This window comes from uncultured Tateyamaria sp. (assembly GCF_947503415.1).
Lineage (GTDB): Bacteria > Pseudomonadota > Alphaproteobacteria > Rhodobacterales > Rhodobacteraceae > Tateyamaria.
The window spans coordinates 163,568-221,238 of sequence record NZ_CANNDS010000001.1 but is presented as its reverse complement, the minus strand read 5'-3'; the positions used below and the strand labels follow the sequence as shown (position 1 = coordinate 221,238).

Genomic DNA, 57,671 nt, shown 5'->3' with positions numbered 1-57,671 from the left:
GTTTGGTCCGACATAGATCATATCCACGCCCGGGACCGCCAGGATCGCATCTATGTTCTCAAGGGCTTCAGCCGTTTCGATCATCGGGACGGCGAGGATTTCTTCGTTTGCCGCATCGAAGTAGTCCGGACCACCATAAAGCTTACCGCGTGCCGGACCGAAAGATCTGTTCCCGACTGGCGGATAGCGACAGGCGGCTACGAAGTGCGCGGCCTGATCGGGAGTGGAGATCATCGGGCAGATCACGCCGTAGGCGCCTGCATCCAAGAGGTGCATGATCGCTTCGGCGTCATTTGAGGGCGCACGCACCAAAGGAACGGCGGGTGTCGCGGAGATGGCTTGCAGCATCGTCACAGCCGTCTCGAAGCCGATCATACCGTGTTGCAGATCGACCGTGACGCTATCGAACCCCTGATGGCCGGCGCCCTCCGCCAGATAGCTGGACGGGATGGAAAGCCATGCATTGGTGATGGCTTCACCATTGGCGAGCAGGCGTTTCAGTCTGTTTTCTCTCATGTCGCAGCCTTCCGCGTTCGTGGGGCGCTCTCAAGCCCGGCGGGTCAATGAATGCGCATTCATAACTGTTGAATGCGCATTCATGACGTGTATAGTTGAGTGAATACTTAGTCGCAATGGGAGGAACACATGCGCAAACGGACATTTTTGGCCTCTGTAGCCGTAGCTGCAGTAACCGCATTGATGCCAGTCGCTACATTCGCTGACGGACACCTCGAGAAGTACAACCTTCTGCCGGGAAAACCTTTTGACGGTGCCAAGCTGAACATTCTGAGCGTTGTGACTCCGCAATTCGACGGGCTGATGCTGCGAGACGACGAATTCACCGAGCTGACCGGTATTGAAACGGAATGGACGTTCATTCCTTTTGGCTCCCTACAGGAAAAGATCAACGCTGAGGGCGTGGCAGCGAACGGCACGTTTGATGTGGTCAACTATCTCGACAGCTGGGGGCCGCCGAACGCCCATTGGCTCAAACGCATTGACGAGTTGATGGCGCGCGACGGGATCAGCATGGACCGCTATCCGGCGGCTTTCGCCCGTTCTGCGCAGTTCGAAGGTGAAACGCTTGGCTTCCCGCTTCGTGCGCACCCACAGCTGATGTTCTATCGCAAGGATCTGATCCCTGAACCGCCGACATCCTGGGAAGACGTGGTGCGCATCGGCAAAGAGCTGAAGGAATCCAACCCCGACATCTCGCCACTGGCACTCTATTACAACAATGACGGCAACCGTCAGAACCTGTTCATCTGGATCAACTTCCTATGGGCTGCTGGTGCGGACATCTTCAACGAGGATGGCAGCGCTGCGTGGGCGTCCGAAGCGGGGATTCAGGCAACCAAGGACTACATCGGGTTGCACACCGAGCATGCTGTGACCAACCCCAACAGTGTAGCCTTCAATGAACAGGACGCACGGCAATCCTTCATGCAGGGCAACTCTGCTATGATGCCCGTGTGGTGGTGGGCATATTCAGGCTTCTACAACCCCGACAGCTCCACCCTGACAAAGGATCAGGTCGGCTTCACCGGGATGCCGTCGTACAATGGAACGACAAAAACCTACGCCATTTCCATGCCCTTCTCGATCTCGGAATACTCCGAAAATCAGGACGCGGCTTGGGAATTCCTGAAATGGTTGTCGAACCCGGAAATGGACAAGGCCAACGCAACCGAGCGCGAAGTGGGCGGCAAGAAGATCGTCAACAACGTGGTCACGCATATCTCGTCCCTGCAGGACCCGGACGTGAATGCGGCCAATGACGGTATCCAAGCCGCCGCGTGGGACAGCCTCAAGCAGTCTGACATCATGCCTCAGATCGCGGAATGGCCAGAGATCGGCGACATCCTGTCAGCGGCCATTGCCGAAGCGGCATCCGGTGGCGACGTGGCAGAGCTGATGACCGCCGCGGCGGAGCGTGCCGACAAGGTCCTGAAGCGCGCAGGCGTTCTGCAGTAAGCCAGCATAGACATGGGGCGCGCGAAGTGTTGCGCCCCATACTCTCCCGAACCGTCACCGCTTCGGGCAACAGGGATTGGGAGCGTCCCCATGCGCGACAACACACTCAAATACCTTCTTGTTCTGCCCGCCGTGATTGTCGTGTTTGCAACCGCGATCTGGCCATTGATCGAGGCGGCACGCCTGTCCTTCACCGTCGGGCGGCTCAACCGTCCGGGCTCGCTTGAGCGATATCTCGGCTGGGAAAACTACGTCTGGGCCATCCTGGAAGAACCCGCATTTTGGAACTCAGTCTGGGTCACGACAATCTACACGCTGCTGACAGTTGGCCTGACCACGGTTTTCGCCTTGGGATTGGCGATGCTGCTGGCCCCTGGCGGGCGACTGAGAAGTGCTGCACAGACGCTTCTGATCCTGCCTTTTGCTATGAGCCCTGCTCTGATCGGGGTTTCGTTTCGTTTCATGTTCAATCCGGAGTTTGGCCTGTTTGACGCATTCTTTGGCGTGATGATCCCGCCGCTGGCAGATGTCAGCTGGCTGGCTGATCCAAAGCTTGCCTTTGCGGTTGTGGTGATGGCCGATGTCTGGGGCTGGATCCCTTTCCTGACCCTCGTTCTGATCGGCGGGCTGGCCAGCGTGCCACGCGACACCGTTGAGGCCGCGCAGGTCGATGGAGCAAGTGGCTGGCGCGTCTTCAAGGATGTGACGCTGCCACAACTCGCGCCGGTTCTGGCGGTTGTCGTTATTCTGAAATCCATCTTCAGCCTCAAGACGTTCGATCAGGTGTTTATGCTGACCAACGGGGGGCCAGGCACCGCGACGCAGACGCTCAGCCACTACATTTATTTCAACGGCATGAAATACGGACAGATCGGATATTCCGCGTCCGTCGCATGGCTGATGGTGATCCCGATGATCTTCCTCACTTACGCCTACGCAAAATTCGTATTCCGGAAGGCAGACCAATGACAGGACGGCAGAAAAAGCAGATCTTCGGGGCCATTCAGACCGCTCTGATCCTGATTGCCATGTTCGTGATGCTGGTCCCGATTGTCTGGATCTTCCTCGCAGCATTCAAAAGCCATGTGGATGTCTACCAGCTGAAACTGTTCTTCACGCCCACGCTGGAAAATTTCGCCGTGGTGTTCGACGATCCGTATAGGCTGGGTGAGAAGCTTCTGAACTCCACGATTGTGGCCTTTGTCACGATTGTCTTTGCCATCCCGATTGCCACTCTGGCGGCCTATTCATTCAGTCGGTTCACCATGAAGGGCGAGACGATGATGCTGGTCACGATTCTCGCCACGCAATTCGTGCCTGCCGTGGTGATCATCCTGCCGTTCTTCGTCATGTTCCGCGATGTGGGACTGCTGGACACGCGCCTTGGCTTGATCCTTGTGAACCTTGCCATCGTGATGCCGTTCGCCATCTGGATGATCAAAGGGTTCATTGACGGCATCCCCATGGATACCGAGGAAGCGGCGATGGTCGATGGCTCGTCCCGCTTGCAGGTGATCCGCAACATCGTTTTGCCTATGGCCGCACCGGGCCTTCTGACCAGCGCGATATTCTGTTTCATCATTGCATGGAACGAGTTCCTCTTTGCGCTGATCCTGACCAACAAGAACGCAGTGACGCTGCCGATTGGACTGGCCCTGTTCAAGGGGGAGGAGGGCGACCTTTGGAACCTGCTCTCAGCCGCGGGGATCATCATCATGGCGCCTATGTTCGTCCTCGCCCTGATGATCCGCAAATACTTCGTACAAGGCATGACAATGGGAGCGGTGCGCTAAGATGGCTGAAATCAAACTCAGTAACCTGACCAAGCGTTGGGGCGATTTCGTCGGCGTCGATAACCAGTCTTTGCATATTAATGACAGGGAGTTTCTGGTGCTTTTGGGGCCATCCGGTTGCGGCAAGACCACCACGATGCGCATGATTGCAGGCTTGGAAGACCCGACCAGCGGTGAGATCTGGATCGGTGACCGGATGGTCAACGATGATCTGCCCAAGGACCGCGACGTGGCCATGGTGTTCCAGAACTACGGCCTTTACCCCCATATGACGATTTTTGACAACATCGCCTATCCGCTGCGCGTACGCGGCACACCCAAGGCAGATATCAAGCCGCGCGTAGAGAAAGCGGCCGAGCAGGTTGAACTGACCGAATTCCTGCATCGCAAGCCCAAGGCATTGTCAGGCGGGCAACGCCAACGCGTGGCATTGGCGCGCGCCATTGTCCGCACGCCCAAAGTCTTCCTGATGGACGAGCCGTTGTCGAACCTCGACGCGAAGCTGCGTGTAACCATGCGGGCCGAGTTGAAGCACTTGTCGCGCGCGTTGCAGATCACCACCGTTTACGTGACCCACGACCAGATCGAGGCGATGACTTTGGCGGATCGTGTGGCCGTTATGAAGAACGGCATCATCCAGCAGCTTGGCACGCCGGATGAGATTTACAACGACCCTGCGAACCTGTTTGTGGCGGGCTTTATCGGCTCACCTGCCATGAACCTGATCAACGGCTCCATTTCGGGCGGGATGTTCGTGACAACCGGTGGCACGCGACTGGTGCCGGTGAAAGCACTCGATCGCGCAAAGGCAGTTTTGGGCGTGCGTGCGGATGACATGGACGTTCATGAGGAAGGGCAGGGCGATATCGACGTCAAGATCTACGCCTTCGAGAACACGGGCGAAAGCACGCTGCTAACGGTTCAGTGGGGCGCGCAGCGTGTCATCGCGCGCGGAGATCGCCATTTGCGCAAAGATCAGGATGACGTTGTCGGGATCAGTCTTAATCAGGACCACCTCTATCTCTTCGATCCCGAGACCGAAAACAGGATCAGGATGTAGGCTATGGCGATTGAATATCTCAAATGCAGGAAACCCTTAGCTGATCACGCCAAAAACGATGCCAAGGTGCCCGAGGCCACCATCAATGACTTTGAAGCCTGGCGCTATGCAGCCATGCGCGAGTTGGTCAAAAAGTCCGACGGCTACGACCACGACAACTTTCGGCCGAGCAAGGCGGAAGTCATAGAGACCCTCGCTATGGCCAGCACCTCTAACTCAGAAGATGTCCGCTTCGCGCTTGCACATGCTCAAAGGTTTTTGAGTGTCATGCGGGGCAATTCAATATCCGCGTTCGGCATTACGGCGACATAGAAAGTGAAAGCACGACGCATGGGTTCGGCAAGGATTACGGCATATGATGTGGCCAAAGCGGCGGGTGTCAGCCAGCCGACGGTCAGCCGCGTCTTTTCCCGGTCGGCCTCCGTCGATCCCGCCAAGGCGGAACGTGTACGCGCCGTAGCCCGCGAGTTGGGATACATCCCCAATCTGGTCGCACGGTCGCTCAATTCCGGAAACTCGTTCCGGATCGGCATTGTGCTGGCATATCTCAAGAACGGCTTCTTCGGAGAAGCGCTGCAGGATCTCTCCAAGGCCCTCAACAAGCAGGGCTATTCCGTAACGGTCTATTTTGCGGGCAACAGTTCTGACGAGGTCGATGCCATCGTTGATGATCTTCTGGCTGATCAGGTGGACGGCATTGTTCTGGCGTCGATCAGCTTGTCCAACGCTCTTGTTTCAAGGGTTCGCAAATCGGGCATTCCTTGCGTGCTCTTCAACCGTGGCCAGTCCGACCCGGGGACCTCCATGGTCACGGCGTCGAATTTCGAGGGCGGCAAACAGGCAACCGAATTTCTTATCAAAGCCGGACACAAGCGCATCGCTCATTTGGCGGGGTGGCGCAAAGCCCTGAATGGTGTCGACCGCCGCGATGGCTTTTTGGCAGCTATGGAAAGTGCAGGGCTGAACCCGTTGGCCTGCGTGGATTGCCACTTCCGAAGAAATGTCGCGATGGAAGAAACGCGCAAGCTTTTCGCGCAAAACGAGGTGCCGGATGCCCTGTTTGTTGCGAACGATCACATGGCATTTGGCGTGTTGGAAGTCTTGCGCGAAGAACTGGGCCTGCGCGTGCCCGAGGATGTCTCGGTGATCGGCTATGACGACGCGCCGATGGCAAGCTGGAAAACCTTTGATCTGACAACCGTGCGTCAGCCATTGCGGCAGATGATCGACGCCACAGCGAACACACTGCTAAATGAGATAACCAACCCCTCATGTGCGCCCGAAAAGATCGAGATACCGGGTGAATTGATCGTGCGGGGCTCGGCCCGCATTCCAACCGGGACAGCCAGACCGAAAGCTCAAACGTAGGACCGACGAAATGGTACGAATTTCCCAAGCCGACGCAGAAGCACGGCACGTCAAGCGCAGCGATTATCAATCCTGCACCGTGGCCTTCATCGATTGCAAAAAGCCGGGATCGCATCTGAAGCAAAACTATTCGATCATCGGCCCCGGCGTGACATCCTCGACAGAGCAGGTCATCAACCTTCCCGAAGCACATGGCTTCAACATCGGCGCCGCCGCGATGCCGCCTGGCATCACAAACAATTTGCACATCCATTTCACCGCCGAAGTGTTCATGGTCTATGACGGGGAATATACCTTCCGTTGGGGACCAAATGGGGAAAACGAGTTCGTTGGGCGGCCCGGCGATATCTTGTCGGTGCCAACGTGGATTTACCGTGGATTTGTGAATTCCGGCGACAATGAAGGCTGGATTTTTACGACGCTTGGCGGTGACAACACGGGCGGTGTCATCTTCCACCCCGATATCATCCGTGAGGCCGCCGACTATGGCCTTTATCTGTCCAAGGACAATGTCCTGATCGATACGACCAACGGCGATCCGGTCCCCAGCAAAGACCAGTGTATTGATCCAATGTCTGCGCAGGACGTGGCAAAGTTGCGGGCCTATAGCCCCGAGGAAATGCGCAAGCGCGTCGTCACGGCAGATGATCGCGACTACCGCCCGGGATTTATTGATCTGGAACTGGATGGATGTGGCGCAGAGATTGCACCCGTCATCGGTCATGGAATTTCGCAAAACCGCGACCACACTGCCCGAATTAACAATCCGCACGGATTTTCGATGGAGTGGCTACGGGTGAAGCCCAGGCAGGGGGTTTCTCCCTTTACGCTCGACGAAAAGATGGTGGTCATTCCGCGTCAAAGCGGCGTCCAGATTTCTCTGAATGACAGTGGAGATGTATCGTTGGACCTCGGCGCGTGGGATACGCTCTCCATCCCTGGTGGTACGGTTCGGGCGCTCAAAAACGTCGGTGACGAGGTTGTTGAGCTGTTGGTCATTGTGTCAGGCGATCATCAGAAACGGCCGAAGTTTCGCAGCCATGTGATCGAGGCCGCTCATCGCGAAGGCTTTGTACTCGATGCGCAGGGCTATGTCGCCGAAGCGCATTTGATCCCGAATTACGGGATGGTGGCGGAATAGGGCCAGCGCCTCATGACATCGGAAGCTTCAGATGAATGGGTGCTTCTACCCGGCACGCTGTGCACGCCGGAGGTGTTCGCTCCGCTTCTTGATCATCTGGGCGTGGCAGAGGAAAAGCAACATTTTATCGAGGTTAACGCTCCGCATCTTCAAGACTATGACGGACCTCTGCGTGCAGCTGCGACAGGCGGACAGATTGTTTGCGGGTTCAGCCTCGGTGCAATGATACTGGCCCATAATCTCAATGCTTTGGACCGGGCAAAGGCAGTTATTCTGTTGGCCTGCAATCCGTTCCCGGACCCCAAGGGCAACCGGGCCAATCGCGAAGCCGTCCGCGACCGCATCCTCGCCGGAGAAGCGCGAGATTGGGTGGAGGAGAACTGGGCCTTGATGTCCAACGACCCGAGTGAGACGCTCAGGTCCTTCGTCGCTGATATGGCAAAGAACACTTCGCAATTCATCGCGGCGCAAACCGAACTGGCGGTTTCCCGACCCGGAGCGTCCGAGCAGCTTATGGCGACCAAGCTGCCATTGATTTTCGTAGCAGGTGATCGCGATCAATTAACCCCGCCCGATCCCCTTCGCCCGATTGTTCCAGCGTGCCAGAACGCGACGTTCGACGTGCTCGAGGGCCTTGGACATTTCGCGCTGCTTGAAGCGCCCGATCGCGTGGCTATGGCGATCTCACGCAGGCTCGAAGCCGTAGTGTCGAAATCGAATTCAGAAACCTGACTCCGCCCATGCTCATCCATTCCCGGCCCCCGGCTAACACGGATCGACTGGACCGACAGGCCGCGTGAAAGCCAATCCATCGAGGCGAGCAAGAGCACGGCTTGCTCCCATCGTCGTCTAAATTGGGTCGGGTCTGAAAGGCGCGCTGACCATTGAGAGCACGCGGTATCCCAAAGTGATTGACGGCTTGCCTGAGCGACCTCCGCGATCTCGCGCAAACCAGCCGCATCGTAGCCACGCCGGGCGAACACGGTGCGGGCGGCCTCGATGATCCGCGCCTTTGTTGCAGCGCGATCCTTGACGACACCGGCGATGATACATGCCCTTTTGTTTGGCATTTTCCTGGGGGGGCAGGGCGGATGGCTCACGTCAACGTGGCTGGGAGTTACACTTGTGCTCGTGCTGGGTCTTTCCGGGCTGCATGGCGCATTGGTGGACAAATTGCGCAGCGCCATATCGGAAAGCTCAAGCAATGCGACGTAAAGTGCCGGGGTTTTCCTACCGGCTGGCATGATGCTTTCGGCGTTGATTATCCTGCTTGTCGCCGTGAAACCCTGGTAGGTGATCCGCGTCCAGATAGGCAGGTCCGCTTCTTTAGTCCTTCAGGCACACAGAAAGAAGGTCCGGGCCGTTCCTTATCATCTCGACGGCATCTGCATGATCTGACAGTCTCGGGAAGACAACTTCTCGGAATTGATCGGCTGCCCAATGGACCCAATTCTCTTCATCGCATTTCTTACAACGTCGGTCGTTTTCCTTTTGGCCCCCGGGCCGTCTGTTGCGTTCGCGACGGCACAGGCGCTCCGCCACGGGCGGCGTGCGGCATTCATCGCGGTCGCAGGCGATGCACTTGGCACGATGGTCCACGTCACGGTGGCGGTCGCGGGACTGACGGCGCTGGTGGTCCTGTCAGAACTCGTTTTGCCCTTTTTGCAAATCGTCGGAGGTATCTTCATCCTCTTCATGGCGTGGCATGCGTTTAGAAGCATTGGGACATCGGGCAACGCGCCGCCTGTGCGCTCGGACCGAGCGACGTTCTGGGCCGGGTTTTTCGCCTGTGTGACGAACCCCAAGGCAATCGTCTTTTTCGTCGCCTTGTTTCCGGCATTCATGTCGCCGGAGCACAGCGTGCTGCTACAGGGCATCGTCTATGGAACAATCTTTATCGTGCTCGATGCGTGTTCGATTTTGACTTTTGCGCTGGTGACGACAGCGGCGGTCGGACGCGCAAAGTCCAAATGGTTGAATGCGGATGTCCTTAGCGGGCTTGGGCTCTCAGTTGTTGGGATCGCGATGATCATCAAAGGCTACCGGGCCATTCCGACGAATTAACGACGATGGCCGGGGATGGCCAAGGTCCAGTGCGAGCCTGACTTTCTGGATGCCGTGGGGTCCTCTAAGGAGACGGTTGTGCGCTTGGGCTATCGCGTCGGTGGCGGCCTGCGAATAGATGCAACTATGATGATTTTTCACTCCTTCAGAGGGTCGAGAGTCTCATGCATTCAGGGGTGTCAGGTTCCTTAAAACTGCATCTGCAAGGCCTCGGCGACGGGGTTCGCCGGGCTGTCGTCCGTTTCATCCGGGCGGTGTTCGTGTGTCCAGACCACTCCGATTGGAGCCGGAGCAAACGACACGGCACAAATGCGGCGCGTCGCGACGTGAGGCACCACAGCTCAACCGGCCAATAGGCTTTGCCGCGTCCACCACGCGACCGAGTGAGCTGATCTTCTGGAGATGCCGGATTTCGACAAATGTGCTTGCGTTGCGCACCTTGAGAAGATTGCCTTCAGCTCGGCCCACGTTAAGCGACATCGTTCCTGGGGCCTGTCGATATATGACGATATCATTGTTGTAAGCCTTGTGCAGCGCGTCTCGTAACGGGTGCGAGGCGCTCTTGGACCATTCATCGGTGGGGGACTGCGTGGTATCGGGCAGTTTTGTGGTATCCAATTTGCGCCGGGCAAGGCCAGCGGTGCCCTTTGGAACCCCAAGTTGAAGGTTTGCACCGTCTCGAAAGGCCGGGTTCACGTGCACAGGTTTTAAGTGCGGTCGAACCCGCCAGCCCGCATCAGCTATAGGCCGGCGTAGATCATCACCGCAGGCGGGATTTCCGATGCGATCGCCATCCTGAGAGCCGCGATTGACGGTGTCTGGGAGGAGGCGCACCGCCACCTACTAGCTGGCGGACTGCTCGTCTACGATTTCGCGCATGGCCTGAAGGAAGGCCGAGACTTCGGCAATCGTGTTGTAGTGGCACATCGACACCCGAACCGCCGACGCAAGGCCGAGCGGATTCAAGATGTTGCCGGAATAATGGTCCGCTTTGCGGGTGTGGGTGCGAATGCCACGCGTGCGCAGGGCTGTGACCAGATCAGGCGCATCCATTCCGTCAAGGGTGATGGACACCAGCCCCTCGCGGGCAGGGTTATCCTCGCCCCCGATGATGCCGACGCCGGGTAAATCCGCCAGCCCGGCCAGATTGCCGGTGCCGCGGATCATGGCTTTGGTCAGCGCCTGTTCATGATCGTGGATCGCCGCGCCCGCGGCCTCGATCCGGGCGCGGCGGTCTTGTGCATCGCTCACCTGTCCGCCCAACCAGTCGAAATAGCCCACCACATCCGACATCGTAGCGTAGGCCCCGGTGTCGCGCGTGCCCAATTCCCAATTGCCCTCAGGTCCGCCATCAAGGCTGTCGTGGGGCAGCGCGTTCAACCGCGGCGAGGTCCAAGCCACTCCGTAGCCGTGGCGTGAAAAGACCTTGTAGGGTGAAATCACGTAGCCATCGATGTCGTAGCCTTGAATGTCGATCAGACCGTGGCTGGCATGTTGAATGCCATCGACGATGATATAGGCGTCGGGTGCGACATCTCGGATTGCCTTGGCGATAGCCCCCACATCCACACCCATGCCCGTCACAGGCGATGTGTGCAGGATCGTGGCCACCCGAATGTCCGGGCGCAGATGCGGTATGTAATCCTCGGCTGTGACACAGCCCGTCGCATCGTTGTGTGCCACCTGGATATAGGGTTTTCCAGCGATCTTGGCCCAGCGGGTGCAGGCGCTGCGGGTCGCTGGATGCTCGAGCGTTGAGCCCAGGACCTCCCCGCCTTCGTCCGCCCCCAGAATGGCGTTCATGATCAAGCGGAACAGTAATTCGGTTCCACTTTCGCCGACAAAGATGTCGCCCTCCGGCGCGTTGAAGAACACACGCATGTCGTCCTTGGCTTGATGGATCAGCCGCACCAATTCATGCGCCATTTCATTGTCGCGCCCCTGATTGTCAGGGATCGCCGCAAATTGGTTTGATGTTTCCACAACGCTGTTGAGCGTCAGCGCACCACCCGCATTTTCGAAGAACACGCGCGGACCGGCGACGGGGCAGCTTTCCACATGCGCAAAACGGGCGCGAATGTCGGACATGAGAGAGGGGTTTTCGGTAATCATTCGTGTCTGCCTTTTTTAGACCGTCGCGGGGTTGGGACATGCACATTCGCATCAATGCCTTACGCACAATGGCTTCGGCCATTCTGGCCAATGCTATGTTAGTCGATTCACGGATGCCATCAACTTGAGGGTTGATAATTCCGGGGACGGAGTTGATCAGCCCAATGCTGGTCATTACGCTTCAGGAGGCGCGTTTCCATCGCGGGGGTGTGGATCTGCCGAAGGTCGTCCATGCGCTGCACTGTCGCTCCACAAACGTCGTGCAGCCCCAGTTGAACACCGCCTCCGTCTGCCGTCCCGCATCCTCAACCGACCAGGTCTCAATGACCACGCAGGCCATGGACCCGTCAGCGCTGGCCTGCCGCGCCATGTCGTCGTCTACCACGGCCAGTCCACACTCCAGCAAATGGCCGCCATGGGTGGGATAACCTCTCTTCGACAATCACAACAACGGTCGCTTTTGGCGTCAGCCGCCGCTCCCACACTAACTCTACTGCACCCGAGGGGCGATCACTGTCCCCACACTTCGAGTGATAGCCGAACGCGGTACACGGCCGCCGTTGTCACGATCACGGCGCCATCTTCGGGAAGTGTTTAAAGCCAATCCGCAGCGACACCAAACAGCGGGGCACCAACGAAGGCGCCCGACGCGCCATAAAGGGTTTCAATACCGCGGTTACCGATATCGAGGTTGTCCACCCGGTGTAGCAATTCGCAGTATTTCGTGTGATCGGTTATCCCTTCGCTCTAACAAGGGTTGCGTTGAGCCATGCCAGAACATTAAGCCGCTCGGCAATCATTCGCGCTGCACGATCAAGGGCGGCCTCAAAATCATACGGCCGCGTCTTCGGCAACAAGTGCGCGAACGGTGGGTTTTAAAAGGCTTTGGTAGAGCCGCGTGTTTTAGAGCCTCGGCTATCGAACAGTCGTCGTTGTGTCGCTCAACGCAAGGAGCGTGCATGTCCTAAATTGTAATCGGTGGTCCGACCGCATCTGCCGTCAGGCACTCAGCTTCCATTCCCGGTCAACTCGGACGATCTTGAGAGGCCACGTTTTTGGCGATTGCACGGATACTCCATTCGATGGCGTCGCGCATCGTGTCACCCAGAGCCTCGTCAAATGCGTTGGCCACGTCTGCGGCCGCGTCAGATTTAGACGGAACAATTTCCTCAAAGGACTTGGACGCGATGATGCGGTCTGAAAACGCATCGATGATCTTGATATTCAAACGCACATCGACCTGAAGCGCGGACGGTTCGACTGTCTGCGGCACGAACGCCTGAAACTCTCTGATGTCTGTCACGATCAGGTAGTCAGCGCGTAATCCGATTGCAGAGCTTCCGACAGCCGGAACCTTGCCAGAGTTTTCAAAGCTTTCGATCATGAGCGCCTGCACGATCAATGGGGCTCGATCGACCCAGCGTGCTTCTGGCAAGTACTGCACCTGCAACGGCGTCGGTTGAACGGCAATTTGATTTGTATCCACCAACGCCGTCGCAGTCGGCTGATCCACCACGATCTGGGACTTCAGCCTTGGCAAGGACGTGCTGAACGTACTTTTCGGACTGAGGGTGTAGAGGTCGGTTGGCGTTGCCACCTCGACCAGACTGGAAAGCCCGGCACATCCTGCAAGCAGGAAGGGCATGATCGCACCGGATATCCATTTAGCAATGCGCATGCTCATCGCCGAAAGTCCGAGTTCTGTGTGCCCAGCAAGAACCGTGCAGGGTCCCGTTCAATCCGGGTCACAAGGCGTTCGAGGTTCACGACCAATCCGCGGGCTTCTTCGGTAAAACGTACAAATTCCGGCAAGCCCAGACGCAAGAACTGTGCCACTTGCCGTTCGTTCCCGCTGACAACTGAATCCAGAGTGTCCGTGAAACTGGCGGCCGATTGCGATGCGGACAGGACCTCGTCGGAAATGGCGTCGATGTCGGTCGCGGCATCCTGAACCGCAGTTGTAAAGGCAGTGGCTGCCGCGCGCAAATCCCCTGCGATGTCACCGATGTCATTCTCGATCAAGTCGTTCGCCATCGCAAAAGTCTGGTCCGCTGTGTCCAGAGTTTCAGAGGTGTCCAGCATCGCTTGATCAATGAGCTCAAGGGTTTTCGTTGCATTGTCGAAGGCCTTCGTTGCAGCCTTTAGCGCTACGTCACCATCATCGGCCAGCGTTTGCAACCGCATGGCAACAGCGTCTGAGTTCTTGCCCAGATCTTCGATCACCCGCTCACCGCTTTGAACAGTAGTGCGCAGGTCCGAAGCCAAGGGCGTCAACTGATCCGTGGTAAACGTATCGATCGTCGCCATTGTATCGGTCGCACTTGCAAAGGCGGTGTCGGCCCGTTCAAGGGCACTGGTTGCGGTGGTCAGCGTCGTCTCAGCCACATCGCCGAGCTGTTCCAGCCGGTCAGAGAACGAGGTCACGCCTTGAGCGGCATCACGCAGGTCGGACGACAGCACTTCAAAATCGCCAAGCGCGCTGTCCAGCCGCCCGGACGCATTGGACAGGTTGTCAAGGATGGTCGCGGCCGCTGTGCGGTTCTGTTCGTTGAACACGTCGTCGATGTTCTCAAGCAACGAGATCGCCCGTTCCAGCAACTCGGGCGCTCCTTCGAACACGGATTGCAGCGCCGACCGTTCAGACGGGATCACGGCGTTTTCCGGCAAGGCGGCTGCTTGGGCCGATCCGCCCGAAAGCGCCACATAAGCGACACCGGTCACACCCTGAGCCTGCAATTTCGCAACGGTTTCCGCGCTGACCGGCGTGTCGGCGTCCACCTCGATACGAACGCGCACCTGGGACGGGTCAGCCTGATCAAGGTCAAGTTCGATGACCTGACCGACTGGCACACCGTTGAAACGGACATCGCTGGCCGTGCCCAGCCCGGCAACATCGGCAAACAGAATATCGTAGAATGCGTATTGGCGGTCCGCTTCGACCTTTGCCAGCCACAGTAACAGGGCCAACGCACCGAAAGCGCCCAGCAGGGTGAACACACCAATCAACACGTAGTTGGCCTTGGTTTCCATGTCCGACGGCCGCCCCTACGCTGACTGCTGCGCGGCGCGCGCGCGCGGTCCGGTGAAATACTCCTGCACCCAAGGGTGATCCACGTCTTTCATCGACTCAATAGGACCTTCTACAAGCACGCGTTTTTCGGCAAGTACCGCTATTCTGTCGCAGATCGCGTACAGACTGTCGAGATCGTGGGTCACCATGAACACAGTCAGCCCCAAAGAGCGCTTAAGTTCGCCGATCAGATCGTCATAGGCCGCGGCGCCAATGGGATCGAGACCGGCGGTCGGCTCGTCCAGAAAGACAATCTGGGGATCAAGGGCCAATGCACGCGCGAGGGCCGCGCGCTTGCGCATGCCGCCCGACAATTCGGACGGCAGCTTGCCACAACTGAACGGGGGCAGGCCCACCAGGCTGATCTTCAACTCCCCCAGTGCTTTCATCAGGCTATGGGACAGGTTCAAATGCTCGCGCATCGGCGCCATGACGTTCTGCAGCACGGTGAGCGACGAAAACAGTGCCCCGTCCTGAAAGGCGACACCCCAACGACGTTCGGTCTCAAGCCGTTCGGCACGGGTGCCGTGCAACACATCCGCACCCAGCACGTGGATCGATCCGGCAGCCGGGCGGTTCAGGCCCACGATCGTTCGCAGCAGCACCGACTTGCCTGTACCGGATCCGCCGACGATGCCAAGGACCTCGCCCTTCCACACGTCAAGGTCCAACTGATCATGCACCACCTGCGACCCGAATTGATTGCGCAGGTTCCGGACCTGAATGACAGGCGTCCGCTCCGTGTCGTTGGTCGCGTTCACAGTCCAAGCTCCGCAAAAAATACTGAAAACAGCGCGTCGACCGCGATCACAAGAAAAATGGATTGAACCACCGACGTGGTCGTGTGCCGCCCCACACTGTCCGCCGAACTGCGCACCTGCATGGCCTGCCAACATGCAACCGTTCCGATAATGGCGGCAAAGATCGGTGCCTTGATCATGCCGATGGCAAGGTGCCAGACATCGGTGTTTTCCTGAAGCCGGGTGATGAACTGTCCGGGGCTGACCCCCAATTCAACCCAGCTCATCAACGCGCCGCCAAACAGTCCCGCGATGTTGGCGATGAACCCGAGGATGGGCAGCATGATCACCAGCGCGGTCACGCGCGGCACGACCAGCACTTCCATGGGGTCCAGGCCAAGCGTGCGCATCGCGTCCAGTTCCTCTCGCACTTTCATCGAGCCGATGGAGGCAGTGAACGCCGATCCGGACCGACCGGCCACAATGATGGCTGTCAGGAGGATGCCCAATTCGCGCAGGATGGAAATTGCGATCAGATCAACAACAAAAATTTCGGCGCCGAACTGACGCAACTGGGATGCCCCCTGAAAGGCCAGCACGATGCCAATCAGAAAGCTCATCAGCACCACAATCGGGATGCCGTTGAACCCGACCTCTTCCATTTGGGTCACTAGGGCTGCCGGGCGCCAACGGGCAGGGCGCACCGCTGTTCGCACAAGAACCGTGAGCGTTTCGCCCATAAAGCTCATCAACGACAGGACCGATGCGCCAACGCCAGCGGTCTTTTCGCCCAAGCGCGACAGCCAGGGCAGCAGACCGCGTGCTGGGTCCTCTATACCTTTCTCGGTCGGTCGCGCAGCAGCGACGACGTCAATCAGTTGCAAGTGCGCGGCGGACGCCTTGCTATACTCGACCTCAACACCTTTTGCCTCAAGTCGCGCAACAAGATCGGCGACAAGCCACGCGCCGCCGGTGTCCAACGCTTCGATATCGCTCAGATCGATGCGCAGTGTTTTGGATGTTGTTTGTGCATTTGCAAAATCAGACTCAACCTCTGCCAAACGATCAGTCACCAAGCGTCCGAACAGGCGCAACGTGGTTGCTCCGTCTTCTTCTTCGATATGCAAGCTTGGTTCAGTCATCAACGTCCCAACACCGATGGGGATTTGGTGAACTCATAACACCTTAGACAATGGGGGACAGTATCTGTCTTTGACACGTCGAAGTAGGACCAGATGCCGACACGAGATTTTGTGACGCAATGGAAATGTCGAACATGACGCAAAAACGAATGAGGGTCAGTGGATGATCCGCAGCAAAGAATGAAAACGTCGTGGCCATTAAAAAAGCAGTGTTCGGCACTGTCCCATGTCGCCGTGCACAGGCTGCACCGGCGCAGGTTTGAGCATCTCGAACAGCTTGCTCAACCGGCCGCGTGCCGTTTGTCTGCCTCGTGAGATCCGATTGAGCGGGATGCTGCTGCCTGTTGATCGATCCCTCGCAATCGGTACTTCGCTCAGGCGGCCAAGGCGGGCGGACTGCATCAGGAGGCTCATTCGGTAAAGCAGCAGTGTGACGTCTGCTTAAAGAGCCATACGCCCAACGACCTGAAGAGCCGATTGAGGGCCTTGTGGCACGAACGCCGTACTCTCTCGTATAGTTAGCCAAATCGCCAAGACAAAGCGAAGTTCCGCGGCGCTTGGCAGGCGATGTACAGAAAATGTCTGAAAAGCAGGCAGGTGCCAGTTTTTCGCCGATTAATTGTGCGAATGCCGACGCGATCCGGCACCTCTGCCAAATTTCTGGTTCTGAAAACTCGCCACGGTGAGAAATTTGGGGCCTCGAAGATTTCGAGCGCCGCGCGAAGGTCCATCCTGGCAGATCGATCCCTTCGCGCGACTACAACATCACTGTTGCGGGTCCTGCCTAGTTGGTTGGGGGATCGTTGAAAAGGGGCACTTCCGCCCGCTTGACGCCTGCAACGACAACGGGGACTGAAGACCAATGACCTTGAAAACCTCTGCCTTTGCATTGACTGCCTTGCTGGGCACAACAGCCATTGCCGCAGCTGAGTGCGCCGATCCGATCAAAGTGGGGGTTCTGCACTCCCTGTCGGGCACGATGGCCATTTCCGAGACAACGCTCAAAGACACGATGGAGTTGCTGATCGAAAATCAGAACGCCGCTGGTGGTTTGCTAGGCTGCGAGATTGAGGCCGTTGTGGTCGATCCGGCCTCCGACTGGCCGCTCTTTGCCGAAAAGGCGCGCGAATTGCTGACCGTCAGCGAAGTTGACGTAATCTTTGGCAGCTGGACATCCGTCAGCCGCAAATCCGCACTGCCGGTGCTCGAAGAATTGAACGGCCTGATGTTCTACCCCGTCCAGTACGAGGGCGAGGAAAGCTCCAAGAACGTGTTCTACACGGGTGCCGCTCCGAACCAGCAGGCCATCCCGGCCACGGACTACTTCCTTGAGGAACTGGGCGTCGAGAAATTCGCGCTGCTGGGCACCGACTACGTCTACCCCCGCACCACAAACAACATCCTCGCCAGCTACCTGCAGTCTAACGGCATTGCCGAAGAAGACATCTTTGTGAATTACACCCCCTTTGGTCATTCTGACTGGGCCACCATCGTGGCGGACGTCGTGGCGCTGGGCGCGGATGGCAAGCAGGTTGGCGTGATCTCGACCATCAACGGCGACGCGAACATTGGCTTCTACAAGGAACTGGCCGCGGCAGGCATCTCTGCTGACGACATTCCTGTCGTCGCCTTCTCGGTTGGGGAAGAGGAACTGTCTGGCCTCGACACTTCCGATCTGGTTGGCCACCTCGCGGCGTGGAACTACTTCCAGTCGGCAGAATCTGACGCCAATGACGAATGGGTCGCAGCTTGGAAGGCCAAGATGGGCGGCGATCGTGTGACCAACGACCCGATGGAAGCCCACTATATCGGCTTCAACATGTGGGTGAATGCGGTGACCGAAGCGGGCACCACGGATGTGGATACGGTGCGTGAGGCTATGTACGGGCAAGAGTTCCCGAACCTCACAGGCGGTACGGCGGTCATGCTGCCGAACCACCACCTCGCCAAGCCGGTCCTGATCGGTGAGATCACGGCAGACGGTCAGTTCGACATCGTCAGCCAGACCGAAGAAGTGCCAGGCGACGCATGGACAGACTACCTGCCTGAATCCGCTGTCCTGACATCGGATTGGAAGGAGCTGGGCTGCGGTATGTACAACACTGAAACATCGACCTGCGTTCAGCTGACCTCGAACTACTAAGACATCCTTGCGGGGCGCATCCAACGGCGCCCCGCATCGTTACTTCCGCCTGATAGATCGGCCCAATCCCCAATGCCTCGACTGATTTTTCTGGCTCTGACGCTGTGGCTGCTTGCGCCCGTCGCGGTCCAAGCTCAGACATTGCAAGACATCCTGCAAACCCATCAAGACGAAGTGCTGAAACCCGGTCGCCGCTCGGTCGGTGTCGTGCTGGACGATCTGGTCGCCAGCGGGTTGCCCCAGACAGTTCCGTTTCTTGAGGCATGGCGCGACCGCGAAATCGTGCAACGTGACAGCGACGGCCTGTTTTTCCGGGCCACCGAAGACGGCGATGCAATCACACTCAATGATCTTGATACCGGGGAAAACGTCGGCACCGCAGATGACGCAGACCTGACGGACTCGCGCCCAAACGGCGGCGTGCGCCGCGCGATTGGGGATGCGTTGGTACAGTTCCAGCTGTCTGATCCCAACATCCTGAAACGCCGAAGTGCGGTGAACGCCATTGCCCGCAGTATGGAGGCAAGCCAGCTTGGCCCTCTCGAAGCCTCTATCGAGGGCGAGATTGACCCGACACTCCGCGCCACCAAACAGCGGCTTGCGGGGATGTTGGGGGCACGGTTTGCAGACACGCAAGACAAGCGGATCGAAGCGATTGAAGCACTGTCCGGCGACCTGTCGGTTGATGTGCGCGCGGTGCTCAACACGATCCTGACCACAAAAACCGGTGTCGCGCCTGAGCCACCGGCGGACAAAAATATCGCCCAGATATTGACCGTAGGCACTGACCTCACGGCCGAGGACGCCTACGCCCGCCTCGTCGCTGCCGACCTCGCGCCGCCGCTCATTTCCAAGGCCGCCATCCGCAACGCGTTGGTCGCCAATCTTGATGGCGACACTGTTGGTGGTGTTCCGGTCGCGACACTCAACACCGATGCGGCACGCGCAACCGCCTATGATGCGCTTGCAGCAGACGGCCTCTTGCCCCAACGGGTGTCCGAGGCCGAGCAGGCTGCCGCAATCGAGGCGCATAGCTTCTACCTTGCATACACCGAACCCGACACTGCCATCACCGACGCGGCGCGTGCCGCATTGCGCTCCATTGAAACCAATGTCGCTCTCAGCCAGGCCGCCGATCTTGGCCTCGATGCATTGTCTTTGGCTTCCATCTACTTTCTCGCGGCCATCGGCCTTGCCATCACATTTGGCGTGATGGGCGTGATCAACATGGCCCATGGTGAGTTCATCATGATGGGCGCTTACACCGGCTTCGTCGTGCAACAATTCGTGCCCGACTACACCCTATCGATCATCATCGCGCTGCCGCTGGCCTTTGCAGTCACCTTTGGCGCGGGCGTCACGATGGAACGTTTGGTGATCAGGCACCTCTACCACCGCCCGCTTGAGACTTTGCTGGCGACCTTCGGCATCTCCATTGCGCTTCAACAGTTGGCGAAAAACATCTTTGGCACCCAAGCCCGTCCCCTGACCTCGCCCGAGTGGCTGGACGGAGCGCTGGTGTTCAATGACGTGATCGCCATCAGCTATATCCGCATCGCCATCTTCGTGCTGGCGCTTCTGTTCCTTGCGCTCATCCTCTTTGTCCTCAAACGCACCCGCCTTGGGCTTGAGGTGCGCGCGGTCACGCAAAACCCCGGCATGGCGGCCTCCATGGGCATCAATCCCGACCGGATCAATATGCTGACCTTCGGGCTTGGCTCTGGCATCGCAGGCATCGCCGGTGTCGCCATCGGGCTTTATGCCAAGGTCACGTCCGAGATGGGTGCCGACTACATCGTGCAGAGCTTCATGACCGTGGTTGTGGGCGGTGTGGGCAATGTGTGGGGCACGCTGGCAGGTGCGTCACTCATCGGCTTCCTGCAAAAGGGGATCGAGTGGTTGAACCCTTCCAACACGCTGGCGGCGCAGACCTACATGATCCTGTTCATCATCCTCTTCATTCAATTCCGACCCAAGGGCATTGTCGCGCTCAAGGGCCGGGCAGCGGCGGACTGACCGATGCACCGTTCCTTCTTCCTCCAGAACCCTTCCATCCTGTGGTTCCTTACAATCCTTGCAGGCTTCACCGTCGGCGTCACGCTGGTGTCCGAGGTGACAGGCGTCGGCCTTATCTCAACCTCCTTCGTCAAAACGCTGGGCAAGACGCTGTGCCTGTGCCTTGTCGCCATCGCGATGGACGTGGTCTGGGGCTATTGCGGGATCCTGTCGCTGGGCCACTTCGCGTTCTTCGGCATTGGCGGCTATGCCATCGGCATGTGGCTGATGTACGCGCGGACCGAAGGGATCGTGCTGGGCAGTCTTGCCGGCCAACCCATCCCACCCACGCCCGCCGAAATATCAGACGCCATCGGCAACCAGATCTTTGGCGTGGTGGGCAGTTCCGAGTTCCCGATGATCTGGGCCTTCGCCGACAACCTCTTCCTGCAACTCCTCATGGTCGTGCTGGTCCCGGGCCTTTTGGCCCTCGTCTTTGGCTGGCTCGCTTTCCGCAGCCGCGTCACCGGCGTCTACCTGTCGATCCTGACGCAGGCCATGACACTGGCGCTGGCGCTCTACCTCTTCCAGAACGACAGCGGCCTGCGCGGAAACAACGGCCTGTCGGGCCTGCAAAACATCCCCGGCTACGAGGATTTCAGCCAAGCCACTATCTCCATCGTCTTCTTCATCACCTCTGCCATCGCCCTCGCCGCAGGCTACGTGTTCTTCGCGTGGATCGTGTCGGGCAAGATGGGCAGCGTGATCAAAGGCATCCGCGACAACGAAGCCCGCGTGCGTTTCTTGGGCTACCATGTCGAAGGCTACAAGCTCTTCGTCTTCACCACGACCGCCATCATCGCAGGCATCGCGGGCGCGCTCTATTACCCACAGGCGGGCATCATCAACCCCGGTGAGATTGCCCCCATCGCCTCCATCTACCTCGCTGTCTGGGTCGCCATCGGCGGGCGCGGCAGGCTTTATGGCGCGGTCATCGGCGCGGCTTTCGTATCGCTCGTTTCAAGCTGGTTCACGGGCGGCGGTGCGCCTAACATCAACCTCGGGTTCTATGTCATCCAGTGGACGGACTGGTGGCTGGTGCTCTTGGGCTTCTCCTTCGTCGCCGTCACGCTCTTTTTCCCCAAAGGGATCGGCGGCCTCTTTGATCTTCTGGTCAGGAAACAGCCATGAGCATGCTTCTGGAAGTCTCAGGCGTATCGGTGAGCTTCGACGGCTTCCGCGCCATCAACAACCTGTCGATCAACTTCGCACCCGCGGAACTGCGCGCCATCATCGGCCCCAACGGCGCGGGCAAGACCACGTTCATGGACATCGTCACGGGCAAGACAAAACCGGACGAGGGCACGGTGATCTGGGGCGACAAGAACATCTCGCTGCTGGGCCTGTCCGAAAGCCAGATCGCAAGGGAAGGTATCGGGCGCAAGTTCCAGAAACCCACGGTGTTCGAGGCGCAAACCGTGCGCCAGAACCTCGCCATGGCGCTGAAAACGCCGCGCGGCCCCTTTGCCGTCCTCATGCACAAAAAGACCAAGCCAAACGGCGCCCGGATCGAAGCAGTCGCCGAACAGATCGGCCTCACAAATGAAATCACCCGCGTCGCAGGCGAACTCAGCCATGGCCAAAAGCAATGGCTCGAAATTGGCATGCTTCTTGCGCAAGAACCGCGCCTGATGCTGGTCGATGAACCCGCCGCCGGCATGACGCCGGAAGAGCGGGAAAAAACCACCGATATCCTCAAGGAAGCCGCCAAAACCCGCGCCGTCGTTGTGGTCGAACATGACATGGAGTTTGTGCGCAGGCTCAATTGTAAGGTCACGGTCCTGCACGAAGGGTCGGTGCTGGCCGAAGGCAGCCTCGACCACGTCACCTCCGACCAAACCGTCATCGACGTATATCTGGGGCGCGCCCATGCTTGATGTCCAGAATGTCGACCTGAAATACGGCCAAAGCCAGATCCTGTTCGATGTGTCGGTGACGGCACAAGTGGGCGAGATTACCGCCATCATGGGCAACAATGGCGTAGGCAAAACCAGCCTGCTCAAAGCCATCTCGGGCCGTCACCCCACCGCAGGTGGTCAGGCGGCAATAAACGATGCACCCATCGCGATCACCTCACCCTATCAGGCGGCCCGCGCAGGCATCGCCTATGTCCCGCAGGGGCGCGAGATTTTCCCGATGCTCACGGTCCTCGAAAACCTCGAAACCGGGTTCGCGTGCCTGCCCAAGGCAGACCACCACATCCCCGATTTCATATTCGATCTGTTCCCGGTCCTGTCCGACATGCGCACGCGACGCGGCGGGGACCTCTCGGGCGGGCAACAGCAACAGTTGGCCATCGCCCGCGCGCTGATTACCAGACCAAAAGTACTGCTGCTGGACGAACCCACCGAAGGCATCCAGCCCAACGTCATCCAACAGATTGGCGACGCGCTCGAAACCCTGCGCGATCAGGGCGACATGGCGATTGTGCTCGTGGAACAGAACGCCGACTTCGCCTATCGCATCGCCGACAGCTTCGCGGTGATGGAGCAGGGGCGCGTCAAGCGCACGGCGACCAAAGCCGACTACAGCAAAGACGACCTGATGGCTGATCTGGCGCTCTAGGCGGACAGGGCAACCAACTGCGGTGATGCCAGCATGACAGGAGCCTCAGTGACGTCCTTGCGCGATAAAAATAGGATGGCCGGGCTTTCAATTCTGGCCTCTGCCAATTCTGCGACCATGTTTCGCGCACTGCACCGTAGCACCTTCTGGTCGGCACGTTGCGCGTTGTTGACAGCTGTCAACTCAACCTGATCCAATAGACCTGCGCGGGCCAGACACGCTTCGATTTGCGTGGCTGCCGCGACCCCCATGTAAACGGCCACATGGCTGCGCTGGGTCAGATGCGTCACCCAATCGGGAACACCATTGCCATCGGCACAACGCCCGGTGGTCAGCACCAGCGTGTCGCTTTTCCCGCGTTCGGTCAGGAACCCGCCCACAGCGGCGGCGGCCCCACTGGCGGCGGTCACACCGGGCACAATCTCATACGCGATCCCTGCGTCCCGTAGCGCTTCGGCTTCCTCAGCCCCCCGTGCAAACACTCCTGGATCGCCACATTTCAACCGCACCACCCGCTGTCCGCGTTTGGCGGCAGCGACCAGCACGTCGTTGATCTTGTCCTGCGGCCAGGAATGACAGCCGGGGGCTTTGCCGACATAAACGCGCTCGGCATCCCGCCGGGCGAGTTCCAGCACGCCTGGATCGACCAGCTTGTCATAGAAAATGATGTCCGCTTCCTGCAGGCGTTGCACACCGCGTAGCGTAATCAGATCGCTCGACCCCGGCCCAGCCCCCACCAACGCCACGGGAGCAGGTGCGGCGGCAGGTACCTCGTCGGTCCGGATAATGTCCTTGATCGCGCGGGCCACAGGCGCATCCCCGTCGCGGGCATGCTGCGCGCGCAAGGGGCCAGCAAACACCCAGCGCCACAGGTCACGGCGCTGCCGTGGCCCCAGACGGGCGGCGGCAAAGTCACGCAATCGCCCGGCCAGAGCCGCCAGATCGCCAAGGCGCGGGTCCAGCATCCGCTCCAGCGCCGTCTTGATCTGACGCGCCAGCACAGGGGCCGTGCCCTCAGTGCCGATGGCCACGACGACCGGGTCGCGGTCCACGATGGCGGGGGTGATCGCGTCACACAGGTCAGGCTGGTCCACGACATTGACCAGCACCCCGGCTTCGGTCGCGATGGCATGCAGCGCTGCATCCGTTCCGGGACAGCCCGTGCCGACAAAGACCAGCGCCGCGCCGCGCAAGGCGTCTGCGCTGATGGAGCCAGTTCGGTGCGTGATCCGCCCCTGATCCGCCAGCGCCTGCAACTCGACATCCAGAACCGGGGCAAAGACTTCGATCGCCGCTTCGGTCTTGAGCATCAGGCGGCATTTTTGCGTGGCCTGTTCACCACCCCCCAAGATCACCACGCGGCGTCCGGTCATGGTCAGAAACATCGGAAACGTCTTCATGGCAGGCTCCTTATTCAGCAGCAACGGCGGTGGGGTGGGCAGGCAGAAGGGCGGCCAGTTCAGGCTTGCAAGCCCCGCAATTCGTGCCAGCCCCGGTGCAGACCCCAAGCGCATCCACGCTTGCGGCCCCGTCGGCAATGGCGCGCTTGATGTCGTTCAAGCCCACGCTCATGCAGGCACAAACCGTCGGGCCGGGATCGACCTGTGCGCCTGCCGCACGCCCGGCAAGGGCTGCACCGCTTGGGCTGACTTGCCCAATGGCGGCAATGGCGTGGGGACGGGACAGTTGCACCGGCGTAGGGGCCAGGAATAACAAAGCGTTCAGGCGTCCATCCACGTGATGCGCTAGACGTTGCACGCCGGTGGCTTCGTCGCGAAACTGGCTCAGGCTGCCGAGCAATGCGCCAATCAGCTGCGTTAAAACGGCCTCGGCATCCGGGGCGGTGTCTGCACCTGCCGACTCTGCCTGCCATCCGGTGTTCGTGCGGGCGATGGCGCAGTAGTCCCCAAAGACCTGCATGTCCGCTTGTGCAGCGGCAAAGCCGTACCAGCGCGCGGCAAAGCGTTTTGCGGTCACCTGTCCGAACTTCAACGCTGGTTGGCCGGACACTGGGTCCGTCCCGGTTTGAACAACTGCATTCACTGGCGCACCCGTCCGCTGCCGGGTCCAGTGCATGGGGGCAAACAGCGCGCCACGTTCGACCCGGTCCGTGGGCAATGTGCGCAGGATCGACGTGTTCTGTCCATCACTCAGCACACACAGCTCCGCCGTGCCAATTCCGGCCTCTGCCGCGTCATCCGGGTGCATCTCGACATATGGCTCGGCCAGATGCGCCCCAAGCCGCGGCGCTTTCCCCGTCCGCGTCATCGTATGCCACTGGTCCCGATTGCGTCCTGTATTCAAGTGGAACTGACCCCGCGCAGGCTGGGCAGGCGCACTCAAAGGCAACATTCGCGCCTTCCCATCCGCATGGTAAAACCCGCCATCCGCAAAGAAGCGCGCAGGCCCTCTGCCCGCCGCTGGCACAGGCCACTGCACAGGCGCAAGCGCGTCGTACTCGGCATCTGTCAGGTCCGCGAGGCCGCTGATGTCAAAGTCTCGTCCGAACTGCCGCGTGGCCGCCGAAAGCTGCGCATATTCCCGGAAAATCGCTGCAGGCCCGTCGTAATCAAACGCTTCTGCCCATCCCATGGCCGCTGCCACATCCGCGATGATCTGCCAATCGGGCCGCGCCTGTCCCGGCACTGGCAAGAAGGGACGCTGGCGCGATATGCGGCGCTCCGAATTGGTCACTGTCCCGCTTTTTTCGCCCCACCCGGCAGCGGGCAGCAGCACATCGGCCAGATCGCCCGTATCCGTCCGCGCCATGATGTCAGACACCACCGTAAATGGCACCGCTGCAATGGCCTCCGCCACGCCCTGCGCGTCGGGCAGACTGACCGCGGGGTTCGTGGACATCACCCACAGCGCCTTGATCCGCCCATCAGCGCACGCCTGAAACAGATCAACGGCCTTCAACCCCTGCGACGTGCAAATGGTCGGACTGCCCCAGAAGCCCTGCACCGCGTCGCGATGGTCGGCATTCTCGATATCCAGATGGTTGGCCAGCATATTGGCCAGCCCCCCCACCTCGCGCCCGCCCATCGCATTGGGTTGACCCGTGACGGAAAACGGCCCCATGCCGGGCCGCCCAATACGCCCGGTCGCCAGATGGCAATTCAGGATCGCATTCACCTTGTCCGTCCCGCAGGACGACTGGTTCACGCCCTGGGAATAGACGGTCACGACCTTCTCGGTTCCTGCCCACATGGAATAGAAAACCGCCAGATCATCCGCCGACAACCCGCTCTCAGCCGGGTCCGTCGCCTCTGCCGCTGTCACCGCAGCCGCAAAGCCAGACACATGGGCCTCCACATAGGCACGGTTCGCACGCCCGGCCGCCGCCAGATGCGCCAAAAGCCCATTGAACAGCGCGACATCCCCATCGGGGGCCACGCTCAGATGCAAATCCGCCAGCTGAGACGTCGCGGTGCGGCGCGTGTCCACATTAACAACCCGCATCTCGGGCCGCGCCTCTTTCGCTGCGACAATGCGCTGGTGCAATACCGGATGACACCACGCCAGGTTCGACCCGACCAGCACAATCAAATCAGCCTCTTCCAAGTCCTCATACGTGCCCGGCACCGTGTCCGACCCAAAGGCACGCTTGTGTCCCGCCACGGACGACGCCATGCAAAGCCTTGAATTCGTGTCGATATTCGCCGATCCGATAAAGCCTTTCATCAGCTTGTTGGCGACATAATAGTCCTCGGTCAGCAACTGGCCCGAGACGTAAAATGCCACCGAATCCGGTCCATGCTCACGCACACCCTCGGCAAACTTGGCGGCCACCAATGCCGTCGCACTATCCCAATCCGTCTCAACCCCGCCGACCAAAGGAGCAAGCAACCGGCCCTCCAGATCGATGGTCTCGCCCAAAGCTGACCCTTTGGAACACAACCGTCCCAGGTTCGCCGGGTGCTGCGCGTCCCCCTTGATCTGCCCATCGGGCGACGCAATCACTCCACACCCTACGCCGCAGTACGGACAGGTCGTGCAGGTCATGCCGCACTCCGGGCCTGCAAGAACGCCACATCCAGCAATATGCGCCCAGCCTCAACACGGGCCGGATAAGTCGCAACCTGCCCCGCGTCATTGCCCTGCACCAGACCGGTTTCCAAAGAAATCACCCAGTTGTGCAACGGGCAGGTCACGGCAGACCCATGCACAATCCCCTCGGCCAACGGCCCCTGCTTGTGCGGGCAAGCATTGTCCAAAGCAAACACCTCATCCGCCGCCGTACGGAACACGGCCACACAGCCCGCCCGCGTCTTCACCACACGCGCACCGCGCACAGGCACATCGTCCAAAGCTGCAATATCAATCCACTCGGTCATTCCGCAGCCTCCAGCGTCAGGTTCGCCACAGGCCGGTAAATCGCGGCCTTTTTCTGCGCATGCTCGGCCCAGGGGTCTTTCTGATAAACGGTCTGAGACAGGTCGAACCGCGCGGCCAACACGGCCCGTTCAACCGGATCGGAAATACGCTTCCGTATCCAATCCAACCCCACCTTGTTCATCCACTTGTAAATGCGGTCCAAATACTTGGCGTTCTCACGATACAGCTGCGTCATCGCCTTGATCGCGATAATGGTCTCTTCCTCGGTCTCGACATCGATCAACCGCTCGACCTCACGCACGTCCATGCCAGCGGCCCCGCCAATGCCCACCTGATAGCCACTGTCGACACAGACCACGCCAATGTCCTTGCAGGTCGCCTCCGCACAATTGCGCGGACAACCCGACACCCCCAGCTTCAACTTGTGCGGGGTCCACGACCCCCACAGCGCCTTCTCCAGCTTGATGCCGAGGCCCGTGGAATCCTGCGTCCCGAACCGGCAATGATCCGTGCCCACACAGGTCTTTACCGTGCGCAAACCCTTGGAATAGGCGTGGCCCGACACCATCCCGGCGTCGTTCAGATCGGCCCAGATCGAGGGCAAATCCTCACCCTTCACACCCAGCAAGTCGATGCGCTGACCGCCCGTGACCTTCACCGTCGGCACATCATACTTGTCGGCCGCATCGGCAATCGCGCGCAACTCATCCGGCGTGGTGATCCCGCCCCACATGCGCGGCACAACCGAAAAAGTCCCGTCTTTCTGGATATTTGCGTGCTTGCGCTCGTTGATGAAGCGCGACTGCGGGTCGTCCAGATACTCCAGCGGCCAGTCCGCAATCAGGTAGTAATTCAGGGCAGGGCGGCACACATGGCACCCATCCACCGTCTTCCACGCACATTCCTGCCAGACGGCGGCCATGGATTTGAGTTCCTGAGACTTGATCATCCGCCGCACATCTTCATGGGTCATGTCAGTGCAGCCACAAATGGGCTGGGCCGTGGGCATGACGAAATCATCGCCCAGCGTGACGGCCAGAACCTGTTCGACCAGTCCCGTGCAGGTCCCGCAGGACCCCGACGCCTTGGTGACGGCACGCACGGCGTTCAGATCGGCAGCACCCCCTTCGATCGCGTCCACGATGGTGCCTTTGCAAATGCCGTTGCAGCCACAGATTTCCGCATCACGCGGTAAGGCTGCAACGGCTGCTAAAGGGTCCACGGGGGCACCCCCCTGATAAGCAGGTCCAAAGATCACCGTATCGCGCATCTCTGCGATGTCGGTCTTGTCGCGGATCAGGCCAAAGAACCAACCCGAGTCCGCCGTGTCACCATACATCACCGTACCGACGATCACATTGTCCTCGATCACAAGCCTTCGGTAGACCCCGCGCCCGGGGTCTCGGAACACGATGTCCTCGCGCCCCTCGCCATCGGCGAAATCCCCGGCACTGAACAGATCGCAGCCCGTCACCTTCAGCTTGGTGCTGAGTTCTTTCTGCACAAACGCTGCGTCTTCCCCGAGGATCGTCTGCGCCGCCACCTTTGCCTGATCATAAAGCGGGGCCACAAGGCCAAAGATCGCGCCGTTATGCTCAACACATTCGCCCACGGCGAGGATGCTTTCATCAGACGTCACCATCTGGTCATCCACATGAATGCCTTTGCCCACGGCCAGCCCAGCCTCTGCCGCCAGCGCCACGTTGGGGCGGATGCCCACCGCCATGACCAGCAGATCACAGGGCAATTCGGTGCCATCGTCCAGCAGCAACGCTTTGACCTTGCCGTCTTCGCCCAAGATCTCTTTGGAGTTCGCCTGACACAGCACCGTAATGCCCTTGTCCACCAACGCCTTGCGCAAGAGATACCCGGCGGCTTCGTCCAACTGCCGCTCCATCAGGTGGCCCATGATGTGTACGACGGTCACGTCTACACCCCGCGCGGCCATGCCTGCGGCAGCCTCAAGCCCCAACAGACCACCGCCGATGACCACAACCTTGTTCTGCGGCCCCATCGACATCATGAGTTCGGTGTCTTCCAGATCGCGATAGGCAATCACACCGTCCAGATCGTGGCCGGGCAGGGGGATCATGAACGGGTTGGACCCGGTGCCGAAGATCAGCTTGTCATAAGGCAGAACGTCGCCGTTCTCTGCGGTAACGGTCTTTGCCGCCCGATCCACGGACGTCACCCGCTCGCCAAAGCGGCATGTCACACCGTTCGCCTCGTACCAATCGGCATCGTGGGTCACGATCTCTTTGTATGTCTTGTCACCGGCCAGCACAGGGCTCAGCATGATGCGGTTGTAGTTTCCGCGCGGCTCGGCATTGAACAGCGTGACGTTCACGTCTGCGCCCGCGTCAAACAGGTGCTCCAGCGCACGACCCGAGGCCATGCCCGCACCTATGACGATGATTTGCTTAGTCATGGCTCCCTCCTTGTTCAAAGGACGGGGCCGTGGATATCAGGCCTTTGCGTTTTCCATCGCTTCGATCATTGTGTCCGAAATGAACGTGTAGACCGCCAGCCAGGCCGCCTGTTCCGCTTCTGTCAAACCGTCCTTCGAATGCACGTCCAGCGCATGGATCAGCGCCGCGCCCGTGGGCGCGAAGTGATCGGGCAGCGTGCCATAGTCCACATGTTTCTGTGCCAGCTCGGCCACGGCGCTTTTCAGACCGTCGAGGTTGTACAGGTGCAACAGCACATAATCCAACGTATCCACCAGTTTGGCGCGCAATTCGGTGGTGTCGCTTGGAAACATCGGCCTCACGGATGGCGCGATTTCGAACAAACGCCCGTAAAAGGTCGTCGAAAACTCGTCCCGCATGGGCAACACGCGGTTGAAACTGGCCTGAACTGCCTTGATGTCCTGCCGTTGCACGCAAGCCTCCTGATCTGTTGGAAAGATCTGTGCCACGGATTGGTTTACAATTGCTTGTCATGGCTTACTCCGCTGCAATGGCTTTGGGTTTCGTAGTTCCATTGGCGGGCGGCTTCGGCTTCGCCCCGTGCTCGTATTCCTCAAGAAAATCGAGCACATCCTGCCGGTAATTGTAGTAATCCGGATGCTCCAGCAGCGCTTTGCGCGTGCGCGGGCGGGGCAGGTCGACATCCACGATCTTGCCGATGGTCGCCTGCGGCCCGTTGGTCATCATCACCACGCGGTCAGCCAGCAAAATCGCCTCGTCGACGTCATGCGTCACGCAGATGGCGGTGACCTTGGTGCGCGACCACACCTCCATCAGCACTTCCTGCAATTCCCACCGCGTCAGGCTATCCAGCATCCCGAACGGCTCATCCAGCAGCAGCAGCTTCGGCGACAGCGCAAAGGCACGCGCAATCCCCACCCGCTGCTTCATTCCGTTCGACAGGCTGGCAGCCTGCTTATCCATCGCATCGGCCAAACCCACCCGCTCAAGGTAGTACTCCACCACATCCTGCCGCTCGGCACGGCTCGCACGCGGATAGACCTTGTCCACCCCGATCGCCACGTTCTCCTTCGCACTCAGCCACGGGAACAGGTTGGGCGACTGGAACACCACGGCACGCTCGGGGTCCGCCCCTTCCACATGTCGCCCATCCAGCTTGATGGCGCCTTTGGAAATCTCGTTCAGCCCCGCCGCCATCGTCAGCACGGTGGACTTCCCGCACCCCGAATGACCAATCAGCGAGATAAACTCGCCCCGATTGATCTTCAGATCGAAATCCTCAACGACGGTTAAAGGCCCCTTCGGCGTCGGATACACCTTGTGGAGCTGGCTGAAATCCAGGAACCGGTTCTCGATCATCCCTTTCTGCGCATCCGCCACAGCCGCGGGCACACCATGAATGGGGGTCACGTCGGGCAGCACCTTCGTGCCCTCGACCTTCGCCTCGATCCCCATATCCATCAGGTACTTGGTGACATCGGCGCGCAGACGCTTAAACTGATCATTGTGGTTCATCTCCATCCGATCCCGCTGACGGGGAATGGACACCTTGAACTCATCCCCCAACGTGCCATCCGGGTTCAGCGCAATGATGCGGTCGGCCAGAATGATGGCCTCGTCCACGTCATTGGTGATCAGCACACAGGTCTTCTTGTCGGCCTCCCAGATATGCTCGATCTCATCGGCCAGATTGGCGCGGGTCAGCGCATCCAATGCGGACAAAGGTTCGTCCAGCAACAACACCTCGGGGTTCATGGCCAGCGCACGGGCCACATTCACACGCTGACGCATGCCGCCGGACAGCTCGGCAGGGCGACGGGTCGCGGCATGACCCAGACCCACCATTGTCACGTAATGCTCAACCTTTGCAGCCCGCTCAGCCTTGGACAGGCCGGGAAAGATCGTGTCGACGGCCAAGCCGACATTCCCGTTCACGGTCAGCCACGGCATCAGCGAATAACTCTGAAAGATCACACCACGCTCAGGCCCCGGGCCCGCAACAGGCGCACCCTTGAACAGAACTTCACCGGACGATGGCGTCTCAAGCCCGGCCATCAGGTTGATCAGGGTTGTCTTGCCGGTGCCGGAAAAGCCCAGCAGAACCAGAAACTCACCCTCTTCCACGGACAAGGAAATGTCTTGCAAAACCTCAGTCCGTTCGGCCCCGGCCTCGTAAAACTTCGATACGTTCTTGAACTCGATCATGCTCATGGGGATCACCGATTGTTCGTGAAGGTGAACATGGACTGGATGGCGTACATCAACCGGTCCAGCAGGAAGCCGATGATGCCGATGGTGAACACGGCCACCATGATCTTGGCCAACGATTGCGACGACCCGTTCTGGAACTCATCCCAGACGAACTTGCCCAAACCGGGGTTCTGCGCCAGCATTTCGGCGGCAATCAGAACCATCCAGCCGACCCCAAGGGACAGGCGCAGACCGGTAAAGATCAGGGGCAGGGCAGAGGGCAAAACCAGCTTGGTGATCTTGGTCCACGTGTTCATTTTCAGAACCTTGGACACGCTCACCAGATCCTTGTCGATGCTCGCGACACCCAGCGCCGTGTTGATCAACGTCGGCCACAGCGAACACAAGGTCACGGTGATGGCGGAGGTCAGAAATGACTTCGCGAACCAGCCATCCGACGCGTAAGTGGCCGACACGATCATGGTCACAATGGGCAACCACGCCAGCGGCGACACAGGCTTGAAAATCTGGATCAGCGGATTGATGGCCGAATTCACCATCGGGCTCAGCCCCGCAGCAATCCCCAGCGGAATGGCAATGGCTGACGCAATCAGAAAGCCAAAGAACACCGTCTGGATCGAAGTCCAGATTTGATCGTAATAGGTCGGCTTACCGGTATAGACGCGCTCTTTTACCCGGTCTTCGTTGCCCTCGGCGATTAGCTTGGCGTTGCGCTCATCCTGCCGGACATAGAACGCCGCCTCTTTCTCTTTCTCGCGCTGGGCGTCGGCGTGCAGATTGCCCACCTGCTCCCAGACCTGAACGGGGCCGGGGATTGCCCCTAGTGAAGTCTGCACCGTGGGGGCCAGCGTGGCCCAGGCGGCCAGAAACAGACCAATCGCCAAAAGCGGGACACCCAGCAGACGCCAGATTTCGCGACCTTGAGCCTTGGGGTTGTCGCCAGCTGCCGCTTTCAGCACCGGGGTCAGCCAGGCAAGGCCCAGAACCTGAAACCATTTGTCGGCGGCGTTTATGCGCGTGAATGTTCGCTGCTTGCGGTCTTCACGCGCGGCGGCGTCCAATTCGGATGGGTCTATGGCGGTCATGTCGGGGCCTCCTCGGCGGGATCGGGCGGGGCGTCAAAACCCCATATCTTGTGTGTGGCGGCCTATGCTGCACTGCGGCGGTGCATAGGGGGTGTACGGGGGGTGCACGCAGGGTGACACCGGGGAGTCAGGGGCTCTTGCGGCACAGCAGCGTGCCTGATTTTTGAGCAGATGCCCCGCCAATGGGGCCAAATTGCTGCAAGGCAGCGTAGGGTGGGCAATGCTGCCCACCGCTTCATGGCTTTCAACCTTCGACCGCGTTGCCGATGACCTTCTGGTCACCCTTCAGACCGATGGGCAGGCTGTCGATATAGGCGTTGGGCGCTTTACCGTCGTAAGGAATGCCGTCGATGATATCGGCCGCAGGTGTGGGCGTTTTGAACCCGTCGCTGTCCCATGGGAAATCGGCCTCATCCGCCAGCCCTTCGTCCACCAGCAGACGGGCGGCTTCGAGGTAAATCTCGGGCTTGTAGACCTTGGCGGCCACGTCGAAATACCACTGATCGTCTTTCGCCTCTGCGATCTGACCCCAGCGGCGCATCTGGGTCAGGTACCAGATCGCATCCGAGTAGAACGGGTAGGTCGCGTTGTAGCGGAAGAACACGTTGAAGTCCGGCGCAGGGCGGCGGTCGCCCTTCTCGAATTCAAAGAAGCCGGTCATCGAATTGGCGATCACGTCGTAATCCGCGCCCACATATTCCGACCGGCTCAGAATCTCGACCGCTTCCTCGCGGTTGGCGTTGTCGTTCTCGTCCAGCCAGATGGCCGCACGGATCAGCGCCTTGGTGATGGCCTTGGTCGTGTTGGGGTATTCTTCGGCGAATTCATTGGTGATGCCGAACACTTTTTCGGGGTTGTTCTTCCACATGTCATAGTCGGTGATGACCGGCACGCCGATGCCTTTGAACACCGCTTGCTGGTTCCACGGCTCACCCACAGCGTATCCATATATTGTGCCCGCCTCCATCGTGGCAGGCATTTGTGGGGGTGGGGTGACGCTCAACAGTACGTCTGCCCCGATTTGCCCGCTGATGTTTTCGGGGCTGTAAAAGCCCGGCTCAAGCCCACCGGCGGCCAGCCAATAGCGGATTTCGTAGTTGTGGGTCGAGACCGGGAACACCATGCCCATGTTGAACGGCAGGCCCTGATCCTTGTAGTCCTCAACGACTGGGGCAAGGGCCTCTGCGCTGATCGGATGCTGCGGACGGCCATCGTCCATCAGCGGCACATGGGGCTTCATCTCTTCCCAGATCTGGTTCGAAACGGTGATGCCGTTGCCGTTCAGATCCATGGAAAAGGGCGTGATGATATGCGCCTCGGTGCCGTAGCCGATGGTGGCCGCAAGCGGCTGCCCGGCCAGCATATGTGCACCGTCCAATTGGCCGTCAATCACGCCATCGAGCAGCACTTTCCAATTGGCCTGCGCCTCCAGTGTGACGAACAATCCCTCGTCTTCGAAGTAGCCATTTTCATATGCGATGGCGAGCGGTGCCATGTCGGTCAGCTTGATGAAGCCGAATTTCAGTTCATCCTTTTCAAGGTCCAGAAGTTCGGCATGTGCGGCGGTGCCAAGCAAGGCAGCCATGGCACCTGCAAACGTAAAAAGACGTGTCATCCTGTCGGTCCTTTTTCAAACAAAAAAGCCGCCCGTTTCGGGTGCGCACGGGAGGAGGTGTACGCAGACCAAAACGAGCGGCTTTGCTCTTGATAGAGCCCCCATCACTGGGAGCAGAGGGAAGCGTCATTGCTTCGTTGAGATCAGCCTAGCGGTCGGTTCATTCAGAGAACAACAAGAAAGTTGGGATACCATGATGAATCTTGCTGCAATGCAGCGAATGCTCAAAAAGTAATCACTCAAGCGCCGTAAAATCAAACGTAGCGCCATCAAAAAAAGCATCCGGCCCCAGAATCATCTCCCCCCGCGTCGACGCGACGGCGACGGGGTTGGTCAGGGCGCCTTCGATTTTCGCGGATGCGCCGGGCATATCGATTCCCATGGGCCCCAAATGCTGGCGATAGGAGTCGGGGCGCATGGTGTTTTGCGCGACCGAAATGGCGTGGTCGCGGTCCATCCCGGCAAGCCTTGCGATTTCTGCCCCGATCCACGCGGCTTGACTGCGCCACGGGAAATTGGCCGCGCGGTCGTGGAACCGCAAAAAGCCGGGCACATCGACAGGAGCCGCGCCAAGCTGTGTGGCGAAGCGCCCCATCAACGCGTGGTCCAGAGCAGCATGCGGCAAATCCAGATGCGCGCTGCGGGCCAGTATCTCGATAGCGAGAGGTCGGTTCTTGGGCACATCCAGCCACGCCGCCGCCCGCGCCACGGCGCGCATCAAGGCCCCCACTGTGGACGTGTGTTCCTCCACCCAGTCATGCCGCGCGGCCAAGACTTTTTCAGGTGCATGCGCCCAAATGGCTGTGCCGGGCAAGATCAGCTCACCTACATTGTTGGCCACGGCCACCGATCCCCACGGCTCACCAACGCAGAATACGTCTATTTCATCGGCAGCTACAGCGTCGGCCATCAGAGGCGGTGGGGTTGTGATGATGTGAATGTCCGTAGGCAGCGCGTGCCCCGAATGCCCAATCCAGTATTCGAACAGCAATCGGTGCATGGAGTAGGGAAATGGAACACCCACACGCAAAGGACGGTCAAGCGCGGACAAGAGCGGTCCGACTGTATCTTTCGGCGAACTGAAACCACCCGGCCACCCTTTGTCGCGCATGGATGCTGCCATCGCGTTGGACACGCCGATGACCGTTCCGTTCACCGATAACACCATAAGCGCATCGATCTGCGCCACCGGACCACTCAGGCCAAGTGACATCGCAATGGGCATGGGGGCGAGCATGTGGGTCACATCCAGATGCCCGAGCGCCAACAGGTCACGTAGTGCTGCCCACGAGGGTTGGCGCAACAGGTTCAGCGACAGCCCTTCATCGGCGGCAAAGCTCAACTCCTGCGCTACGATCAGCGGGGCACTGTCCACCAGTGGCACATATCCGCAATTGAGCCGCGTGATACTCATGAAAGCAGGTCCGATGCGGTCAGAAGCGCCTGCGCCACGTCGATCACCTTGCGGTTCTGCGACATGGCCGTTTTGCGCAACAGGGCATAGGCGTCTTCTTCGCTGACGCCTTTGGCACGCATGATCATGCCCTTGGCGCGGTCCACCGTCTTGCGGTCCGCGAGGGCCTGTTTGGCCGCCTCCAACTCGTTGCGCATCTGGCTCATCATCTGGAACCGTGCGATGGCCGTTTGCAGGACAGGTTTGATCCGCTCGGGCTGCAACTCACCCACAACATAGGCCGACAGACCGGCCGTCACGGCGGCCTGGGTCATCTCGTCATCGGAGCGGTCCACGAACATGGCCACCGGTCGGCTTTGGGCCGCGGACGCAACGCTGACCTGCTCCAAAGCGTCACGACTGGGGTTCGCCAGATCAATCAGCACCAGATCAGGATCAAGGGCCGCCAGCTTGCGTGCCAGCCCCGTCACATCGCCCAAGACGACCACGTCAGTCCAACCGCCTTCCATCAACGCATCAATGATGTCGCGGGCGCGGTCGGGATCGGGTTCGATCACTGCTATTTTCATGCCGTCAGTCACTCGCGTGTCGTGCTGTATCGTGGTCCGCTGATCCACCCGCCGCGTTGCTGCACGCAACACCATGCCGCACTGTCATGCGCCCTGATCTCTCGTGTTGGGCAGTGCGCCTAAAAAACAGGCGCCAGGTGAATAAAGGTCTGGCGTGCCATGCGAAACCGCCGCACAGTCGCGCCCGGACAAAGGCCGAGCGGAGGACCCCACGTGGCGCAAACACCAACGCATTCCACCTATGACGTGGTCATCGTCGGCGGGGCCATCATGGGCGCATCCACGGCGTGGTTTCTGACGGACAACCCGGACTTTGACGGGCGTGTTCTGGTGGTCGAACGCGACCCGACCTATTCGGCTTGCTCGACTGCGCATACCAACAGCTGCATGCGGCAGCAATTCTCGACCGAGTTGAACGTGCGCATCAGCCAGTTCGCCGCCGATTTCGTGAAAAACATCCGCCGGTACATGGGCGGCGATGACCGCGTGCCCGAGCTTGGCATCCGCAGTTTTGGTTACATGTATCTGGCCGATACGGACGCCTTTGCCGATACGCTGCGCGATAACATTAATGTACAACATGCCGCCGGTGCAGCGACCGAGCTGATGACGCCGGAGCAGATCAAGGCGCGCTATCCCTTCTACAATGTGGATGACATCGTTCTGGGGTCGATCAACACGGTGGACGAAGGGTACTGGGACGGGGCTGCTGTCTTTGACTGGTGGCGCAGGCAATCGCGCGAGCGGGGTGTTGAATACATCGAGAACGAAGTCGTCGCCATGACCCGCGATGCATCCGGCACGCGCGTCGAAAGCGTCACGCTTACCAGTGGCGAGGTCATTGGCTGCGGGCAGGTGGTGAACGCATCCGGCCCGCGCGCGGCGCGCACGGCGCAGATGGCGGGCATTGGTGTGCCGGTCGAACCGCGCAAGCGGTTTTCATGGGTGTTCAAGGCCGAACAGCCCTTGGATCAGGACCTGCCGCTGACCATTGACCCGTCCGGTGTGCACGTCCGCGAAAACGGTGGGGGCACCTATCAGGCAGGCGGTCATTCTGATGTTGACCCGGCTGTCGACTATGACGATTTCACCATGGATCACAGCATCTGGGAAACCCATGTCTGGCCCGTCCTCGCCACGCGCATCCCCCAGTTCGAGGCGATCAAGGTCACCAGTGAATGGGCCGGGCACTATTCCATGAACACGTTCGACCACAACGCCATCATGGGCCCGCACAATGAAGTTGAGAATTTCGTCTTTCTCAATGGCTTCTCAGGTCACGGGCTACAGCAATCCCCAGCCATGGGGCGCGGCACCGCCGAGTGGCTCACCTATGGTGCCTACAGGTCTCTGGACCTGACGCCCTTCCACTATGACCGGCTTGTCGCCGACCGCCCCATCATCGAAAAAGCAGTGATCTGAAGGACCGACCATGAAGAAACTTGTGCTGACAGGGGCTGCCGGACGCCTTGGGTCTTATCTGCGCGAACCGCTGTCAAAGATGTGCGAAACGCTTGTTTCAACCGACATCGCCGATGGCATCGACACCTTGCTGCCGAATGAAAGCTATGTTCAGGCTGACCTTGCCGATTTCGACGCGATGGAGGCGCTGGTCAAAGGCTCCGACATGGTGGTGCATTTCGGCGCTTTCGTGGATGAAGGACCGTTCGAGACACTGCTGGGCCCGAACTTCATCGGCTCTTACAACATTTGGGAAGCTGCGCGCCGGCATGGCACGCGGCGCATTGTCTATGCATCTTCAATCCATGCTGTGGGGATGCACCCCAAGACAGAGGCCATCGGCATTGATGCCCCCCACCGCCCCGACGGGTTCTATGGCCTTGCCAAATGCTTCACCGAAGACCTTGCGCGCATGTATTGGGACAAGAACGGGATCGAGGCGGTGTGCCTGCGCATCCTGTCCTGTGCCAATGTCACCAACCCGCGCGCGGTGGGCTCGTGGCTGAGCTATGATGACATGATCCATTTGGTGGAACGGGCTATCGATACGCCCATTGCCGGGTTCTCCATCGTTTATGGCGTGTCCGACAATGACCGCGCACCGGTCGACAATTCGGGCGCGCGGCATCTGGGCTACCGTCCCAAGGACAATGCCGAACAGTTTGCGAAAGAGATCTATGCCAAGGCCGGTGTGCTGGACCCGCAGGACCCGGCCAATGCCTGCCATGGTGGCCCCTTTGCAAGCACCCCAATTGGCCGCAGCGCGATGATGGCGCTGAACCTCGACAAGGAAGACACGGGCAAGGACTGAGCCATGCGCATCGACAATCTTCAGTACTGCAAGTGGTCGGAAAAGGTCTTTTGCCAGATGCGCGAGGGGGGCGTGGATGCCGTCCACGTCACCATCTCGTATCACGAGAATTTCCGCGAGACGGTGCTGAATTTTGAGCAATGGAACCGGTGGTTTGAGATGTACCCGGACCTGATCACCAAGGGGCTGTGGGCCAGCGATATTGATCGGGCAAAGGCTGACGGGAAGACTGCGGTATTCTTCGGTTTCCAGAACCCCAGCCCGATCGAAGACGATATCGGGTTGGTGGAGATCGTGCATACGCTGGGTGCGCGCTTCATGCAGTTGACCTACAACAACCAGTCCTTATTGGCGACGGGCTGTTACGAGGCTGAGGACACCGGCATCACCCGCATGGGCAAACAGGTGATCAAGGAGATGAACCGCGTGGGGCTTGTGGTGGATATGAGTCATTCAGCTGATCGCTCGACCATAGAAGCGGCAGATATTTCGGATCGCCCCATCGCGATCACCCACGCCAACCCGCATGACTGGCACCCCGCTTTGCGCAACAAGCGGGACGATGTAATCCGGGCCGTAACATCCAATGGCGGCATGCTGGGCTTTTCGCTTTATCCGCATCACCTGAAGGATGGGTCGAACTGCACGTTGCAATCCTTTTGCGAGGCGGTGGCGCGCACGGCTGACACCTATGGCACCGACAGGATCGGGATCGGTTCTGACCTGTGTCAGGACCAGCCGGACAGCGTCGTCGAATGGATGCGTGTGGGCCGCTGGTCGAAAGAGATCGACTATGGCGAAGGCTCGGCGGCCAACCCCGGCTTCCCGCCTCAACCCGACTGGTTCCGCGACAACCGTGACTTCGGCAATATCGACGACGGCCTGCGTGCCACCGGCATGTCCGAGGACGAGGTGGCGGGCATCATGGGCGGCAATTGGTATCGGTTTTATGCCGAGAATTTCGGGCCTGCGTCGTAAACAAGACGGACAGTGTCGGGCAATAGCCGTCCCTTTAGCCAAAAGGAACAAGGGAGGGGCCCATGAAAATCGGCTTTATTGGTCTGGGCAATGTCGGTGGAAAACTGTCGGGCAGCCTGATCCGCAACGGGCATGACGTGGCCGTGCATGATCTGAATGCGGAGTTCGTTTCAGCCAAGGTGGCCGACGGCGCAACCGACGGGCAAAGCCCGGCGGCGCTGATGCAAAGCTGTGATGCCGTGATCACCTGTTTGCCCAGCCCTGCTGCGTCCGCCGCCGTGATGGACGAGATGTTGCCGCACATCCGCCCCGGCAAGATCTGGATGGAGATGTCGACCACGGACGAGGCCGAGTTGAAGCGCATCGGCGCGCAGGTCATTGCAGCAGGCGCCGCCGCCGTCGATTGCCCGGTTTCGGGCGGCTGCCACCGGGCGGACACGGGCAATATCAGCATCTTTGCAGGCTGTGACCGTGCCACGTTCGAACGCATTTTGCCGCTGCTCACCATAATGGGGCGGCGCGTACTGCACACTGGCGATCTGGGCAGTGCATCGGTGCTGAAGGTGCTGACCAATTACCTCGCCACCGCGAACCTGGTCAGTTGCGCCGAGGCGCTGACAGTCGCCAAGGGGGCGGGCATGGACCTTGGCGTCGCTTATGAGGCGATGGCAATCAGTTCCGGCACGTCCTTTGTCCATGAAACCGAAAGCCAGGTAATCCTGAACGGCAGCCGCGATATTTCCTTCACGATGGATCTTGTGGCCAAGGACATTGGCCTGTTTCAGGACGTGGCCGACAGGGCAGGGGTGCCTTTGGACCTCAACCCGCTGCTGATCAACATGTTCAATGATGCCATCGGCCGCTTTGGACCGCGTGAGCAGTCGCCCAACATCATCAAACGGCTTGAAGAGGCGACAGGTCTTGATGTCACCGCACCGGGCTTTCCCGCAGAAATGGTCGATAATGAGCCCGAAGAACCGGGGGCCGAGGTCATCGTGCGGCGTTGATCGACCTTGCCCGCCTGACGCGACCAAGCTAAGGGCGGGCCATGCATGGTCTGAAATTCGAAGAAGGCGAAGTCATCGCCACAATCAACGCGTCGCCGGGGCGGCGCATTCTGGGGATTGGATCGCTATGGCTCCTGTCGCTGATGGTGATCTATGTCGCCATCGTGCGCCCGCCCGAGATCGGCTGGCAGGTTTTTCTGCTTGTGTTGGGGGGCGGGTCCATCTGGATCGCGGAAAAGATGCGCCGGGCGACGGCCTTGACGCTCGAACTGACGCCGGAATTTTTGCGGGACAGTTCTGGTGAAGTCGTCGCCAAAATCGATGACATCCTGTCAATCGATCGCGGGATGTTTGCGTTCAAGCCATCCAACGGGTTTTTGCTTCGACTGTCCGCGTCAAACGGGCGTGCATGGCGCCCGGGTCTTTGGTGGCGCCTTGGCAATCGGATTGGCATCGGGGGAATGACACCCGGTCACCAGGCAAAATTCATGGCCGAGATACTCTCGGCCATGATTGCAGAACGGTCGTCTGACTGATTACTCGCTGGCCCAGAGCACGCGTGGTGCATAGCGGGGGCGCGTGAACACGAAGTTTTCGATCTCACGCTCGCGCAGGCCCGTTGCAAAAGGCGGGTCGTATTTGACGAACGTCTCGACCACCATCACGCGTTCATTGTGGGGCATGACCGGCAATAGGTGCCGCAGCTCCTTGACCTGGTTGTTGGACAGTGCGGGCTGCCAGCCCTTGGCCTGCGACCAGTCACGTTTGTAAACGTCGTTCACCTCGTCATACTTCACGCTGGTGACGCGGACGGCGACGTTCGAGTCTTGATTGGACGTCAGGTAGGCGAGGATTTCGCGTGTCCCGTTCAAGTAAGCAGTGTCCAAAGGCGTCGTCTCGCGAGAGATGATGTCGCCGATTGTGTACGCGGCCTTCTGGTTGATCGAGTGCTGGCGGTATGCGTCAAAGATCGCGAACATCGAAAGGTAGGCCCAGAAGAGGACGGGGACGATCAGCACGGTTTCCACCGCAATGCTGCCGCGCTCGTCATCGCGGAAGGACCGCATGTTTGTGATTAGGCGTTTCATCAGCTTGGCTCCTGCACAAATCCGGACATCGAGACCATCTTGACCCGGCCTGCGCCGTCTTTAGTGAATGACCGGCCCAGTCCCGCGAGGGGGAAAACCGGATCAAAGGAATAGCACGCGCGCAGCATCATCAGCTGGTGCTCGGACCCGTGCACAAAGGTGGTCGAAGGGCTCACGGCCATGGAGGTGTCGACACATTCAGGCGAATTCGGGAAGCCTGAGAAAGAGCGTGCCGAGACAGGCTTCATTTCCAGTTTCAGCGTCTCTTCGCAGTTTTCCAGAAACCCGGAATACTCACACACCATCGCCTTGATGTCGCTGTGGTCATAGTTGGCGCCAGTGTTCAAGCGCACGTTACGCACCGCGATGTCGAGGCCCCTGTCCAGAAAACCCTGGCGGAAGGAATAGATTCCAAGTTCGACCGAGGTCATGAAGAGGGTGAACATGAGTGGCACCGCAAGGGCAAATTCCACCAGCATTTGGCCATCCTCTTCGCGCCGGAACCGACGCAGGAATGATTTGATATTAAGGGTCATTGGGTCAGCCTCAGTTGGTTGATTTGCTTGGCGATTGCCTCAAAGGCTTCGGTAATCTCGACGCCTTCCACCCGGAAGAAATGACTTGGCGAGGATGCGCAGTTTTCCATCACGCCGGCCGAATAATCGGTCACCTCGAAGCCCACGGACCACACCACGATACCTTCGCTCTTGGCGGCGTCGCAGATGTCTTCAAGCATCGCATCGGCCTGACCGGAGGTGTATTTGGTGTACCGCCAGTTGCTCCAGCTGCCGCGCACGTAGTTGTTCAGGTACCAGTGCAGCGGGTAACGGCTCCAGTGCGCGTATTCGGACGGGCTGTTGTAGTACCATGGCTGAATACGTGTCGTGTCTACGTTCTGACCGTCGGTCATCAGGACCACGGTTTTCAGTGTTTCCACATCCGAGTATGACGCGGGACGACCTGCAAAGGCATCGTCGACGATGTTCTCGTCCGGCCCGGCCAAGTCCTGCGTGATCGGACGGAAAGTCGGGTCAAGCAACGCCACACCCCATTTCATCCCGAGGTGGATCGACGTGTTGGCCCGTGCACGGTAGTCGTCGATGGTGTTCTTGAGCTTCGTTGCACTCTGGCTGAAGGGCACGATTTCTTCGAAGTCGCGCTTGGGACAGCCAGGATTGCTCACCGGATTCGAATAGTTCCAGCCCTCGTCAAAGTGCTGCATCTGTTCATACTCGTTGTCCAGATCCAGACCGGTTTCAGAGAAATCGGCAATCTCGAAGTCAACGCAATACGAGTAGTTGTGCCGGTGATCCGTCTCCATGCGAGAGAAGATGTCATATCCTGCGTTCACCTGAGCAGTGTAGGGGATCAGAGAGATCGAAATGAGGTCTTCGTTCTCTTCCCGGATGACCGTGTCGACAAATGTCTTCGCGGCATCTTGCAGGTTTTCCATCTTGTTGTTCCGACCCATCGAGCCGGAAATGTCGAGAACCATCGAGATTTCGACATTCGACACACGCTCTTCAGCTTGTGCCAGTGCGGGAACAGGCAGCGTATCCACGCCCATCAGGCGCATGAATTGTGTGCTCGTGGTCTTGTCGGCAGACGCCGTGACCGTCCGAAAGTTCAATCCCTCGTCGACTGTAACGGACGAGAGGTAGTTGCTCATCCCGGCCTTGTCGAAGTAATCGCGCACAACCTCTTCGGGGTCGAGCGGTTGATCCAGATCAGCAGCAGCAAGTACCGCGCGGTCTACAGTTGCCTGCATCCGCGTGCGTTCCATTTCATTATGCATCAGGTCGACGCCTATACCGCCGACTAAAATCATCATCATAAACATTGCCACGGCGAAAATGGTCATGGACCCCGACTCGTCGCGTGCAAATCCGGCGACGCTGGATCTCAGCCCCGCCTTCGTTGTCAATTTCCGTGTCCACATCATTGGCTTTAAACACCTTGTTGTTTCGGTCATCTCAGGCCTTTACAGCCTTTTCACCCGCCGAATGGTGTGACGCCGGAATGTGGCTGAAATCGGGCAAAACGGGGAAAGCTGTGTGGAGATTTTGATTCGATTGTCGTCAATCCGTCTTCGTATGGGCGACTGTTTACGAATTGTTAGTCTGTTGGGCGTGCGGTCCCGGGTTTTTCCAATGCACAAAAAATTCGCACCTCTTAACGGAACCGTCATAGGCTGGGCGCACAGACTCAACCAAATGTGAGTCGTGCCGGAAAAAGGAGTACCCGGATGAGCACCCAGAACGAGCCAAGTTTCCGCGAAAGCGTTGATATCATGTTCAACCGTGCGGTGGCGTTGATGGACCTGCCGCCGGGGCTGGAAGAAAAGATCAGGGTTTGCAACGCAACCTACACTGTACGTTTTGGTGTGCGGCTGCGTGGTCAGATCCAGACCTTCACCGGATATCGATCTGTCCACTCTGAACACATGGAGCCGGTCAAGGGCGGCATCCGCTTTGCCATGGGCGTCAATCAGGATGAGGTCGAAGCGCTGGCCGCGCTGATGACCTACAAATGCGCGCTGGTGGAGGCGCCCTTTGGTGGTTCCAAGGGCGGGTTGCACATTGATCCACGTGAATATGACGATCACGAGATGGAGCTGATCACCCGCCGATTTGCCTATGAGTTGATCAAACGCGACATGATCAACCCCGCGCAAAACGTGCCCGCCCCGGATATGGGCACGGGCGAGCGTGAAATGGCGTGGATTGCCGACCAGTACAAACGCATGAACACGACCGACATCAACGGCGTGGCGTGCGTCACCGGCAAACCGACCAATGCGGGCGGCATTCAGGGCCGGACCGAAGCCACCGGGCGCGGTGTGCAATACGCGCTGCGCGAGTTTTTCCGTGATACGGAAGGTGTGAAGAAGGCCAATATGTCCGGCACGCTCGATGGCAAGCGGATCGTTGTGCAGGGTCTTGGCAACGTCGGGTACCACGCCGCCAAATTCCTGGCGGAACAGGATGGCTGCAAGATCGTCGGGATCATCGAGCGTGATGGTGCCTTGGTCGATGATCGCGGGTTGGACATCGATGCCGTGCGCAACTGGATCATGAATCATGGCGGTGTCGGGGGCTATCCGGATGGCACCTTTGTCGAGGACGGCTCTGTGGTCCTTGAGAAAGACTGTGACATCCTTGTGCCCGCCGCGCTTGAGGGTGTGATCAACCTTTCAAACGCTGAACGTGTGACTGCGCCTTTGATTATTGAGGCGGCAAACGGCCCTGTGACTGCCGGTGCGGATGCCATTTTGCGGGAAAAGGGCACCGTAATCATCCCCGACATGTACGCCAATGCAGGCGGTGTGACGGTGTCCTACTTCGAATGGGTCAAGAACCTCAGCCACATTCGTTTTGGCCGAATGCAACGCCGCCAGGAAGAAGCGCGGCACCAATTGGTTGTCGATGAACTGGAGCGTTTGAGCCAGCATCTTGGCGATGCGTGGTCCATGACACCGGATTTTAAGGGCAAGTACCTGCGCGGTGCGGATGAATTGGAACTGGTGCGCTCCGGTCTCGATGACACGATGCGCGCAGCCTATCAATCCATGGCATCGGTCTGGCATGGTCGCGATGAGGTCGATGACCTGCGCACCGCCGCCTATCTCGTTGCCATTGGCAAAGTTGCCGACAGCTATAGGGCCAAAGGGCTCTAGCCGCCGTTGGTTCGTTAACGCGAATGCGCGTCACGCGCTTGCCTGCACCCGCCGCTTGGCGGGTGCTTTTTTTCAAGCCTTACCTCAAACTGCAGGATTTTTTTGGACCAAATAAGATGAATGTCTAGCGCGATGCCAGGTCCGGCATCGCCGCATCGATCTGGTCATAGACCGCAGTGCAGATATCCTCCATGGCAATCATAAAAAACGTTTTCGCCGCTCTTTCGTTCGGATGGTACGGGTCTTTGACCTTGCCGGATTTCGACAGTCGAAAGTATTTCTTGTTGCCTTGGTTTGCGGCAACCGTCTCCGGCGTCGCCCCTTCGACAAAGCTGCACTGGCTACCCGTTTCCGCAAACGCGCGTCTGACATTGGCTTGCGCCTTGAGGCGCAGGTCCGTGATTTTCTTGGAATAGCTGGGCGCAGTGGTCATGAAGATGCACGGCACGCCAGTGGGCAGTTGCGCATTCATGTTCTGCACGTCTTCCAGCGCCTTGTCATAGCTGCCCGCCCATCGTTTCGCCGAATTTCCAAGGAAAGACAGCAAGATCAGCTTGGGCTCATAATACCCTGCCCGAAACATGGTCTGGAAGGCCGACATGTCTTTTTCGCAGAACTGGTAGGCATCGCCCTGACCGATCTGCTTGTACTTGTTGCCGGTTGTATTGATGAAGCCATACGTTCCCGCATTGACCTTCCACTTTGGGTCAACGTCACAAATCGCGCCCTTCGCACGGCCCATCTTGGCGGTCCATGAATGCAGGGATGTTGATCGCACCCCGATCACCGCGACCTTCATATCCGCAAGCACCTCCAGATTGGCGGCCTGTTCCGGTGTTGGCGGACAATGGCCTTTGATGTTCTCGAAAAACTCAAGGAACACCGGACCGGAGCCAAAGGGGATTTGACTGTCACCCAGGATCACGATCGAGGGGGATTGAAAATCACTGGTTTGTGCAGCCAGCGAAGCGGGAATGAGTGCGGCAAAGGCTGCCAGCAGGCGAATGAAAAATGTCATGATGCCACTCAACGCCAAAATCATGTTTCAGAACACGCAAATCACCGTGAGCCAACTATTTCGTCGCTCGCTGACCAGCCATTGTCGAAAAGTGCCACGGCAGATCGGCACCCCCTTGATACACCCGGCTGGATGGTGATGCTGATCCCATGAACAAGCGGAGGTGCGCATGCGCTTTTCTGGGCTGAAGGTCCTGAAGGAAGGGCTGACCGGGAACAAGGGATGGGGACCGCATTGGCGCAGTCCCGAGCCCAAGTCAGAATATGATATTGTCCTGATTGGTGGCGGTGGTCACGGTCTGGCAACCGCACACTATCTGGCGAAGGTCCATGGCATCACCAACGTGGCCGTGTTGGAAAAGGGCTATCTCGGCGGTGGCAACGTGGGGCGCAACACAACCATCGTGCGTGCCAACTACATGCTGCCCGGCAATTCCGAGTTCTATTCCCATTCCCTCAAGCTTTGGGAGGGGCTGGAAGAGGACCTGAACTACAACGTCATGCATTCGCAACGCGGCATCATCAATCTGGTGCACTCGGACGGGCAGCGTGATGCCTTTGTCCGCCGTGCCAATTCCATGTGCGGTTTGGGGGACGATGGCGCGATGTTCGACCGGGCCGGGGTTGAAAAGCTGCTCCCCTTCCTTGATTTCGACCAGACACGCTTTCCCATCTATGGCGGTCTCTATCACAAGCGTGGCGGCACCGCCCGCCACGACGCGGTGGCGTGGGGCTTTGCCCGGTCTGCCAGCGATCGCGGCGTTGATCTGATCCAGCAATGCGAGGTCACCGGCATCGACGTGGTGAACGGCGTTGTCAAAGGCGTGCAAACCACCAAGGGACCCATTCGCGCCAAGAAGGTAGGCATGGTAGCGGCGGGTCGGTCGTCCCAAGTGGCCGCCATGGCGGGCATGCGCCTGCCCATCGAAAGCCATGTGCTGCAGGCGTTCGTGACCGAAGGGCTGAAACCCTGCCTCGATCACGTGGTGACCTACGGCATGGGCCACTTCTATATCAGCCAGTCCGACAAGGGGGGGCTGGTCTTTGGGGGCGATCTGGACATGTATGCCAGCTATGCCGCCCGCGGGAACCTGCCGCTGGTCGAACATGTGGCTGAAGCCGCCATGACCCTGATGCCTGCCATTGGCAAGGCCAAGATGCTGCGCAGTTGGGGTGGAGTGATGGACATGTCGCCTGACGGATCGTTCATCATCGACAGGACGGACATCGATGGGCTCTTTGTCAACACAGGCTGGTGTTATGGCGGGTTCAAGGCGACGCCTGCCTCAGGGCATACGTTCGCTCATTTGCTCGCCACTGGCACGCCGCATGACACCACCGTGCGCCACCGTCTGGATCGCTTCCGCACCGGGCGCGGGATCATGGATGAAGAGGCCACCGGGTCTCAGCACAATCTGCACTAGGGATGGTTGAGATGACGGGAGCCTCACTTCTCGGTGGCGCAGCCACCTGCCAGTCAGCGGGCTGGGATTTTTTGGAAACGGGTAAGGGGTGGATCAAGCACCCTGATGGAGACGTCTGATGCGGCTGCAATGTCCGATTTGCGGAGAGCGTGACCGGCGCGAGTTTTATTATCAGGGTGCCGCTGTGATGCTGGACCGCCCTGCACCCGACGCGGGTGAGGCTGCGTGGGATGATTACCTGCATCTGCGTGAGAACCCGGCGGGCGATCTGGAGGAATTGTGGAGCCATGATGCCGGGTGCGGTGCCTGGCTAAAAGTGACGCGCAACGTGTCGAGCCACGAGATCAAGGGCGTGGTTCTGGCCAGGGAGGTCAAGCGATGAGGGTTGACGGAAAGGGTCTGATTGACCGCTCACAGCGTCTGTCCTTTCGGTTCGACGGCAACAGCTATCGCGGTTTCGCGGGTGACACACTGGCGTCTGCCTTGCTGGCCAACGACGTGCGCCACGTGGCGCGGTCATTCAAATACCACCGCCCGCGCGGCATCCTGACCGCCGGTTCCGAAGAACCGAACGCGTTGATGACGATCGGCACCGGCGCGGCGACCGACCCGAACGTCCGTGCCACGGTGCAGGAGCTTTATGATGGATTGGAAGCACGCAGCCAGAACGCGTGGCCGTCGCTTGCTTTTGACGTGATGAGCATCAATGACCTGGCCGCGCCCTTCCTGGGGGCCGGGTTCTACTACAAGACCTTCATGTGGCCGCGTGCGTTTTGGGAAAAGCTTTATGAGCCAATCATCCGGCGTGCCGCAGGCCTTGGTGCGCTCAGCGGTCAGAAGGACGCGGATCATTACGAAAAGGCCTATGCCTTCTGTGACGTGCTGGTGATCGGTGCCGGACCTGCGGGGCTCATGGCTGCGTGGACGGCGGCCCAATCCGGCGCGCAGGTGATCCTCGCAGACGAAGACAGCGTGATGGGCGGACGCCTGAACGCAGAAACCCTGCAGGTGGATGGTCAACCCGGTGCGGCCTGGGCGGCGGATATGGTGGGCAAGCTGTCTGCCATGGACAATGTCCGTCTGATGCCGCGCACGACGGTGACAGGCGCACATGATGGTGGCACCTTTGGTGCGCTTGAACGGGTGTCGCATCATGTCGAAAAAATCCCGCGCGGCGGCGTGAAAGAGACGTTCTGGCGCATCGCTGCCAAGCGCTCAATCCTCGCCGCAGGCGCTATCGAACGTCACATCGCCTTCCAGAACAACGACCGCCCCGGCATCATGGGGGCGGGGGCCGTGCGCGCCTATCTCAACCGGTTCGGCGTCAGCCCGGGCAAGGCCGTGACCGTCTTTGGCAACAATGACGACGCGCATCGCACGGCGATGGACATGCAGGAGGCAGGCGTGCACATCGCCGCCGTCATTGACAGCCGGGCAGATGCCAAGGCGCTGGGTGACTACCGCTTGATGCGGGGCGCAATGGTGTCGGGCAGCGAAGGGCGCAAGGGTCTGGAAGCCATCACCGTGCAGACCGGTTCCGGCACTGACAAGATCGCCACCGATTGTCTGGCCGTCTCGGGCGGCTGGAACCCGACTGTACACATGACCTGCCATATGAACGGCAGGCCCACATGGGATGCCGATCTTGCCAGTTTTGTCCCGACACCCGGTTCCATTCCGGGCATGGAGACGGCGGGGGCGTGCAACGGGTCATTCTCGACCGGTGCTTGTCTGGCCGAAGGTGTCGCCGCGGCCAGGGTCAGCCTTGATGCGTTGGGTATAACAGCCGCAGACATCGAGGTGCCGCAGGCAGACGACGCACCCTATGCCGTTGAACCGCTCTGGGCCGTGCCCGGCAAGGGGCGTGCGTGGCTCGATTTCCAGAACGATGTGAGCGTGAAGGACATCAAGCAAGCGGCACAGGAAAACTTCACCTCGGTCGAGCATATGAAGCGCTACACTACGCAAGGCATGGCGACGGACCAAGGCAAGAACTCCAACGTCACGGCGCTGGCCTTGCTCGCGGATGCGACCGGGCGGGCCATTCCCGAAACGGGCACCACTACATTCCGCCCACCCTACAGCCCCGTGGCTCTGGCCGCCTTGGGCGCAGGCGCACAGGGCATCGGATTTGCGCCAGAACGCAAGACCACCAGCCACGCGGCCACCATCGCCGCAGGCGCGCCGATGATCGAGGCGGGGCTGTGGTATCGCCCCTCCTACTTCCCGCTGCCGAACGAAAAGACATGGCGCCAGTCCTGCGATCGCGAGATCGGCTGGGTCCGTGACGCCGTGGGCATCTGTGACGTCAGCACCTTGGGCAAGATCGACATCCAAGGCCCGGATGCGGCCAAGCTGCTGGATTTCGTCTACACCAACATGTTCTCGACCCTGAAAGAGAACCGCGTGCGCTACGGCCTCATGCTGCGCGAAGACGGGCATGTCATGGATGACGGCACCACCGCGCGGCTGGGTCCGAACCACTATGTGATGACCACGACCACCGCCGCAGCCGGTCAGGTCATGCGGCATCTGGAGTTTGTCACCCAAGCCCTGCACCCCAATTGGGATGTGCGGATCATGTCCGTGACCGAACAATGGGCGCAGTTCGCCGTGGCCGGGCCGAAATCGCGCGAGTTGCTGAACGGACTGCTCGACGACCCCATCGACAACGACACATGGCCGTTCATGGCCTGTGGCCCGGTGGATGTCCAAGGGGTCAAGGGGCGGCTCTTCCGTATCTCCTTCTCGGGCGAACACGCCTATGAGATCGCCGTGCCCGCACGCTTCGGTGACAGCCTGTTCCGTGTGCTTGTCGCCCGCGCAGAGGCACTGGGCGGCGGCGCTTACGGGATGGAGGCGCTGAACGTTTTGCGCATCGAAAAGGGGTTCATCACACACGCCGAAATCCATGGCCGCGTCACGGCACAGGACATCGGGATGAAGCGGATGTTGTCGAAGAAGAAAGACTTCATCGGCGCCACTATGGCCCAAAGGCCCGGTCTGACCGAAGACGGGCGCGAACAACTCGTGGGCATGAAGCCCGTCGGTCCGATCAAGCAACTGACCGCAGGCGCACACATCTACTCGGATGGCGAAGACCCCGTCGCAAAGCACGATCAGGGCTATGTCACCTCCGTGGGCTTCTCGCCCACGCTCGGGCACTACCTTGGCCTCGGCTTTGTCCGCGACGGGCTGTCCCGCCACGGCGAGGTGTTGAATATGGTCGATCACGTGCGTGGTATCCAGACCCGGGTGGAACTGTGCGACCCGGTGGTCTTTGACAAGGAAGGGGAACGGACCCGTGGCTGAACTGATCGCGAAAACCCCGCTGGACGATATGGCGCCCCTGACCATCGGCACCTGCACTGTGAACGAAGTGGACCTTGGCACGCTGACATCCATCGCGCCCTATGCCGGGACCAAGATTGCGGACCCGTTCAAGGCGGCGCACGGCATGGCATGGCCCGGCCCGAACCGCGCGACAGGCAAGGACGGCGCACGCGCCATCTGGTTCGGGCGCGACATGGTTCTGCTCGCCGGACCTGAGCCAGATGCAACGCTGGCCAAACTTGCCGCCGTGACGGATCAGACCGACGCTTGGACGGCTGTCACCCTCGCAGGGCAGGGAGCAGAGGACGTGCTGGCCCGCCTCATCCCCCTCGATCTGAGTGCCACACAGTTCAAACGTGGACACACCGCCCGTACGCAGATCCAGCACATGTCAGGATCCGTCACGCGCATTGGCACCGACACCTTCCTGCTCATGGTCTTCCGCTCCATGGCGGGAACCCTGCTTCACGATCTGGAAAGGACCATGGCAAGCGTCGCATCACGCGGGTAAAACAGTTCAAATCGATTCCCGTGTGTTGGAGCCACCCATGATCCGTCTTGCCATTGCCGCCGCGCTGACTCTGGCCGCTGTCCCTGCTGCAGCCCAAGAAACCAAGGAAGAAAGCTGTGCCCTGCAGGCCGAGGTCGTGGCTGCCGTCCAGCAGGCGCGCCTTGACCGGGTCAACGAACGCGAAGTGACGGATCATATCCTCGCCCAAGACCCCACATGGCCCGAGAAATACAACAACGCGATCCCATTGATCGCCCCGTGGGTTTACGAGCAGAAGCGCCGCGTGATCCGGAACGAGGATTTATCGGCCGCATGGTCCGAGCTTTGCTTGCAGCAGTGACTCGACTCCCGGGCACACAAACCCAATATTATAGGGCATGAGCCTGCCCCCCGGATTTCTGGACGAATTGCGCACCCGCCTGAGCCTTGGCCAGGTTGTCGGGCGCAAGGTCATGTGGGACGCGCGCAAATCCAATCAGGGCAAGGGCGACCTGTGGGCCCCTTGCCCCTTCCACCACGAAAAGACGGCCAGCTTTCACGTCGATGATCGCAAGGGCTACTATTATTGCTTTGGCTGCCACGCCAAGGGCGACGCCATCAGCTTCGTGCGCGAAACGGAAAATGTGGGCTTCATGGAGGCCGTCGAAATCCTCGCCGGTGAGGCTGGGATGCCGATGCCCGAGCGCGACCCCCGCGCGCAGGAAAAAGCCGACAATCGGACCCAATTGGCCGATGTCATGGAAATGGCCATCCAACACTTCCGCCTGCAACTCAAGACTGGGGCGGCCGGCCCTGCGCGCGACTACCTTGAACGGCGCGGGCTGGACCCCGCAGCACAGGACCGCTGGGAAATCGGCTTTGCCCCCGACGCGTGGCAGGGGCTGTGGGACGCGCTGAAAGGCAAGGGGGTCGAGGATGAGTTGATCCTTGGCGCGGGCCTTGCCAAGCCGTCGCAAAAAGGTGGCAAGCCCTATGACACGTTCCGGGGGCGCATTATGTTCCCGATCCGCGATGCGCGGGGGCGCTGTACCGCCTTTGGCGGGCGCGCGATGGACCCGAACGACAACGCCAAATACCTGAACTCGCCGGAGACGGAACTGTTCGACAAGGGCCGCAGCCTCTACAACCACGGCCCCGCACGCACGGCGGCGGGCAAGGGCCAGCCCCTGATTGTGGCGGAAGGGTACATGGACGTGATTGCGCTGGCCGAACACGGCTTTGGCGCGTCCGTGGCCCCATTGGGCACTGCTGTCACCGAACACCAACTTGCCATGCTCTGGCGCATCGCGGACGAACCTATCATTGCGCTTGATGGGGACAAGGCGGGCCTGCGCGCCGCCATGCGCCTGATTGATCTCGCACTTCCCGCGCTTGAGGCGGGCAAATCCCTGCGATTTGCGCTGATGCCCGAGGGGCAGGACCCTGACGATCTGCTTAAGGCGCAAGGGGCGGGGGCGCTGCAAAAGCTGCTCGATGACGCGATGCCCATGGTCCAACTGCTCTGGCAGCGCGAGACGGAAGGCAAAAGCTTCGACAGCCCCGAACGCAAGGCAGCACTCGACAAGGCGCTGCGGGAGAAAATCAAGCTGATCCAGGACCCGTCGATCCGCCAGCACTACGGTCAGGCGATCAAGGACATGCGCTGGGACCTGTTTCGCCCCAAACGCAGTGGCGGCAGCACCGGCCAGAAACGGGACTGGAAACCCGGTCGCGGCTGGCAGGCTCCCCCGGTGCCGATGCCCAGCACTAAGAGCTCCGCACTGGCTGCGGGAGGGGCGCAGGTCACGGACCACCTGCGCGAAACAGTGATCCTTGTTGCACTTATCTGCACGCCTGAAGTGGCCGAAGAGTTCGAAAGCGGGCTCGAGGGTTTGCCCTGCAAGGATCCAGACCATGCCGTATTGCGCGACCTGATTCTGCGCCACGGACATGAAGGTCCGGAGGTGTTGCGCGAAAACATTTTCGCCGCACTTGGTCCGGATACCCTTGATAACCTGCTCTCATCGCGCCATGTGGCAATTGTCCCGTGTATCCGCACCCCCGGCGATGCTGACATGGCCCGCATGACCGTGGCCGAAGAGCTCGCAAAACTCAGCGCGGCAAAGGGACTGAATGCCGAGATCGCGGATGCGGTGCAGGACCTGGAGGGTGTGGCAGATGAAGGCGTGACATGGCGCCTTGCCCAAGCGGCTGAAGCCGCAGTTCAGGCGACGCGCAGCGGGAAAGAGGATGATTCTGAATATGACACCGGCGACAACGGTGCCCGAATCAGTCGCAGTGAAAGGGATGCTTTTGCTGCCTTGATGGATCAGATCAGCTTCTCTAAACGCCGTAACTGATGCGAATTGGTCTCAAAATATAAAGAAAATGCACGTAGATGGGTGGCCGAATCACCTAAAGCACTAAATGTTTCTGGCAGCGATTCGGGCAAACGAATCGCCAAGGAGCCCCGATTGAAGGAGCCCAGTATGGCCGCGAAAGACACAAACGAAGACGCGAAGACCGAAGATCAGGACAGCGCCCACTCGCTCGACATGAGCCAGGCTGCCGTCAAAAAGATGATCTCGGAGGCCCGTGAAAAGGGCTACATCACCTACGACCAGCTGAATACCGTGCTGCCACCCGATCAGGTCAGCTCGGAACAGATCGAAGATGTGATGTCGATGCTGTCTGAAATGGGCATCAATATCATCGAGGATGAAGAGGCCGAGGACGAAGAGCAAAAAGGCTCGACCGAGGTCACGACCACCGAAGGCACCCGCGATCTGACGCTGGGCGCCACGGGTCAGGAAAAGCTCGACCGAACAGACGATCCCGTGCGGATGTATTTGCGCGAAATGGGCAGCGTCGAATTGCTGAGCCGCGAGGGCGAGATCGCCATCGCCAAGCGCATCGAAGCTGGCCGCAATACGATGATCGCAGGGCTGTGCGAAAGCCCACTGACCTTTCAGGCGATCACCATCTGGCGCGACGAACTTCTGAGCGAAGAAATCTTGCTGCGCGATGTCATCGACCTCGAAGCCACATTCGGCAATCAAATGGGTGAGGACGGCGAAGAGGTGTCAGAGCCTGTCGTCGATACCGCCGCCAAGACCGAGGAAAAGGAAGAGGCCAGCCCCGAACTGGACGCCGACGGCAATCCGATCGCCAAGGATGACGACGACGATGAGGACGAACAGGCCAATATGTCGCTTGCCGCGATGGAGGCCGCGCTCAAGCCTCAGGTGCTCGAAGCGCTTGAGGTCATCGCTCACGACTATTCGCTTCTGTCCGAAATGCAGGACAGCCGGATTTCGGCCACCCTGAACGAGGACGGCTCGTTCAGCAAAGGCGACGAAGAAACCTACCAGAAACTCCGGGCCGAGATTGTGCTGCTTGTCAACGAACTGCACCTGCACAACAACCGGATCGAAGCGCTGATCGACCAGCTTTACGGCATCAACCGCCGCATCATGCAGATCGACTCTGCCATCGTGAAACTGGCCGATCAGGCGCGCATCAACCGGAAGGAGTTCGTGGACTCCTACCGTGGCCGTGAGCTTGACCCCAACTGGCTCGAAGAGATGGGCGAAAAGCAGGGCCGTGGCTGGCAGATGTTCATTGAACGCTCTGCCGAGAAGGTCGAAGAACTGCGCGCCGACATGGCGCAAGTGGGCCAATACGTCGGCCTCGACATCTCTGAATTCCGCCGCATCGTGCAGCAGGTTCAGAAGGGCGAAAAAGAAGCACGGCAGGCCAAGAAAGAGATGGTCGAAGCCAACCTGCGCCTCGTGATCTCGATCGCCAAGAAATACACCAACCGCGGCCTGCAATTCCTCGACCTCATTCAGGAAGGGAACATTGGCCTTATGAAGGCGGTCGACAAGTTCGAATACCGCCGCGGCTACAAGTTCTCGACCTACGCGACATGGTGGATCCGTCAGGCGATCACCCGGTCCATCGCGGATCAGGCCCGCACCATCCGTATCCCCGTGCACATGATCGAAACGATCAACAAACTGGTCCGTACGGGCCGGCAGATGCTGCACGAGATCGGACGCGAACCCACGCCCGAGGAACTGGCTGAAAAGCTGCAAATGCCGCTTGAGAAAGTGCGCAAGGTGATGAAAATCGCCAAGGAGCCGATCAGCCTTGAAACCCCCATCGGGGACGAGGAAGACAGCCAGCTTGGCGATTTCATCGAGGACAAGAATGCCGTGCTGCCACTCGACAGCGCCATTCAGGAAAACCTCAAGGAAACCACGACACGGGTTCTGGCCTCGCTTACGCCACGCGAAGAACGCGTGCTGCGCATGCGCTTCGGCATTGGCATGAACACGGACCACACGCTCGAAGAGGTGGGCCAGCAGTTCAGCGTTACACGCGAACGGATCCGCCAGATCGAAGCCAAGGCGCTGCGCAAGCTCAAGCACCCGAGCCGCAGCCGCAAACTGCGCAGCTTCCTCGATCAGTAAACACCAAAACGCTGGGGACGGTGGCATAGCGCCATCGTCCTTCGCCCACGTCCCCCAACAGAACAGACAAGGAGACAGCCCATGTCACTCTTGAAAAAACTGTTTGGAGGCGGCGCACCACCTGAAGCCAAAGGTGAAATTTACAAAGACTTCCGCATCATCCCGACCTTGCAAAAGGAATCCGATGGCTACCGCATCTGTGCCCGGATCGAAAAGGATGTGAACGACGAGACCAAGACGCATACCCTGATCCGGGCTGACACGATCGCCTCGCACGACGATGCCCTTGCAGCCACCATCGCCAAGGCCAAGCAGGTGATTGACGAACAGGGCGACGGGATATTCCGCTAGCGGCCTCGTCGATGCAGACCACGTTCCACATCCAGACACGCGGGCCGGGCCTCTATGAATGCACCCATGATGTAGCGCAATGGACAACGGGAACCGGGCTGCTTACGCTTTTCGTCCAACACACCTCCTGCTCGCTGCTGATCCAGGAAAACGCGGACCCAGAGGTTCGGACGGACCTGCAAAACTTCTTTGCCCGCCTCGTTCCACCTACCACTGATCATTCCATGTCCTATCTGACCCACACCTACGAAGGGCCAGATGACATGCCTGCGCATATCAAAGCCGCGATGTTACCAACCAGCCTGCAAATACCCGTCCAGAACGGGCAACTACAGCTTGGCAGTTGGCAAGGTATCTATTTGTTCGAGCATCGCGATGCGCCGCATCACCGCCGGGTCGTGGCCCATTTCAGCACCTGACGCGCAAAGGTGATTTTGCAAAAGGCGTGATCCGGGCTAAGTTCGCGCATCTGTAAAGGCGAAACCCTTATGAGCTTCCGCAGCCTTATAATTGTTCTAGTCATTCTGTTGCCGACAACACTGGCGGCACAGCGCTTTTTCTACAAAGAGCTGGTGATCATCCCGGTTCGCCCCATCGACAAGTACACGTTCGAAGCTGTGGAAAACGATGGCGCGGGGGGCACCCAGATCTGGTGCGCGGCAGGCAAGTTCA

At 59.5% G+C, this 57,671-nt stretch carries 51 protein-coding genes and 1 pseudogene (2 of these 52 running past the window's edge); 30 read left to right on the top strand and 22 right to left on the bottom strand.

Annotated elements, in window-relative coordinates; all coding sequences use genetic code 11:
• A protein-coding gene (locus Q1A32_RS01150) for an HpcH/HpaI aldolase/citrate lyase family protein (protein ID WP_299648361.1) crosses the window boundary here: on the bottom strand, nucleotides 1-516 show its 5' portion. The gene continues 255 nt to the left of window position 1, outside the view; 516 of the gene's 771 nt are visible here — the first part of the coding sequence; its start codon is at nucleotides 514-516; its stop codon lies off the left edge, out of view.
• Between the two features lie 129 nt (nucleotides 517-645).
• On the opposite strand from Q1A32_RS01150, the gene Q1A32_RS01145 reads away from it, so the two are divergent.
• The 8 genes from Q1A32_RS01145 to Q1A32_RS01110 all read left to right on the top strand — a co-directional run bounded on the left by Q1A32_RS01145 (nucleotide 646) and on the right by Q1A32_RS01110 (nucleotide 8,068).
• Nucleotides 646-1,974: a sugar ABC transporter substrate-binding protein gene (locus Q1A32_RS01145; protein WP_299648358.1), complete on the top strand. Its 1,329-nt coding sequence runs from the start codon at nucleotides 646-648 to the stop codon at nucleotides 1,972-1,974.
• A 90-nt stretch (nucleotides 1,975-2,064) separates the two neighbouring features.
• Complete coding sequence (locus Q1A32_RS01140; protein ID WP_299648355.1) at nucleotides 2,065-2,943, top strand: carbohydrate ABC transporter permease; 879 nt, start codon at nucleotides 2,065-2,067, stop codon at nucleotides 2,941-2,943.
• On the top strand, nucleotides 2,940-3,767 hold the full coding sequence (locus Q1A32_RS01135) for a carbohydrate ABC transporter permease (protein WP_299610339.1): 828 nt from the start codon (nucleotides 2,940-2,942) through the stop codon (nucleotides 3,765-3,767). The genes Q1A32_RS01140 and Q1A32_RS01135 overlap by 4 nt, the downstream gene beginning before the upstream one ends.
• Nucleotide 3,768: 1 nt before the next feature.
• Complete coding sequence (locus Q1A32_RS01130) at nucleotides 3,769-4,827, top strand: ABC transporter ATP-binding protein (protein WP_299648352.1); 1,059 nt, start codon at nucleotides 3,769-3,771, stop codon at nucleotides 4,825-4,827.
• A gap of 3 nt (nucleotides 4,828-4,830) precedes the next feature.
• Entirely contained in the window at nucleotides 4,831-5,139 is a 309-nt protein-coding gene (locus Q1A32_RS01125) for a hypothetical protein (RefSeq protein WP_299648349.1), read from the top strand.
• An 18-nt stretch (nucleotides 5,140-5,157) separates the two neighbouring features.
• On the top strand, nucleotides 5,158-6,195 hold the full coding sequence (locus Q1A32_RS01120) for a LacI family DNA-binding transcriptional regulator (protein WP_299610346.1): 1,038 nt from the start codon (nucleotides 5,158-5,160) through the stop codon (nucleotides 6,193-6,195).
• A gap of 10 nt (nucleotides 6,196-6,205) precedes the next feature.
• The gene (locus Q1A32_RS01115; protein ID WP_299648346.1) at nucleotides 6,206-7,336 is read left to right on the top strand and encodes a cupin domain-containing protein; all 1,131 of its coding nucleotides are present in this window, start codon (nucleotides 6,206-6,208) and stop codon (nucleotides 7,334-7,336) included.
• Between the two features lie 12 nt (nucleotides 7,337-7,348).
• Nucleotides 7,349-8,068 carry an alpha/beta fold hydrolase gene (locus Q1A32_RS01110; RefSeq protein ID WP_299648343.1) on the top strand — a complete coding sequence of 240 codons (720 nt, stop codon included), beginning with the start codon at nucleotides 7,349-7,351 and terminating at the stop codon, nucleotides 8,066-8,068.
• A gap of 185 nt (nucleotides 8,069-8,253) precedes the next feature.
• On the opposite strand, the pseudogene Q1A32_RS23955 reads toward Q1A32_RS01110, so the two are convergent.
• Nucleotides 8,254-8,406 (bottom strand): annotated as a pseudogene (locus Q1A32_RS23955) (TetR family transcriptional regulator); the annotation flags it as partial.
• Nucleotides 8,407-8,776: 370 nt separating this feature from the next.
• Between Q1A32_RS23955 and Q1A32_RS01105 the strand changes: the two are divergent.
• A complete protein-coding gene (locus Q1A32_RS01105; protein WP_299648340.1) occupies nucleotides 8,777-9,400 on the top strand; it encodes a LysE family translocator in 624 nt (207 codons plus the stop codon).
• Between the two features lie 843 nt (nucleotides 9,401-10,243).
• Here Q1A32_RS01105 and Q1A32_RS01100 read toward each other — a convergent pair.
• The 6 genes from Q1A32_RS01100 to Q1A32_RS01075 form a co-directional block, all read right to left on the bottom strand.
• Nucleotides 10,244-11,512, bottom strand: coding sequence for an aminotransferase class V-fold PLP-dependent enzyme (locus tag Q1A32_RS01100; RefSeq protein WP_299648337.1), 1,269 nt, complete (start codon nucleotides 11,510-11,512; stop codon nucleotides 10,244-10,246).
• Between the two features lie 181 nt (nucleotides 11,513-11,693).
• Nucleotides 11,694-11,897 (bottom strand): hypothetical protein, encoded by a 204-nt coding sequence (locus Q1A32_RS01095; protein WP_299648334.1) that lies wholly within the window; start codon nucleotides 11,895-11,897, stop codon nucleotides 11,694-11,696.
• A 639-nt stretch (nucleotides 11,898-12,536) separates the two neighbouring features.
• A complete protein-coding gene (locus Q1A32_RS01090) occupies nucleotides 12,537-13,190 on the bottom strand; it encodes an ABC-type transport auxiliary lipoprotein family protein (protein ID WP_299648331.1) in 654 nt (217 codons plus the stop codon).
• 2 nt (nucleotides 13,191-13,192) lie between these two features.
• Complete coding sequence (locus Q1A32_RS01085) at nucleotides 13,193-14,542, bottom strand: MlaD family protein (RefSeq protein ID WP_299648328.1); 1,350 nt, start codon at nucleotides 14,540-14,542, stop codon at nucleotides 13,193-13,195.
• 15 nt (nucleotides 14,543-14,557) lie between these two features.
• On the bottom strand, nucleotides 14,558-15,343 hold the full coding sequence (locus Q1A32_RS01080) for an ABC transporter ATP-binding protein (protein ID WP_299648325.1): 786 nt from the start codon (nucleotides 15,341-15,343) through the stop codon (nucleotides 14,558-14,560).
• The gene (locus Q1A32_RS01075; protein ID WP_299648322.1) at nucleotides 15,340-16,464 is read right to left on the bottom strand and encodes an MlaE family lipid ABC transporter permease subunit; all 1,125 of its coding nucleotides are present in this window, start codon (nucleotides 16,462-16,464) and stop codon (nucleotides 15,340-15,342) included. Before Q1A32_RS01075 ends, Q1A32_RS01080 begins: the two co-directional genes overlap by 4 nt.
• A gap of 862 nt (nucleotides 16,465-17,326) precedes the next feature.
• Here Q1A32_RS01075 and urtA point away from each other — a divergent pair.
• From urtA to urtE, 5 genes are all read left to right on the top strand, one after another.
• Nucleotides 17,327-18,607, top strand: coding sequence for an urea ABC transporter substrate-binding protein (gene urtA, locus Q1A32_RS01070; protein ID WP_299648319.1), 1,281 nt, complete (start codon nucleotides 17,327-17,329; stop codon nucleotides 18,605-18,607).
• A gap of 72 nt (nucleotides 18,608-18,679) precedes the next feature.
• Nucleotides 18,680-20,623, top strand: a complete 1,944-nt coding sequence (gene urtB / locus Q1A32_RS01065; RefSeq protein ID WP_299648316.1) for an urea ABC transporter permease subunit UrtB — start codon at nucleotides 18,680-18,682, stop codon at nucleotides 20,621-20,623.
• Between the two features lie 3 nt (nucleotides 20,624-20,626).
• A complete protein-coding gene (gene urtC / locus Q1A32_RS01060) occupies nucleotides 20,627-21,793 on the top strand; it encodes an urea ABC transporter permease subunit UrtC (protein ID WP_299648314.1) in 1,167 nt (388 codons plus the stop codon).
• The gene (urtD, locus tag Q1A32_RS01055; RefSeq protein WP_299648311.1) at nucleotides 21,790-22,539 is read left to right on the top strand and encodes an urea ABC transporter ATP-binding protein UrtD; all 750 of its coding nucleotides are present in this window, start codon (nucleotides 21,790-21,792) and stop codon (nucleotides 22,537-22,539) included. The genes urtC and urtD overlap by 4 nt, the downstream gene beginning before the upstream one ends.
• A complete protein-coding gene (gene urtE, locus Q1A32_RS01050) occupies nucleotides 22,532-23,227 on the top strand; it encodes an urea ABC transporter ATP-binding subunit UrtE (protein WP_299648308.1) in 696 nt (231 codons plus the stop codon). Before urtD ends, urtE begins: the two co-directional genes overlap by 8 nt.
• Here the strand turns inward: urtE and cysG are convergent.
• The 10 genes from cysG to Q1A32_RS01000 form a co-directional block, all read right to left on the bottom strand.
• Nucleotides 23,224-24,627, bottom strand: coding sequence for a siroheme synthase CysG (cysG, locus tag Q1A32_RS01045; RefSeq protein ID WP_299648305.1), 1,404 nt, complete (start codon nucleotides 24,625-24,627; stop codon nucleotides 23,224-23,226). The two genes, urtE and cysG, sit on opposite strands and share 4 nt — an antisense overlap.
• A 10-nt stretch (nucleotides 24,628-24,637) precedes the next feature.
• A complete protein-coding gene (locus Q1A32_RS01040) occupies nucleotides 24,638-27,232 on the bottom strand; it encodes a nitrate reductase (protein WP_299648303.1) in 2,595 nt (864 codons plus the stop codon).
• On the bottom strand, nucleotides 27,229-27,564 hold the full coding sequence (nirD, locus tag Q1A32_RS01035; protein ID WP_299648300.1) for a nitrite reductase small subunit NirD: 336 nt from the start codon (nucleotides 27,562-27,564) through the stop codon (nucleotides 27,229-27,231). Before nirD ends, Q1A32_RS01040 begins: the two co-directional genes overlap by 4 nt.
• Nucleotides 27,561-29,993: a nitrite reductase large subunit NirB gene (nirB, locus tag Q1A32_RS01030; RefSeq protein ID WP_299648297.1), complete on the bottom strand. Its 2,433-nt coding sequence runs from the start codon at nucleotides 29,991-29,993 to the stop codon at nucleotides 27,561-27,563. The genes nirD and nirB overlap by 4 nt, the downstream gene beginning before the upstream one ends.
• A 36-nt stretch (nucleotides 29,994-30,029) precedes the next feature.
• Nucleotides 30,030-30,446, bottom strand: a complete 417-nt coding sequence (locus Q1A32_RS01025; RefSeq protein WP_299648294.1) for a globin domain-containing protein — start codon at nucleotides 30,444-30,446, stop codon at nucleotides 30,030-30,032.
• A gap of 64 nt (nucleotides 30,447-30,510) precedes the next feature.
• Nucleotides 30,511-32,205, bottom strand: a complete 1,695-nt coding sequence (locus Q1A32_RS01020; RefSeq protein WP_299648291.1) for an ABC transporter ATP-binding protein — start codon at nucleotides 32,203-32,205, stop codon at nucleotides 30,511-30,513.
• Nucleotides 32,206-32,210: 5 nt separating this feature from the next.
• Nucleotides 32,211-33,290, bottom strand: a complete 1,080-nt coding sequence (locus Q1A32_RS01015; RefSeq protein ID WP_299648288.1) for an ABC transporter permease — start codon at nucleotides 33,288-33,290, stop codon at nucleotides 32,211-32,213.
• A gap of 244 nt (nucleotides 33,291-33,534) precedes the next feature.
• A complete protein-coding gene (locus Q1A32_RS01010) occupies nucleotides 33,535-34,875 on the bottom strand; it encodes a CmpA/NrtA family ABC transporter substrate-binding protein (protein ID WP_299652726.1) in 1,341 nt (446 codons plus the stop codon).
• A gap of 265 nt (nucleotides 34,876-35,140) precedes the next feature.
• Nucleotides 35,141-36,319 carry a CmpA/NrtA family ABC transporter substrate-binding protein gene (locus Q1A32_RS01005; protein WP_299648285.1) on the bottom strand — a complete coding sequence of 393 codons (1,179 nt, stop codon included), beginning with the start codon at nucleotides 36,317-36,319 and terminating at the stop codon, nucleotides 35,141-35,143.
• Nucleotides 36,316-36,900 carry an ANTAR domain-containing response regulator gene (locus Q1A32_RS01000; protein WP_299652723.1) on the bottom strand — a complete coding sequence of 195 codons (585 nt, stop codon included), beginning with the start codon at nucleotides 36,898-36,900 and terminating at the stop codon, nucleotides 36,316-36,318. The genes Q1A32_RS01005 and Q1A32_RS01000 overlap by 4 nt, the downstream gene beginning before the upstream one ends.
• A gap of 201 nt (nucleotides 36,901-37,101) precedes the next feature.
• Here Q1A32_RS01000 and Q1A32_RS00995 point away from each other — a divergent pair, with 201 nt between their 5' ends.
• From Q1A32_RS00995 to Q1A32_RS00975, 5 genes are all read left to right on the top strand, one after another.
• The gene (locus Q1A32_RS00995) at nucleotides 37,102-38,310 is read left to right on the top strand and encodes an FAD-binding oxidoreductase (protein WP_299648282.1); all 1,209 of its coding nucleotides are present in this window, start codon (nucleotides 37,102-37,104) and stop codon (nucleotides 38,308-38,310) included.
• A gap of 10 nt (nucleotides 38,311-38,320) precedes the next feature.
• The gene (locus Q1A32_RS00990; protein WP_299648279.1) at nucleotides 38,321-39,160 is read left to right on the top strand and encodes an NAD(P)-dependent oxidoreductase; all 840 of its coding nucleotides are present in this window, start codon (nucleotides 38,321-38,323) and stop codon (nucleotides 39,158-39,160) included.
• A gap of 3 nt (nucleotides 39,161-39,163) precedes the next feature.
• On the top strand, nucleotides 39,164-40,138 hold the full coding sequence (locus Q1A32_RS00985; protein WP_299648276.1) for a membrane dipeptidase: 975 nt from the start codon (nucleotides 39,164-39,166) through the stop codon (nucleotides 40,136-40,138).
• 62 nt (nucleotides 40,139-40,200) lie between these two features.
• On the top strand, nucleotides 40,201-41,145 hold the full coding sequence (locus Q1A32_RS00980) for an NAD(P)-dependent oxidoreductase (RefSeq protein ID WP_299648273.1): 945 nt from the start codon (nucleotides 40,201-40,203) through the stop codon (nucleotides 41,143-41,145).
• A gap of 41 nt (nucleotides 41,146-41,186) precedes the next feature.
• Entirely contained in the window at nucleotides 41,187-41,681 is a 495-nt protein-coding gene (locus tag Q1A32_RS00975; protein WP_299648270.1) for a hypothetical protein, read from the top strand.
• Here the strand turns inward: Q1A32_RS00975 and Q1A32_RS00970 are convergent, their stop codons facing one another.
• From Q1A32_RS00970 to Q1A32_RS00960, 3 genes are read right to left on the bottom strand one after another with little or no spacing between them, the layout of a single operon-like run.
• Complete coding sequence (locus Q1A32_RS00970) at nucleotides 41,682-42,233, bottom strand: TadE/TadG family type IV pilus assembly protein (RefSeq protein WP_299610434.1); 552 nt, start codon at nucleotides 42,231-42,233, stop codon at nucleotides 41,682-41,684.
• Nucleotides 42,233-42,769 (bottom strand): TadE/TadG family type IV pilus assembly protein, encoded by a 537-nt coding sequence (locus Q1A32_RS00965; RefSeq protein ID WP_299610436.1) that lies wholly within the window; start codon nucleotides 42,767-42,769, stop codon nucleotides 42,233-42,235. Before Q1A32_RS00965 ends, Q1A32_RS00970 begins: the two co-directional genes overlap by 1 nt.
• The gene (locus tag Q1A32_RS00960) at nucleotides 42,766-44,172 is read right to left on the bottom strand and encodes a TadE/TadG family type IV pilus assembly protein (protein WP_299652720.1); all 1,407 of its coding nucleotides are present in this window, start codon (nucleotides 44,170-44,172) and stop codon (nucleotides 42,766-42,768) included. Before Q1A32_RS00960 ends, Q1A32_RS00965 begins: the two co-directional genes overlap by 4 nt.
• 306 nt (nucleotides 44,173-44,478) lie before the next feature.
• On the opposite strand from Q1A32_RS00960, the gene Q1A32_RS00955 reads away from it, so the two are divergent.
• Nucleotides 44,479-45,909, top strand: coding sequence for a Glu/Leu/Phe/Val dehydrogenase (locus Q1A32_RS00955; RefSeq protein ID WP_299648267.1), 1,431 nt, complete (start codon nucleotides 44,479-44,481; stop codon nucleotides 45,907-45,909).
• A 124-nt stretch (nucleotides 45,910-46,033) separates the two neighbouring features.
• Here the strand turns inward: Q1A32_RS00955 and Q1A32_RS00950 are convergent, their stop codons facing one another.
• Entirely contained in the window at nucleotides 46,034-46,927 is an 894-nt protein-coding gene (locus tag Q1A32_RS00950; RefSeq protein WP_299648264.1) for an SGNH/GDSL hydrolase family protein, read from the bottom strand.
• Nucleotides 46,928-47,096: 169 nt separating this feature from the next.
• Between Q1A32_RS00950 and Q1A32_RS00945 the strand changes: the two genes are divergently transcribed.
• The 10 genes from Q1A32_RS00945 to Q1A32_RS00900 all read left to right on the top strand — a co-directional run.
• Nucleotides 47,097-48,350, top strand: coding sequence for a sarcosine oxidase subunit beta family protein (locus Q1A32_RS00945; protein WP_299648261.1), 1,254 nt, complete (start codon nucleotides 47,097-47,099; stop codon nucleotides 48,348-48,350).
• A gap of 118 nt (nucleotides 48,351-48,468) precedes the next feature.
• Nucleotides 48,469-48,732, top strand: a complete 264-nt coding sequence (locus tag Q1A32_RS00940) for a sarcosine oxidase subunit delta (protein ID WP_299648258.1) — start codon at nucleotides 48,469-48,471, stop codon at nucleotides 48,730-48,732.
• Nucleotides 48,729-51,662: a sarcosine oxidase subunit alpha family protein gene (locus tag Q1A32_RS00935; protein ID WP_299648255.1), complete on the top strand. Its 2,934-nt coding sequence runs from the start codon at nucleotides 48,729-48,731 to the stop codon at nucleotides 51,660-51,662. The genes Q1A32_RS00940 and Q1A32_RS00935 overlap by 4 nt, the downstream gene beginning before the upstream one ends.
• Nucleotides 51,655-52,194 carry a sarcosine oxidase subunit gamma gene (locus Q1A32_RS00930; RefSeq protein ID WP_299648252.1) on the top strand — a complete coding sequence of 180 codons (540 nt, stop codon included), beginning with the start codon at nucleotides 51,655-51,657 and terminating at the stop codon, nucleotides 52,192-52,194. Before Q1A32_RS00935 ends, Q1A32_RS00930 begins: the two co-directional genes overlap by 8 nt.
• A 37-nt stretch (nucleotides 52,195-52,231) precedes the next feature.
• Nucleotides 52,232-52,534 (top strand): hypothetical protein, encoded by a 303-nt coding sequence (locus Q1A32_RS00925; RefSeq protein ID WP_299648249.1) that lies wholly within the window; start codon nucleotides 52,232-52,234, stop codon nucleotides 52,532-52,534.
• Between the two features lie 37 nt (nucleotides 52,535-52,571).
• Entirely contained in the window at nucleotides 52,572-54,533 is a 1,962-nt protein-coding gene (gene dnaG, locus Q1A32_RS00920) for a DNA primase (protein WP_299648246.1), read from the top strand.
• A 129-nt stretch (nucleotides 54,534-54,662) separates the two neighbouring features.
• A complete protein-coding gene (gene rpoD / locus Q1A32_RS00915) occupies nucleotides 54,663-56,648 on the top strand; it encodes an RNA polymerase sigma factor RpoD (protein ID WP_299610461.1) in 1,986 nt (661 codons plus the stop codon).
• Nucleotides 56,649-56,729: 81 nt separating this feature from the next.
• On the top strand, nucleotides 56,730-56,999 hold the full coding sequence (locus Q1A32_RS00910) for an HlyU family transcriptional regulator (protein WP_299648243.1): 270 nt from the start codon (nucleotides 56,730-56,732) through the stop codon (nucleotides 56,997-56,999).
• An 11-nt stretch (nucleotides 57,000-57,010) separates the two neighbouring features.
• Complete coding sequence (locus Q1A32_RS00905; RefSeq protein WP_299648240.1) at nucleotides 57,011-57,418, top strand: secondary thiamine-phosphate synthase enzyme YjbQ; 408 nt, start codon at nucleotides 57,011-57,013, stop codon at nucleotides 57,416-57,418.
• 69 nt (nucleotides 57,419-57,487) lie between these two features.
• A protein-coding gene (locus tag Q1A32_RS00900) for a hypothetical protein (protein WP_299648237.1) crosses the window boundary here: on the top strand, nucleotides 57,488-57,671 show its start. 239 nt of this gene lie beyond the right edge of the window; the window shows 184 of its 423 coding nt (coding positions 1-184); it begins with the start codon at nucleotides 57,488-57,490; its stop codon lies beyond the right edge, outside the window.

What these genes read in the sequence shown, in the direction of transcription:
- Q1A32_RS01145 (WP_299648358.1), top strand. Translation starts at nt 646, where the DNA reads ATGCGCAAACGGACATTTTTGGCCTCTGTAGCCGTAGCTGCAGTAACC.
- Q1A32_RS01140 (WP_299648355.1), top strand. Translation starts at nt 2,065, where the DNA reads ATGCGCGACAACACACTCAAATACCTTCTTGTTCTGCCCGCCGTGATT.
- Q1A32_RS01135 (WP_299610339.1), top strand. Translation starts at nt 2,940, where the DNA reads ATGACAGGACGGCAGAAAAAGCAGATCTTCGGGGCCATTCAGACCGCT.
- Q1A32_RS01130 (WP_299648352.1), top strand. Translation starts at nt 3,769, where the DNA reads ATGGCTGAAATCAAACTCAGTAACCTGACCAAGCGTTGGGGCGATTTC.
- Q1A32_RS01125 (WP_299648349.1), top strand. Translation starts at nt 4,831, where the DNA reads ATGGCGATTGAATATCTCAAATGCAGGAAACCCTTAGCTGATCACGCC.
- Q1A32_RS01120 (WP_299610346.1), top strand. Translation starts at nt 5,158, where the DNA reads ATGGGTTCGGCAAGGATTACGGCATATGATGTGGCCAAAGCGGCGGGT.
- Q1A32_RS01115 (WP_299648346.1), top strand. Translation starts at nt 6,206, where the DNA reads ATGGTACGAATTTCCCAAGCCGACGCAGAAGCACGGCACGTCAAGCGC.
- Q1A32_RS01110 (WP_299648343.1), top strand. Translation starts at nt 7,349, where the DNA reads ATGACATCGGAAGCTTCAGATGAATGGGTGCTTCTACCCGGCACGCTG.
- Q1A32_RS01105 (WP_299648340.1), top strand. Translation starts at nt 8,777, where the DNA reads ATGGACCCAATTCTCTTCATCGCATTTCTTACAACGTCGGTCGTTTTC.
- Q1A32_RS01100 (WP_299648337.1), bottom strand. Translation starts at nt 11,512, where the DNA reads ATGATTACCGAAAACCCCTCTCTCATGTCCGACATTCGCGCCCGTTTT.
- Q1A32_RS01090 (WP_299648331.1), bottom strand. Translation starts at nt 13,190, where the DNA reads ATGCGCATTGCTAAATGGATATCCGGTGCGATCATGCCCTTCCTGCTT.
- Q1A32_RS01085 (WP_299648328.1), bottom strand. Translation starts at nt 14,542, where the DNA reads ATGGAAACCAAGGCCAACTACGTGTTGATTGGTGTGTTCACCCTGCTG.
- Q1A32_RS01075 (WP_299648322.1), bottom strand. Translation starts at nt 16,464, where the DNA reads ATGACTGAACCAAGCTTGCATATCGAAGAAGAAGACGGAGCAACCACG.
- urtA (WP_299648319.1), top strand. Translation starts at nt 17,327, where the DNA reads ATGACCTTGAAAACCTCTGCCTTTGCATTGACTGCCTTGCTGGGCACA.
- urtB (WP_299648316.1), top strand. Translation starts at nt 18,680, where the DNA reads ATGCCTCGACTGATTTTTCTGGCTCTGACGCTGTGGCTGCTTGCGCCC.
- urtC (WP_299648314.1), top strand. Translation starts at nt 20,627, where the DNA reads ATGCACCGTTCCTTCTTCCTCCAGAACCCTTCCATCCTGTGGTTCCTT.
- urtD (WP_299648311.1), top strand. Translation starts at nt 21,790, where the DNA reads ATGAGCATGCTTCTGGAAGTCTCAGGCGTATCGGTGAGCTTCGACGGC.
- urtE (WP_299648308.1), top strand. Translation starts at nt 22,532, where the DNA reads ATGCTTGATGTCCAGAATGTCGACCTGAAATACGGCCAAAGCCAGATC.
- cysG (WP_299648305.1), bottom strand. Translation starts at nt 24,627, where the DNA reads ATGAAGACGTTTCCGATGTTTCTGACCATGACCGGACGCCGCGTGGTG.
- Q1A32_RS01040 (WP_299648303.1), bottom strand. Translation starts at nt 27,232, where the DNA reads ATGACCTGCACGACCTGTCCGTACTGCGGCGTAGGGTGTGGAGTGATT.
- nirD (WP_299648300.1), bottom strand. Translation starts at nt 27,564, where the DNA reads ATGACCGAGTGGATTGATATTGCAGCTTTGGACGATGTGCCTGTGCGC.
- nirB (WP_299648297.1), bottom strand. Translation starts at nt 29,993, where the DNA reads ATGACTAAGCAAATCATCGTCATAGGTGCGGGCATGGCCTCGGGTCGT.
- Q1A32_RS01020 (WP_299648291.1), bottom strand. Translation starts at nt 32,205, where the DNA reads ATGAGCATGATCGAGTTCAAGAACGTATCGAAGTTTTACGAGGCCGGG.
- Q1A32_RS01015 (WP_299648288.1), bottom strand. Translation starts at nt 33,290, where the DNA reads ATGACCGCCATAGACCCATCCGAATTGGACGCCGCCGCGCGTGAAGAC.
- Q1A32_RS01010 (WP_299652726.1), bottom strand. Translation starts at nt 34,875, where the DNA reads ATGGCTGCCTTGCTTGGCACCGCCGCACATGCCGAACTTCTGGACCTT.
- Q1A32_RS01005 (WP_299648285.1), bottom strand. Translation starts at nt 36,319, where the DNA reads ATGAGTATCACGCGGCTCAATTGCGGATATGTGCCACTGGTGGACAGT.
- Q1A32_RS00990 (WP_299648279.1), top strand. Translation starts at nt 38,321, where the DNA reads ATGAAGAAACTTGTGCTGACAGGGGCTGCCGGACGCCTTGGGTCTTAT.
- Q1A32_RS00985 (WP_299648276.1), top strand. Translation starts at nt 39,164, where the DNA reads ATGCGCATCGACAATCTTCAGTACTGCAAGTGGTCGGAAAAGGTCTTT.
- Q1A32_RS00980 (WP_299648273.1), top strand. Translation starts at nt 40,201, where the DNA reads ATGAAAATCGGCTTTATTGGTCTGGGCAATGTCGGTGGAAAACTGTCG.
- Q1A32_RS00975 (WP_299648270.1), top strand. Translation starts at nt 41,187, where the DNA reads ATGCATGGTCTGAAATTCGAAGAAGGCGAAGTCATCGCCACAATCAAC.
- Q1A32_RS00970 (WP_299610434.1), bottom strand. Translation starts at nt 42,233, where the DNA reads ATGAAACGCCTAATCACAAACATGCGGTCCTTCCGCGATGACGAGCGC.
- Q1A32_RS00965 (WP_299610436.1), bottom strand. Translation starts at nt 42,769, where the DNA reads ATGACCCTTAATATCAAATCATTCCTGCGTCGGTTCCGGCGCGAAGAG.
- Q1A32_RS00960 (WP_299652720.1), bottom strand. Translation starts at nt 44,172, where the DNA reads ATGTGGACACGGAAATTGACAACGAAGGCGGGGCTGAGATCCAGCGTC.
- Q1A32_RS00955 (WP_299648267.1), top strand. Translation starts at nt 44,479, where the DNA reads ATGAGCACCCAGAACGAGCCAAGTTTCCGCGAAAGCGTTGATATCATG.
- Q1A32_RS00950 (WP_299648264.1), bottom strand. Translation starts at nt 46,927, where the DNA reads ATGACATTTTTCATTCGCCTGCTGGCAGCCTTTGCCGCACTCATTCCC.
- Q1A32_RS00945 (WP_299648261.1), top strand. Translation starts at nt 47,097, where the DNA reads ATGCGCTTTTCTGGGCTGAAGGTCCTGAAGGAAGGGCTGACCGGGAAC.
- Q1A32_RS00940 (WP_299648258.1), top strand. Translation starts at nt 48,469, where the DNA reads ATGCGGCTGCAATGTCCGATTTGCGGAGAGCGTGACCGGCGCGAGTTT.
- Q1A32_RS00935 (WP_299648255.1), top strand. Translation starts at nt 48,729, where the DNA reads ATGAGGGTTGACGGAAAGGGTCTGATTGACCGCTCACAGCGTCTGTCC.
- Q1A32_RS00925 (WP_299648249.1), top strand. Translation starts at nt 52,232, where the DNA reads ATGATCCGTCTTGCCATTGCCGCCGCGCTGACTCTGGCCGCTGTCCCT.
- dnaG (WP_299648246.1), top strand. Translation starts at nt 52,572, where the DNA reads ATGAGCCTGCCCCCCGGATTTCTGGACGAATTGCGCACCCGCCTGAGC.
- rpoD (WP_299610461.1), top strand. Translation starts at nt 54,663, where the DNA reads ATGGCCGCGAAAGACACAAACGAAGACGCGAAGACCGAAGATCAGGAC.
- Q1A32_RS00910 (WP_299648243.1), top strand. Translation starts at nt 56,730, where the DNA reads ATGTCACTCTTGAAAAAACTGTTTGGAGGCGGCGCACCACCTGAAGCC.
- Q1A32_RS00905 (WP_299648240.1), top strand. Translation starts at nt 57,011, where the DNA reads ATGCAGACCACGTTCCACATCCAGACACGCGGGCCGGGCCTCTATGAA.